The organism is Streptomyces sp. AC550_RSS872 (assembly GCF_019049285.1).
Lineage (GTDB): Bacteria > Actinomycetota > Actinomycetes > Streptomycetales > Streptomycetaceae > Streptomyces.
Map to the genome: position 1 here is coordinate 1 of NZ_JAGMUL010000045.1, position 56,600 is coordinate 56,600.

General features: G+C 69.4%; 51 protein-coding genes and 6 pseudogenes (1 of these 57 running past the window's edge). 27 read left to right on the forward strand and 30 right to left on the reverse strand.

Annotation, left to right across the window (positions count from 1 at the left end; genetic code table 11):
* Nucleotides 1-94 precede the first annotated feature (94 nt).
* Nucleotides 95-1,264: a thiolase family protein gene (locus KUM44_RS20150; RefSeq protein ID WP_217209567.1), complete on the reverse strand. Its 1,170-nt coding sequence runs from the start codon at nt 1,262-1,264 to the stop codon at nt 95-97.
* Between the two features lie 116 nt (nt 1,265-1,380).
* On the opposite strand from KUM44_RS20150, the gene KUM44_RS20155 reads away from it, so the two are divergent.
* The gene (locus KUM44_RS20155) at nt 1,381-1,851 is read left to right on the forward strand and encodes a helix-turn-helix domain-containing protein (protein ID WP_217209568.1); all 471 of its coding nucleotides are present in this window, start codon (nt 1,381-1,383) and stop codon (nt 1,849-1,851) included.
* Between the two features lie 28 nt (nt 1,852-1,879).
* Here the strand turns inward: KUM44_RS20155 and KUM44_RS20160 are convergent, their stop codons facing one another.
* Both KUM44_RS20160 and KUM44_RS20165 read right to left on the reverse strand, forming a co-directional pair.
* A complete protein-coding gene (locus KUM44_RS20160) occupies nt 1,880-2,809 on the reverse strand; it encodes a PmoA family protein (protein WP_217209569.1) in 930 nt (309 codons plus the stop codon).
* A complete protein-coding gene (locus KUM44_RS20165) occupies nt 2,806-3,996 on the reverse strand; it encodes a Gfo/Idh/MocA family protein (protein WP_217209570.1) in 1,191 nt (396 codons plus the stop codon). The genes KUM44_RS20160 and KUM44_RS20165 overlap by 4 nt, the downstream gene beginning before the upstream one ends.
* 273 nt (nt 3,997-4,269) lie before the next feature.
* On the opposite strand from KUM44_RS20165, the gene KUM44_RS20170 reads away from it, so the two are divergent.
* Nucleotides 4,270-5,145, forward strand: coding sequence for an undecaprenyl-diphosphate phosphatase (locus KUM44_RS20170; RefSeq protein WP_217209571.1), 876 nt, complete (start codon nt 4,270-4,272; stop codon nt 5,143-5,145).
* Nucleotides 5,146-5,567: 422 nt separating this feature from the next.
* Here the strand turns inward: KUM44_RS20170 and KUM44_RS20175 are convergent, their stop codons facing one another.
* Both KUM44_RS20175 and KUM44_RS20180 read right to left on the reverse strand, forming a co-directional pair.
* A complete protein-coding gene (locus tag KUM44_RS20175; protein WP_374202058.1) occupies nt 5,568-6,332 on the reverse strand; it encodes an acetate uptake transporter family protein in 765 nt (254 codons plus the stop codon).
* 409 nt (nt 6,333-6,741) lie between these two features.
* Nucleotides 6,742-7,317: a Dps family protein gene (locus KUM44_RS20180; protein ID WP_217209573.1), complete on the reverse strand. Its 576-nt coding sequence runs from the start codon at nt 7,315-7,317 to the stop codon at nt 6,742-6,744.
* Between the two features lie 237 nt (nt 7,318-7,554).
* On the opposite strand from KUM44_RS20180, the gene KUM44_RS20185 reads away from it, so the two are divergent.
* A complete protein-coding gene (locus KUM44_RS20185; protein WP_217209575.1) occupies nt 7,555-8,151 on the forward strand; it encodes an FAD-dependent oxidoreductase in 597 nt (198 codons plus the stop codon).
* A 43-nt stretch (nt 8,152-8,194) separates the two neighbouring features.
* Nucleotides 8,195-8,977: a low temperature requirement protein A gene (locus KUM44_RS20190; RefSeq protein WP_254389808.1), complete on the forward strand. Its 783-nt coding sequence runs from the start codon at nt 8,195-8,197 to the stop codon at nt 8,975-8,977.
* A gap of 63 nt (nt 8,978-9,040) precedes the next feature.
* Here the strand turns inward: KUM44_RS20190 and KUM44_RS20195 are convergent, their stop codons facing one another.
* Both KUM44_RS20195 and KUM44_RS20200 read right to left on the reverse strand, forming a co-directional pair.
* Nucleotides 9,041-9,757 (reverse strand): alpha/beta fold hydrolase, encoded by a 717-nt coding sequence (locus tag KUM44_RS20195; protein WP_217209577.1) that lies wholly within the window; start codon nt 9,755-9,757, stop codon nt 9,041-9,043.
* Between the two features lie 20 nt (nt 9,758-9,777).
* A pseudogene (locus tag KUM44_RS20200) lies at nt 9,778-10,747 on the reverse strand (alpha/beta hydrolase).
* A gap of 452 nt (nt 10,748-11,199) precedes the next feature.
* Between KUM44_RS20200 and KUM44_RS20205 the strand changes: the two are divergent.
* The 7 genes from KUM44_RS20205 to KUM44_RS20235 all read left to right on the forward strand — a co-directional run bounded on the left by KUM44_RS20205 (nt 11,200) and on the right by KUM44_RS20235 (nt 18,330).
* Entirely contained in the window at nt 11,200-13,092 is a 1,893-nt protein-coding gene (locus KUM44_RS20205) for an amidohydrolase (RefSeq protein ID WP_217209579.1), read from the forward strand.
* A 127-nt stretch (nt 13,093-13,219) separates the two neighbouring features.
* A complete protein-coding gene (locus tag KUM44_RS20210) occupies nt 13,220-13,882 on the forward strand; it encodes a hydrolase (RefSeq protein ID WP_217209581.1) in 663 nt (220 codons plus the stop codon).
* 43 nt (nt 13,883-13,925) lie between these two features.
* Complete coding sequence (locus tag KUM44_RS20215; RefSeq protein ID WP_217209686.1) at nt 13,926-14,450, forward strand: DoxX family protein; 525 nt, start codon at nt 13,926-13,928, stop codon at nt 14,448-14,450.
* On the forward strand, nt 14,431-15,168 hold the full coding sequence (locus KUM44_RS20220) for a YoaK family protein (RefSeq protein ID WP_217209583.1): 738 nt from the start codon (nt 14,431-14,433) through the stop codon (nt 15,166-15,168). Before KUM44_RS20215 ends, KUM44_RS20220 begins: the two co-directional genes overlap by 20 nt.
* A 167-nt stretch (nt 15,169-15,335) precedes the next feature.
* Nucleotides 15,336-16,982 (forward strand): MFS transporter, encoded by a 1,647-nt coding sequence (locus KUM44_RS20225; protein WP_217209585.1) that lies wholly within the window; start codon nt 15,336-15,338, stop codon nt 16,980-16,982.
* A complete protein-coding gene (locus tag KUM44_RS20230) occupies nt 16,979-17,995 on the forward strand; it encodes a pirin family protein (protein ID WP_374202055.1) in 1,017 nt (338 codons plus the stop codon). The genes KUM44_RS20225 and KUM44_RS20230 overlap by 4 nt, the downstream gene beginning before the upstream one ends.
* Complete coding sequence (locus KUM44_RS20235; protein ID WP_217209587.1) at nt 17,992-18,330, forward strand: GNAT family N-acetyltransferase; 339 nt, start codon at nt 17,992-17,994, stop codon at nt 18,328-18,330. Before KUM44_RS20230 ends, KUM44_RS20235 begins: the two co-directional genes overlap by 4 nt.
* Nucleotides 18,331-18,389: 59 nt before the next feature.
* Here KUM44_RS20235 and KUM44_RS20240 read toward each other — a convergent pair whose 3' ends face one another.
* The 7 genes from KUM44_RS20240 to KUM44_RS20270 all read right to left on the reverse strand — a co-directional run bounded on the left by KUM44_RS20240 (nt 18,390) and on the right by KUM44_RS20270 (nt 27,202).
* Nucleotides 18,390-19,205 carry a carbohydrate ABC transporter permease gene (locus KUM44_RS20240; RefSeq protein WP_308402669.1) on the reverse strand — a complete coding sequence of 272 codons (816 nt, stop codon included), beginning with the start codon at nt 19,203-19,205 and terminating at the stop codon, nt 18,390-18,392.
* Nucleotides 19,206-19,216: 11 nt separating this feature from the next.
* On the reverse strand, nt 19,217-20,110 hold the full coding sequence (locus KUM44_RS20245; protein ID WP_308402670.1) for a sugar ABC transporter permease: 894 nt from the start codon (nt 20,108-20,110) through the stop codon (nt 19,217-19,219).
* 31 nt (nt 20,111-20,141) lie between these two features.
* Complete coding sequence (locus tag KUM44_RS20250) at nt 20,142-21,392, reverse strand: sugar ABC transporter substrate-binding protein (RefSeq protein WP_217209589.1); 1,251 nt, start codon at nt 21,390-21,392, stop codon at nt 20,142-20,144.
* A 305-nt stretch (nt 21,393-21,697) separates the two neighbouring features.
* Entirely contained in the window at nt 21,698-22,426 is a 729-nt protein-coding gene (locus tag KUM44_RS20255; RefSeq protein ID WP_308402671.1) for an alpha/beta hydrolase, read from the reverse strand.
* A gap of 122 nt (nt 22,427-22,548) precedes the next feature.
* A complete protein-coding gene (locus tag KUM44_RS20260; RefSeq protein ID WP_217209590.1) occupies nt 22,549-25,293 on the reverse strand; it encodes a helix-turn-helix transcriptional regulator in 2,745 nt (914 codons plus the stop codon).
* A gap of 347 nt (nt 25,294-25,640) precedes the next feature.
* On the reverse strand, nt 25,641-26,660 hold the full coding sequence (locus KUM44_RS20265) for a helix-turn-helix domain-containing protein (RefSeq protein WP_217209591.1): 1,020 nt from the start codon (nt 26,658-26,660) through the stop codon (nt 25,641-25,643).
* A gap of 113 nt (nt 26,661-26,773) precedes the next feature.
* Complete coding sequence (locus tag KUM44_RS20270) at nt 26,774-27,202, reverse strand: hypothetical protein (protein ID WP_217209592.1); 429 nt, start codon at nt 27,200-27,202, stop codon at nt 26,774-26,776.
* A gap of 399 nt (nt 27,203-27,601) precedes the next feature.
* On the opposite strand from KUM44_RS20270, the gene KUM44_RS20275 reads away from it, so the two are divergent.
* Nucleotides 27,602-27,970, forward strand: a complete 369-nt coding sequence (locus KUM44_RS20275) for a hypothetical protein (protein WP_217209593.1) — start codon at nt 27,602-27,604, stop codon at nt 27,968-27,970.
* Nucleotides 27,971-28,076: 106 nt separating this feature from the next.
* Here the strand turns inward: KUM44_RS20275 and KUM44_RS20280 are convergent, their stop codons facing one another.
* The 3 genes from KUM44_RS20280 to KUM44_RS20290 form a co-directional block, all read right to left on the reverse strand.
* Nucleotides 28,077-28,613, reverse strand: coding sequence for a hypothetical protein (locus KUM44_RS20280; RefSeq protein WP_217209595.1), 537 nt, complete (start codon nt 28,611-28,613; stop codon nt 28,077-28,079).
* Between the two features lie 302 nt (nt 28,614-28,915).
* Nucleotides 28,916-29,359 carry an SsgA family sporulation/cell division regulator gene (locus KUM44_RS20285; RefSeq protein ID WP_217209597.1) on the reverse strand — a complete coding sequence of 148 codons (444 nt, stop codon included), beginning with the start codon at nt 29,357-29,359 and terminating at the stop codon, nt 28,916-28,918.
* 155 nt (nt 29,360-29,514) lie between these two features.
* A complete protein-coding gene (locus tag KUM44_RS20290; RefSeq protein ID WP_308402672.1) occupies nt 29,515-30,507 on the reverse strand; it encodes a helix-turn-helix domain-containing protein in 993 nt (330 codons plus the stop codon).
* Between the two features lie 207 nt (nt 30,508-30,714).
* Here KUM44_RS20290 and KUM44_RS20295 point away from each other — a divergent pair, with 207 nt between their 5' ends.
* The gene (locus KUM44_RS20295) at nt 30,715-33,468 is read left to right on the forward strand and encodes a LuxR family transcriptional regulator (RefSeq protein ID WP_217209599.1); all 2,754 of its coding nucleotides are present in this window, start codon (nt 30,715-30,717) and stop codon (nt 33,466-33,468) included.
* A gap of 265 nt (nt 33,469-33,733) precedes the next feature.
* Here the strand turns inward: KUM44_RS20295 and KUM44_RS20300 are convergent, their stop codons facing one another.
* The 3 genes from KUM44_RS20300 to KUM44_RS20310 all read right to left on the reverse strand — a co-directional run bounded on the left by KUM44_RS20300 (nt 33,734) and on the right by KUM44_RS20310 (nt 36,448).
* On the reverse strand, nt 33,734-34,528 hold the full coding sequence (locus KUM44_RS20300) for an MFS transporter (protein WP_254389800.1): 795 nt from the start codon (nt 34,526-34,528) through the stop codon (nt 33,734-33,736).
* A 223-nt stretch (nt 34,529-34,751) separates the two neighbouring features.
* The gene (locus tag KUM44_RS20305; RefSeq protein WP_217209601.1) at nt 34,752-35,366 is read right to left on the reverse strand and encodes an FMN reductase; all 615 of its coding nucleotides are present in this window, start codon (nt 35,364-35,366) and stop codon (nt 34,752-34,754) included.
* Entirely contained in the window at nt 35,363-36,448 is a 1,086-nt protein-coding gene (locus KUM44_RS20310) for an LLM class flavin-dependent oxidoreductase (RefSeq protein ID WP_217209604.1), read from the reverse strand. Before KUM44_RS20310 ends, KUM44_RS20305 begins: the two co-directional genes overlap by 4 nt.
* A 293-nt stretch (nt 36,449-36,741) precedes the next feature.
* On the opposite strand from KUM44_RS20310, the pseudogene KUM44_RS47215 reads away from it, so the two are divergent.
* Together KUM44_RS47215 and KUM44_RS47220 are read left to right on the forward strand one after the other, a co-directional pair.
* A pseudogene (locus KUM44_RS47215) lies at nt 36,742-36,792 on the forward strand (hypothetical protein); the annotation flags it as partial.
* A 127-nt stretch (nt 36,793-36,919) separates the two neighbouring features.
* Nucleotides 36,920-37,045 carry a hypothetical protein gene (locus tag KUM44_RS47220; RefSeq protein WP_308402678.1) on the forward strand — a complete coding sequence of 42 codons (126 nt, stop codon included), beginning with the start codon at nt 36,920-36,922 and terminating at the stop codon, nt 37,043-37,045.
* A gap of 113 nt (nt 37,046-37,158) precedes the next feature.
* Here KUM44_RS47220 and KUM44_RS20320 read toward each other — a convergent pair whose 3' ends face one another.
* Complete coding sequence (locus KUM44_RS20320; protein WP_217209605.1) at nt 37,159-37,995, reverse strand: alpha/beta fold hydrolase; 837 nt, start codon at nt 37,993-37,995, stop codon at nt 37,159-37,161.
* Nucleotides 37,996-38,289: 294 nt separating this feature from the next.
* On the opposite strand from KUM44_RS20320, the gene KUM44_RS20325 reads away from it, so the two are divergent.
* From KUM44_RS20325 to KUM44_RS20350, 6 genes and pseudogenes are all read left to right on the forward strand, one after another.
* Nucleotides 38,290-39,015, forward strand: a complete 726-nt coding sequence (locus KUM44_RS20325) for an alpha/beta fold hydrolase (protein WP_217209606.1) — start codon at nt 38,290-38,292, stop codon at nt 39,013-39,015.
* A gap of 139 nt (nt 39,016-39,154) precedes the next feature.
* Nucleotides 39,155-39,855: pseudogene (locus KUM44_RS20330) on the forward strand (alpha/beta fold hydrolase).
* Nucleotides 39,856-40,154: 299 nt separating this feature from the next.
* A complete protein-coding gene (gene wrbA / locus KUM44_RS20335) occupies nt 40,155-40,772 on the forward strand; it encodes an NAD(P)H:quinone oxidoreductase (RefSeq protein ID WP_217209607.1) in 618 nt (205 codons plus the stop codon).
* 145 nt (nt 40,773-40,917) lie between these two features.
* Nucleotides 40,918-43,014, forward strand: a complete 2,097-nt coding sequence (tkt, locus tag KUM44_RS20340; RefSeq protein WP_217209608.1) for a transketolase — start codon at nt 40,918-40,920, stop codon at nt 43,012-43,014.
* Nucleotides 43,015-43,054: 40 nt separating this feature from the next.
* Complete coding sequence (gene tal, locus KUM44_RS20345) at nt 43,055-44,233, forward strand: transaldolase (RefSeq protein ID WP_217209609.1); 1,179 nt, start codon at nt 43,055-43,057, stop codon at nt 44,231-44,233.
* 4 nt (nt 44,234-44,237) lie between these two features.
* Nucleotides 44,238-44,524, forward strand: a pseudogene (locus KUM44_RS20350) (glucose-6-phosphate dehydrogenase); the annotation flags it as partial.
* A 216-nt stretch (nt 44,525-44,740) separates the two neighbouring features.
* Here KUM44_RS20350 and KUM44_RS20355 read toward each other — a convergent pair.
* Nucleotides 44,741-44,926 (reverse strand): annotated as a pseudogene (locus tag KUM44_RS20355) (transposase); the annotation flags it as partial.
* Between the two features lie 131 nt (nt 44,927-45,057).
* Between KUM44_RS20355 and KUM44_RS20360 the strand changes: the two are divergent.
* Both KUM44_RS20360 and KUM44_RS20365 read left to right on the forward strand, forming a co-directional pair.
* Entirely contained in the window at nt 45,058-45,237 is a 180-nt protein-coding gene (locus KUM44_RS20360; protein WP_078504336.1) for a hypothetical protein, read from the forward strand.
* A 36-nt stretch (nt 45,238-45,273) separates the two neighbouring features.
* Complete coding sequence (locus tag KUM44_RS20365) at nt 45,274-45,897, forward strand: chloramphenicol phosphotransferase CPT family protein (RefSeq protein ID WP_217209610.1); 624 nt, start codon at nt 45,274-45,276, stop codon at nt 45,895-45,897.
* A 28-nt stretch (nt 45,898-45,925) separates the two neighbouring features.
* Here KUM44_RS20365 and KUM44_RS20370 read toward each other — a convergent pair whose 3' ends face one another.
* Complete coding sequence (locus KUM44_RS20370) at nt 45,926-47,059, reverse strand: hypothetical protein (RefSeq protein WP_217209611.1); 1,134 nt, start codon at nt 47,057-47,059, stop codon at nt 45,926-45,928.
* A gap of 95 nt (nt 47,060-47,154) precedes the next feature.
* On the opposite strand from KUM44_RS20370, the gene KUM44_RS20375 reads away from it, so the two are divergent.
* Nucleotides 47,155-47,652, forward strand: a complete 498-nt coding sequence (locus tag KUM44_RS20375; protein WP_217209613.1) for a nuclear transport factor 2 family protein — start codon at nt 47,155-47,157, stop codon at nt 47,650-47,652.
* A gap of 87 nt (nt 47,653-47,739) precedes the next feature.
* Nucleotides 47,740-49,326, forward strand: a complete 1,587-nt coding sequence (gene lnt / locus KUM44_RS20380) for an apolipoprotein N-acyltransferase (RefSeq protein WP_217209615.1) — start codon at nt 47,740-47,742, stop codon at nt 49,324-49,326.
* Nucleotides 49,327-49,347: 21 nt separating this feature from the next.
* Here lnt and KUM44_RS20385 read toward each other — a convergent pair whose 3' ends face one another.
* Nucleotides 49,348-50,253 (reverse strand): Gfo/Idh/MocA family protein, encoded by a 906-nt coding sequence (locus KUM44_RS20385; RefSeq protein ID WP_217209695.1) that lies wholly within the window; start codon nt 50,251-50,253, stop codon nt 49,348-49,350.
* A 246-nt stretch (nt 50,254-50,499) separates the two neighbouring features.
* Nucleotides 50,500-50,835, reverse strand: a pseudogene (locus KUM44_RS47225) (hypothetical protein); the annotation flags it as partial.
* Here KUM44_RS47225 and KUM44_RS20395 point away from each other — a divergent pair.
* Together KUM44_RS20395 and KUM44_RS20400 are read left to right on the forward strand one after the other, a co-directional pair.
* Nucleotides 50,834-51,346, forward strand: a complete 513-nt coding sequence (locus KUM44_RS20395) for a DinB family protein (protein WP_217209616.1) — start codon at nt 50,834-50,836, stop codon at nt 51,344-51,346. The pseudogene KUM44_RS47225 and the gene KUM44_RS20395 sit on opposite strands and share 2 nt — an antisense overlap.
* Nucleotides 51,347-51,602: 256 nt before the next feature.
* A complete protein-coding gene (locus KUM44_RS20400; protein ID WP_308402673.1) occupies nt 51,603-51,950 on the forward strand; it encodes a hypothetical protein in 348 nt (115 codons plus the stop codon).
* A 138-nt stretch (nt 51,951-52,088) separates the two neighbouring features.
* Here the strand turns inward: KUM44_RS20400 and KUM44_RS20405 are convergent, their stop codons facing one another.
* The 5 genes from KUM44_RS20405 to fabG all read right to left on the reverse strand — a co-directional run.
* On the reverse strand, nt 52,089-52,544 hold the full coding sequence (locus KUM44_RS20405) for a hypothetical protein (protein WP_217209618.1): 456 nt from the start codon (nt 52,542-52,544) through the stop codon (nt 52,089-52,091).
* Between the two features lie 136 nt (nt 52,545-52,680).
* Complete coding sequence (gene ung / locus KUM44_RS20410) at nt 52,681-53,364, reverse strand: uracil-DNA glycosylase (protein ID WP_217209619.1); 684 nt, start codon at nt 53,362-53,364, stop codon at nt 52,681-52,683.
* 118 nt (nt 53,365-53,482) lie between these two features.
* The gene (locus tag KUM44_RS20415; RefSeq protein ID WP_217209620.1) at nt 53,483-55,063 is read right to left on the reverse strand and encodes an ABC transporter substrate-binding protein; all 1,581 of its coding nucleotides are present in this window, start codon (nt 55,061-55,063) and stop codon (nt 53,483-53,485) included.
* 191 nt (nt 55,064-55,254) lie between these two features.
* Nucleotides 55,255-56,016: an SDR family oxidoreductase gene (locus KUM44_RS20420; RefSeq protein WP_217209621.1), complete on the reverse strand. Its 762-nt coding sequence runs from the start codon at nt 56,014-56,016 to the stop codon at nt 55,255-55,257.
* 20 nt (nt 56,017-56,036) lie between these two features.
* Nucleotides 56,037-56,600, reverse strand: partial view of a 3-oxoacyl-ACP reductase FabG gene (fabG, locus tag KUM44_RS20425; RefSeq protein ID WP_217209622.1) — the 3' portion only. 198 nt of this gene lie beyond the right edge of the window; 564 of the gene's 762 nt are visible here — the last part of the coding sequence; the start codon falls outside the window, past its right edge; it ends in the stop codon at nt 56,037-56,039.

Here is a 56,600-nt window from a genome sequence, read left to right on the forward strand (position 1 = left end):
ACTGGCTGGACTGGTACAACTACCACCGACCCCACACCGGCATCAGCGGCCAAACCCCAGCCAGCCGCGTCACTAACCTCTCCGGACAGCACACCTAGACCGTCTCCAGGATCATCGCGTTGGCGAGGCCGCCCGCCTCGCACATCGTCTGTAGCCCGTAGCGGGCGCCGCGCTCGCGCATCGCGTGCACCAGGGTCGTCGTCAGACGGGTGCCGCTGGCGCCGAGCGGGTGACCGATCGCTATCGCGCCGCCGTGCACATTGACCTTGGCGAGGTCGGCGCCGGTCTCCTGCTGCCAGGCCAGGACCACGCTGGAGAAGGCCTCGTTGACCTCGAAGAGGTCGATGTCGCCGAGGGACAGGCCCGCTCGGCGCAGCACCTTCTCCGTCGCCGGGATCACACCCGTGAGCATGAGGATCGGGTCGGAGCCGGTGACGGCGAAGCTGTGCAGGCGGGCGAGGGGGCGCAGGCCGAGGCGGGCGGCGGTCTCACTGGACGTGACGAGGACGGCGGAGGCGCCGTCGTTGACGGGGCTGGCGTTGCCCGCGGTGACGTTCCACTCGATCTGCGGGAAGCGTTCGGCGAAGGCCGGGTCGTGGTAGGCGGGCTTGAGGCCGGCGAGGATCTCCGGGGTGCTGCCCGGCCGTACGCACTCGTCGCGGGAGACGCCCTCCAGCGGCGCGACCTCGGCGCCGAACAGGCCCTTCTCCCAGGCCGCGGCCGCCTTCCGGTGCGAGGAGACGGCGAACGCGTCCATCTGCTCCCGCGTGATCGACCACTTGGCGGCGATGAGCTCGGCGCTGATGCCCTGCGGGACGAGCCCCTCCGGGTAGCGCTCGGCGACGCCGGGGCCGAAGGGGTCCTTGCCGGGCGGCACGTTCGACCACATCGGCACCCGGCTCATCGACTCGACCCCACAGGCGACGACCAGGTCGTACGCGCCCGAGATCACGCCCTGGGCGGCGAAGTGCACGGCCTGCTGGGAGGAACCGCACTGGCGGTCCACCGTGGTCGCCGGGACCGTCTCCGGGAAGCCCGCGGACAGGGCGGCGTAGCGGGTGGTGTTCATGGCCTGCTCGCCGACCTGGTCGACGGTGCCGCCGATGACGTCGTCGATCAGGGCCGGGTCGACGCCGGAGCGTTCGACGAGGGTGCGCAGGGTGTGCGCGAGGAGCTCGACGGGGTGCACGTGCGCCAGAGAGCCGTTCGGCTTGCCCTTTCCCATGGGCGTGCGTACGGCTTCGACGATGACTGCGTCACGCATGATGCGGGCCTCCCGATTACCGGTGAGTAGGAAATCCGAACTCACCATAACCCTGAGGGTTGGAAAATCAAACCCATCAGGTTGGAAAGTCGAACCCGCCGCTTAGACTGAGCGGCATGGCCGCCACCAAAGACCCGCGTCCCTGTTCCATCGCCGACGCCCTGGCGCTCGTCGGCGAGAAGTACTCCCTGCTCGTCCTGCGCGAGGTGTGCCTGGGCAACGGCCGCTTCGACCAGCTCGTGCGCAACATCGGCGCCCCGCGCGACATCCTGGCCACCCGGCTGCGCCGCCTGGTCGACGCCGGCATCCTCACCAAGCGCGCCTACTGCGAGCGCCCGCAGCGGTTCGAGTACCGGCCGACGCAGGCGGGGCTGGAGCTGGAGCCGGTCCTGATGACCCTCATGGAGTGGGGCGACCGTCATCTCCGCAAGGACGACGACCGCCCCATGGTGATCGAGCACATCTGCGGCAACGAACTCGTCCCGGTCGTCACCTGCCGGGCATGCGGCGACCCGGTGCGCCACGAGGACCTGTCGGCCCACCCGCAGGCGCCCGGATGGACGGTGGCCGGGCCGTCGGCCGCGTGAAATCCGCAGTCCGGCCGTACGGCCGCGATCAGCGCCAGGGATGCGAGTCCAGGTACTTGACGATCTCTTCCCTCTCCCACGCCCCGTCGGCCACGACGACCCGGTAGCTGCGGGTGAGGGTGTCGCCGGGCGCCAGTTCCAGCTCGTCGTGGAAGGCCCAGGACGGAGCGACACCCGCGAAGGGCTCGTTGCGTACGAACCAGTGGGCGGGGTGGGTACCCCGGTCACCGGCGTGGTCGTTCTCGGGGGCATGCGCGAAGACGAGGGTCGCGTGGCCGTCGGTGCCGTCGTGCTCCCCGCAGTAGGCCAGCCAGGGCGCCTGTCCGCCCATCAGGCCGGGGCCCTCGGCGTCCGGCGCGATGATCCGGCCGCCCTGGAAGGCACGCGGGCCGCGCCAGAACAGGCCCGTGTAACCGGCCATGCCGCGCCCGGCGGTGGTGGGGCTGCCGAACCGCAGGGGCACCGCGCGCCGGTTCGTCACGGCGCTCGTCCAGGTCAGCGCCCATGAGCCGGACTCCGGCTCGACGTCGTGCACCTCCACCCGGCGCCGCTCGTCGGCCCACAGCTCACCGTCGTGGGGATGCCAGGTCAGCCGCTCGGCGATGACGACACGGTCACCGTCCGAGCCGACCTCGTCGAACGCGACGTGCCGCATCGACCCGACGCGCTCGGGGAGCTCCAGATACCCCTGCCCGTGGACGTAGCTGTTGCCGCCCCACAGGTTGGCCCCGGACAGGTGCGAGGCCGTGAGCGACAGGCCCTTGTGCCACCGATGGTCGTGGGGCCGGTAGTCGGTGACGACGTCACCGCCGAGGGTCCGCAGCGGGTGGACATACGGCTTCGGGGCCTCCCAGGCGGCCTCCGGCCGGTAGACGTAGGCCAGCAGTTCGACGCCGGTGGCCGAGTCGGTCACCGTGACGCGGTCGCCGTACGCGTGGACGATGCGCAGCCCGGTCATACGACGGCTTCCTCGCCCGGCACCGCCCGCTCGGCCATGACGGGCGCCCAGCCGGGCACGCCCCCGTGCATCGCCAAGTAGAAGGGATCGCCGGGGCCGATACCCCCCGCGCGAACCGTCGTGTCCGTGAACGCCGACTTGTACAGCGCGGCGATCAGCTCCAGGCTCGTGCGCCCGTCCGCGCCGCTGCTGCGCGGCCGCTCCCCCGCGCGCATGCTCGCGACCAGCTCCCGCAGCTGCTCCAGATGCGAACTGGGCAGGTCAGCGCCGAAGTCCTGCCAGGCCGCGGCCTCGGCGTCCGGCACGTCCCGGGCGGGCGTGACACGCCAGTCGTCGTTGCGGTGGCCGTACAGATGGGTCAGTTCCACGGTCGCGCGCTCACAGTCGATACGGATGCGGCTGACCTCGTCGGGGCTCAGCACGCTGTTCACGACGGTCGCCATCGCACCGTTCGCAAAGCGGACGAGGGCCGTCGACACGTCCTCCGTCTCGACGTCGTGCACCAGCCGGCCGGCCATGGCGCGCACCTCGCTCCAGGGTCCGAGCAGGTCGAGCAGCAGATCCATCTGGTGGATGCCGTGCCCCATCGCGGGGCCGCCGCCCTCGGTACCCCAGCGGCCGCGCCAGGGCACGGCGTAGTAGGCGGTGTCCCGGTACCAGGTGGTCTGGCAGTGCGCGACGAGCGGACGGCCCATGGCCCGCTCGGCGAGCAGGCGCCGTACGTGTCGGGTGCCCGAGCCGAAGCGGTGCTGGAAGACGATCGAGGCGTACGGACCGCCGTCCTTGCCCTCCTCCGCCTCCACGGCGTCGAAGTCCGCGAGGCTCGGCACCGGCGGCTTCTCGCACCACACCCAGGCGCCGGCCCGCAGCGCGGCGACGGTCTGGTCGCGGTGCAGCGTCGGCGGCGTGCAGATGACGACCAGGTCGGGCCGCTCCTCCTGGAGCATCCGGTCCGGATCGGTGTAGGGGCGGGGTGCCCCAGCTCCGGCCGCGGCCGGGCCCGCCTCCGCGCAGAAGGACCCGGCCGACGCCGCGTCGATGTCGACGGCGGCGACGAGTTCGGTCTCGCCCTCCGCGGCGAGCCTGGCGAGCGCGGGCAGGTGGGAGTCGCGTGCGATGGCGCCGGTACCGATCACGGCGACCCTGATGCGGCGGCCCGTGAGCGGGGCGGTCTCGGATGCAGCCATGGACGTGAGACTCCTCCGGAGCGCCAACGACGAGTTACTGAGGGACGCGATAGCAAGCGCTTTCGACCTGGAGCAACGTAAGCGGCGGCCCCACCGCAGGTCAACACCGGTTCGGCCGGGGCCGGCGATCGACTGCCGAGCCCCCTGTGCCGGAGCCGTCATCGGAGGGCGCTACGCTGCCCCTCGACACTCGCGATCACTGCGCCGCCGACGCGGTGTCCTCCGCCATCCCTTGTCCCCTTGTCACCATCAGCACTTGGACTCCGTAACTTCATGTCTTGGTTTGAATCCCTCATCCTCGGACTCGTCCAGGGGCTGACCGAGTTCCTCCCCGTGTCCTCCAGCGCGCATCTGCGGCTGACCGCGGCGTTCTCGGGCTGGGAGGACCCGGGCGCGGCCTTCACGGCGATCACCCAGATCGGCACGGAGGCCGCGGTACTGATCTACTTCCGCAAGGACATCGGGCGCATCATCGTGGCGTGGCTGAAGTCGCTGACGGACAAGGAGATGCGGCGCGACCACGACGCCCAGATGGGCTGGCTGGTGATCGTCGGCTCGATCCCGATCGGTGTGCTCGGCCTGACGCTCAAGGACCAGATCGAGGGCCCGTTCCGCGATCTGCGCATCACGGCGACCATGCTGATCGTCGTCGGCATCATCATCGGCGTCGCCGACCGGCTGGCCGCACGCGACGAGTCGGGCGGCCGGCACCGCGCCGCCAAGCAGCGCAAGGGGCTCGAGTCCCTGAACGTGAAGGACGGCCTGATCTTCGGCCTGTGCCAGTCCGCGGCGCTCATCCCCGGAGTCTCCCGCTCCGGCGCCACCATCAGCGGCGGCCTCTTCATGGGCTACACACGCGAGTCCGCGGCCCGCTACTCCTTCCTCCTCGCGATCCCGGCCGTCCTCGCCTCCGGCCTCTTCGAACTCAAGGACGCGATGGAGAACGACCACGTCTCCTGGGGCCCGACGATCTTCGCGACGGTGATCGCCTTCGCGACCGGTTACGCGGTCATCGCATGGTTCATGAAGTTCATCTCGACCAAGAGCTTCATGCCGTTCGTCTGGTACCGCATCGCGCTCGGCATCGTCATCATCGCGCTGGTGGCAACAGGTGTCCTGAGCCCGCACGCGGCGGAGTCCGCGGGCTGACCCCAGGCCACACACGTAGCACCATCTAGCATTTCCTAGCGCCTGATTGCAGCACCAAGCCATGATCATCTCCCACTTGTCTCCCACCGGGGAGGCGGGATACGTCCCACTAGGACGTGTGCGTCCGCAAAGCAAGGGATGGCACGGAAGGGCCGGCACGGCTTGCTGTGCGGGCCCTTCCGCACAAAGCGTAGAGCGGGTCAGCTGAGGTTCATGTCCGGCCCAGGCCACGACCCTGCGCCTGCCGAAAACTCATCCGTCCTGGTGGAAGCTGGTGTACGGGTGGTGTCGAGCGCGGGCGCTTGGGCGGGTGCTCTGGGCGCCCGGTGAGTGCCCCGGCAGGATGATCTGTCGTGCTGCTGCGACTGACCTATCTCGCTGTGACCGCCCTCCCCGCCCGCCCGCTCGATCCACTCAACGGCTCACAGTGTCCGTCGTACGCCCGCCTGCCGTTCGAGGTTGCGCAGCTGCACCGCCAGATCCCCTTCCACGGCGTCGTGCGCCGGGCCCCGACGTCCTACGGGCAGAACCTCCTCGCCCCTCATGTCCTCCAGCATGAGCGCGAACGCGGCATACATGGCCACGCCCGCTAGGAGCAGTCCGAAGGCCCCGGACACGTAGCCGAGCCAGGCGGCACCTGTGAAGTTGAAGAGGGAGGCCACCGCGAAGCGTGGCACGGCCACACACAGCACGAACCACATCACACGCTTGCGGCTCGCGACGGTCGCCATCATCAGGGCGAAGACGGCGAACACAAGATTGAGCACGCCAAGCGCCTCGGCGCCCGCCGGCGGATCGAGGGCCAGCACCAGGGAACTCGCCAGCCAGGTTCCGGAGAAGCACGCCATGAGCGTCGCCGCGAGCACATCCCTCGCCCCGAACGCCAGGATGCTGACGATCAGTTGCAGGATGAAAGCCGGAAGGATCGTCAGGGCGACCGCCTGATGCGCATCGTCGCCCAGGAAGCCCAGTTGCAGGCTTCCGACGATGACGGAGGCGATCGCCACCGCGAAGAAACCGACCGGCATCGGGGAGGCGATGGGGCGGAGGTTGATGCGGGTCATCGGCCGTAGGTCCGGTTCGAAATGCCTACCTGTCGGCTCGGTCCGCTCCCCGGGTGATTCGGGACTACTCCTCATGGTGAACTCTCCTGTAAGTCGTGTTTGCAAGGGAGCGGGGCTGATCATCGCGACAGTCGGCATGCGACGCTCGGGGCATCGCCAGTGTCTGCCCCACCGAGGGCACGCCGTTCCAGCACGTGGTCGAGCTCGCTCCGTATGACGTCGAAATTGCTGATCGTCAGTGCACGCCACCTGCACTACACGCCCGCCTCGTGAGACGTGCTTCGCTCTGCGCCACCGCAACCCGCTGCGTGGCGCGGTCGAAGAGCGGCCTGCGCCTGGTTCCGCTCAAGAGCCCGCAGCATGCCGGCACAACGGAGTGACGCGTGCGGCCGTTGGGGCGTCGGTGTGAAGCCGAGGGGCTCTGTCACCGGGACGACGGGCTCCATCAACCGCGGATCCACGCCGTGCAACGGCACGACCCGGTGTTGCTCCCGCCGAGCCGCAGCCGCCTGCATCGGCGGTTCATGGCCGATCAGGCGCGGACCAGAGGGGTGTCCACCAGGTGCTCGGCCAGGAACCACGCCTGGAGTTCGCCGGTCCGGATCACCTGTGAGACCAGCAGGTCGTTGGTGCCGTCGTCGCCCAACTCCCCGATGCGGGCTGCCGCGTCGTGGGCCTCGATCAGGATGGTCTCGTGTGCCTCCAACAACCGAGACAGCATGGCCGGCACCTCTTCCACACCGTCCGGAGGACGCGGGATCGAGGTGATCTCGGCGACGTGCCGGGGGTCCCCCACCGCGACACCGCCCAGGGTCTGGACCCGTTCGGCGAGGGTGTCGACGAGTGCGAGTTGTTCCCCCGCGTGCTTGTCCAGCACCAGGTGCAGCTGGTAGAAGGTCGCCCCGCGCATCAGCCAGTGGTGCTTCTTGTAGAGGCCGTAGAGGATCTGCGTGTCGGCCAGGACTTTGTTGAGCCGCTGACAGGAGTACATACGGGCTTCGTAGGACAGGCCGAGCGGGAACTGCTTGACGGTCCCGAACTCCTGGATGATCTCGCCCTTCTGATGCAGCCGCGGCTGGCTGCTCAAGTGCTGGGAAGTGATGGTCATGATCCGCCTCCTGCGGTCTGGGCTCTGTTTGCACGAGTGACGCTAAGTACCCGCACGGCGGACTCGTTGCCCAGGAGCGCACACGGTGGTGCTCGCCAGCGCACTCGGCGAGGGGCCCGTGCCTGGTGTTCGCTCTCGGGCAAGTCACCGAGCGCTGGCGGGCACGGCCCGGTGCCTCGCCCCCTCTAGCCTCGGGCGCACGGCGCGAGCCGACGACCAGCAAAGAGAGGCATGAGGGTGAGCGAGCAGGCAGATGTGGTCGTCCTGGGGCTGGGGCCCGGGGGCGAGTACGTCGCGGGCACGCTGGCAGAGGCCGGACTGGATGTGGTGGGGATCGAGGCGGAGCTCGTCGGGGGCGAGTGCCCGTACTGGGGATGCGTGCCCAGCAAGTTGATGATCCGGGCCGGAATCCTGCTCGCCGAGGCAGGCGGCGTACCCTTCCTCGCTGGTCATGTGGAGGTGCCTCCCGACGGGAGCCGGGTTGCCGGAAGAATCCGCGGCGAGGCCACCGACGAGTGGAACGACCAGGTGGCGGCCGACCGCCTCGCGGCGAAGGGCGGCCGGCTCGTACGCGGAACGGGACGGCTCACCGGGCCGCGGCAGGTAACGGTCGGCGGGCGCACGTTCCAAGCCCGGCAGGGTGTGGTCCTGGCGAGTGGCACCCAGCCCCGGATTCCCCCGGCCCCGGGCCTGGCCTCGACGCCGCCGTACTGGACCAACCGGGACGCCATGGCGGCCAGGGAGCTGCCGGCCTCGATGATCGTGCTCGGCGGGGGCGCCATCGGCGTGGAACTCGCCCAGGTCTTCGCCCAAACGGGGGTTCGAGGAAGGTGATCTGCGCGTCATCACGCTGGGTTACGCCGTACTGCGTACGGCCCTGGCCGTCCTGTGGTTGCGTGCCGCGCGATCGGACGCCGGTCGGCGGCGGACGGCGCTCCGCTCCGCCGCCGGAGTGACGGGCTGCCAGACCGGCTGGGGCGCAATGCTCTTCCTCCCGGCCCCGGCACAACTGCCGGCCATCATCGGATTGATCGTTGCCGAGCTTTCCGTCCCGGTGTGGGCGCAGTCAGCCGGGATGACCCCGTGGCATCCGCACCACATCGCGGAACGCTACGAACTGTTCACCCTCATCGTGCTCGGTGAGTCCGTCGCAGCCGCCGCGGCGGTCCGCAGCGCCTTCGACCGGCACCACAACGCCGGTGCGCTGTACCTGCTGGCAACGGGTGGCCTGCTCATGGTCTTCGCCATGTGGTGGCTGTACTTCGCCAGACCGGCGCACACGGTGCTCGCCACGACACACCAGGCCCATCGCAAGAGATTCACCTGGGCGTACGGCCACTACCTGATCTTCGCTTCGGCAGCCGCCGAGGGGGCGGGCCTGGCGGCGTACGCCAAGCTGATCACGCGGCGCACCGATGTCCTGTCGCCGGCAGCAGGTGTCGTGATCACCATGCCGGTGGCGATCTTCCTGATCACCGTGTGGGCCATACACGTCCGGCCGCACCAGCGGAGCGGGGTCGAACAGCTTGCGTTTCCCGCTGTCGCGGTCGCTGTGCTGGTGGCCGGTCACTCCCTGGCGCCGGCCGTAGTCGCCGGTCTGCTGGTGGCGGCCCTGCTCGTCGTGGTCACGGTGACCGACCGGACCGAGCGAGTGCGGTAGTGAGGCGGAAACACGGCTGCGCGGACGAAACGAGTTCGTCCGCGCAGCTGGTGTGCCCCCTGGTCAGCTCGTCGCCCGTACCGCGTCGCGGATCACGTCGGCGACCTCCGTCGGCTGGGAGACGGCGATCGCGTGCGACGCCCCCTTGATCTCGACGACGGTTGCACCGGCGCGCCTGGCACCGTACCGCTGGACCTCGGGGTTGATCGCTTCGTCCGCTCCGGCCACCAGGAGCCCAGGACGGCTTGGTCTTCCACGCGGCCGCGGCGGCCGTCTCCTCGAAGGCCGCGGCGGCCAGCGGCCGTTGGGCCACGCCAGGACCTTGGTGAGGTCGGCGGGCACGTCGGCGGCGAAGACCGACGGGAAGGCGTCGGCGTCGATGGTGACCTCGACAGCGGGGGCGCCGCCTTCGACGGGGTACGTCCACTGCTTCAGGCTGCTCACCAGCGGGGCGGTGGGGAAGCGGCCCTGCAACTCGCCGAGGCTCTCGCCCTCCTCGAGAACGGCCGCCACGTAGACCAGCCCGACGACGTTCTCGGTGGTGCCGGCCACGGTGATCAGCGCCCCGCCGTAGGAATGTCCGACCAGGATGACGGGGCCGTCGATCTGAGACGCCACGGACGCGATGTACGTCGCGTCGGCGGCCAGTCCGCGCAGCGGGTTGGGCGGCGCGATCACCGGGATGCCGTGACTGTGCAGTTCCGCGATGACCCCGATCCAGCCGGCCGAGTCGGCAAACGCGCCGTGGACGAGGACGACCGTGGGGGTGGAGGTGGTCATGGCGGTGTCTCCTCTCGCTGTCAGGCGGTGTGCAGGGCGGTACGCAGGGTGCCGGCTGCGAGCGTGATGGCGGCCTCGGCGGCGTGGGTCTCGCGCAGGACGTTGAGCATCACGAAGTCGTGGATGATGCCCTGGAAGCGCACCGCGGTGACCGGGACACCGGCCGCGCGCAGCTTGTTGGCGTACGCCTCGCCCTCGTCGCGCAGCACGTCGGCCTCGCCGGTGATGACCAGGGCCGGCGGCAACCAGGCGAGTTGCCCGGTCGTGGCCCGCGGCGGGGAGGCGGTGATCTGGGCGCGTTCGGCCTCGTCGGTCGTGTACTGATCCCAGAACCACTGCATGCCGTCGCAGCGCAGGAAGTAACCGGTGGCGAACTGGTGATACGAGCCGGTGTCGAAGCTCGCGTCGGTGACCGGGTAGAACAGCACCTGCTGGACCAGGGGGACATCGCCGCGCTGCTTGGCCGTCAGTGTCAGCGCGGCGCTCATGTTGCCGCCGACCGAGTCCCCGGCCACGGCCAGCCGGGAGCCGTCCAGGTCCTTGGTCGCGCCCTGCTCGACGATCCACTTGGCGACCGCGTAGTTCTGCTCGATGGCGACCGGGTAGCGGGCCTCGGGCGACAGGTCGTACTCGGGGAAGACCACGGCGACACCCGCGCCGACGGCGGGTTCACGCACCAGACGGTCGTGGGTGTGGGCGTTGCCGAACACCCAGCCCGCCGTGGATGTAGAGGATCACCGGGAGGTGCCCTCGGCGCCGGCGGGCTTGACGATCCGCGCACGGACGCTGCCCGTCGGCCCGCCCGAGACGGTGATCCACTCCTCGTCGATCGCGGGCTTGGCGATCTCGCCGGACTGCGCCTCGTCGACGGCCTTGCGCCCTTTTGCCGGGGACAGGTCGAACAGGTACGGCGGATCGGCGGTCGCCGCGGCGAAAAGCGGCTGCCGCGGGTTCCAGTACCGGCTGAAGCCGCTCGACGGCATCGGGCATGTGAATCTCCTGAAATGTTCGTGAGGACGCCTGCCCTTCCGGCAATAAGGTTCGGATCCCGCGAAGGGCGTCCCGGAGCCGCTGTTCGCCGCGCTAAACCGCCGGGCGCGCGGTAATTGCCCACGGGCGCACTGCTCCTGTTCTCACAACGCACGGGCGCCTTCGGGCTTCTCCCATCGCATTCAGAGCATGGACGGGCAGTGCACCGTGAGGCAAAGTCCTGTGCACTGGCGGGACATGGGGGCGGGTCTGAGGTGCCTATCGTGATGTCGAAGCAACCGCGGCCCCCCATACACAGGGCCTGCCCTCGTTATCAGGGCACGACGAGTGTCGGTGGAATTCACCCGGTTCAATTCGAGCAAACAGGCATTCGAGCGTGTATGAATCGCCAAATCCGCCTGTAGCGGCCATGACTTGGATCGAAGCCGTTCTCCCAGAGGGGGTTTCCAGAGATGTCAACAATGCCCGTCGGCGGGCTGGTTCCGCATGCCATCGACGATGCCGCGGACCTCGTCGTCCGCAACGCGAAGATCCACACCGGCGACCCGGCCCGTCCCCATGCGGAGGCGCTCGCCGTCCGCGACGGCGTCATCACGGTCGTCGGTGACGACAAGGACGTGGCTCCCCACATCGGCGCGGGCACGAAGGTGGTCGACGCGCTCGGGCGACGGATGATCCCCGGCCTCAACGACGCCCACCTGCACGTGATCCGCGGGGGCCTCAACTACGTACTGGAACTGCGCTGGGACGGCGTGCGCAGCCTGCGCCAGGGCCTGGCGATGCTGCGTGAGCAGGCCGCTCGAACCCCGAAGGGCCAGTGGGTGCGGGTGGTCGGGGGCTGGTCGGCCGAGCAGTTCACCGAAGGCCGGCTGCCGACCGTCGCCGAACTGAACGCCGCCGCCCCTGACACCCCGGTGTTCGTCCTGCACCTGTACCAGTCGGCCGTGCTGAACCGGGCGGCACTCAAGGCCGCCGGCTTCACCAAGGACACACCCGACCCCAAGGGCGGCCAGATCGTGCGGGGCCGGGACGGGGAACCGACCGGCATGCTGCTGGCCGCTCCCAGCGCCCTCATCCTCTACTCGACCCTGGCCAAGGCGCCGACCCTGGAGAGCGACGAGGACAGGAAGACCTCCACGCGTCATTTCCTGCGCGAGTTGAACCGGTTCGGACTGACCTCGGCGATCGATGCCGCAGGCGGTTTCCAGAACTTCCCCGACAACTACGCCACCGTCGTCGAACTGGCCAAGGCCGGACAGTTGTCGTTGCGCATCGCCTACCATCTCTTTCCACAGACTCCCGGCCAGGAGATCGACGATCTCGCCCGCTGGATCGAAATGGCCCGCCCCGAGGACGGGGACGAATGGCTGCGACTGAACGGCGCGGGTGAGAATCTCACCTGGGCGGCCGCCGACTTCGAGAACTTCACCCAGCCGCGTCCGGAACTCGCCCCAGAATATGAGGCGGAGTTCGAGAAGGCGGTGCGCCTGCTCATGGAGAACGGGTGGGGATTCCGGCTGCACGCCACATACGACGAGACCATCCGCCGTGACCTCGCGGTGTTCGAGAAGCTCGCCGCGGACGGGCTCTTCCCGGCCGGGAACCGGTGGCTGTTCGACCACGCGGAGACCGTCTCGGCGGACAGCCTCGATCGTATCGCCGCGCTCGGCGGCGCGATGTCCGTGCAGAACCGCCTGTCCTTCCAGGGCGAGGCGTTTCTGCGGCGCTACGGCCCCGGCGCCGCGGCGGACGCCCCGCCGATCCGGGCCATGCTGGACCGCGGCCTGACCGTGGGCGCCGGCACCGACGCCACCCGGGTCTCCACCTACAACCCGTGGGTCGCCCTGCACTGGCTCGTCAGCGGCCGCACGGTCGGCGATCTGGCGCTGCGCCCGCCGTCGAACCGCGTCGACCGGCAGACGGCGCTGGCGATGTTCACCCGCGCCGGCGCCGCGCTGACCGGCGAGGACGAGGTCAAGGGCGTACTGCGGCCGGGATGTTACGCGGACCTGGCGGTCCTGTCCGAGGACTACTTCGCTGTGCCCGAGCCGGACATCGCACACATCGAGTCGCTGCTGACGGTGACCGGCGGCCGTATCGTCTACGCCGCCGCCGAATACGAGGGCCTCGACGAGGAGCTTCCCCCCGTCAGCCCGGGCTGGAGCCCGGTGGCGCACTTCGGCGGCTACCAGGCATCCCGGCGGGCGGCCCTTCCAGGCGCCCGCCAGGCGGAGTTGCTCGGCCAGGCCATCGCCGAGTCGGAGCAGCACCGCCAGTGGCGCATCGCGCGCGGTCTCACCCCCGAGGCCACGAGCACGCCCTTCGATCCCTGCTTCGACCTCTGAACTCCCGGAAGGGGCCTGGCCCTTGAGCCGCCCCTTCCGGGACACCCACCAGCTCCGTCCAACCGGACGGTTTTTCCCACGGCGCGGACAGCTGTCCGCGCCACCAGTTACCGAGAAAGGCACACTCATGGTCAACATCTCCGAGGTCACCGCCGCCCCCAGCCCCGACCTGCTCACTCCGGACAACTGCGCGGTGCTGTTCATCGACCACCAGCCGCAGATGTTCTTCGGCACCGGCAGCGGTGACCGCACCGCCATCATCAACTCCACCGTGGGCCTGGCGAAGTCCGCCAAGGCGTTCGACGTCCCGGTCGTCCTGAGCACCGTGGCCGCCGAATCGTTCTCCGGCCCGATCATGCCGCAGCTGGCGGACGTCTTCCCCGACCAGAAGATCATCGACCGCACCACGATGAACGCCTGGGAGGACGTGAACTTCGTCGAGGCCGTCAAGGCCACCGGCCGCAAGAAGCTCGTCATCGCCGGTCTGTGGACCGAGGTCTGTGTCGTCCTGCCCGTGCTCTCGGCCATCGCCCAGGGCTACGAGGTCTACGTGGTCACCGACGCGTCCGGCGGTGTCAGCCCGCAGGCCCACGAGCACGCGATCCAGCGCATGGTCCAGGCCGGGGCGGTCCCGGTGACCTGGGTGCAGGTGCTCCTGGAGCTCCAGCGCGACTGGGCCCGCACCGAGACGTACGCCGCCGTGGGCGACGTGGTCAAGGAGCACGGTGGTACCTACGGCCTCGGGATGGTCTACGCGCAGGCCATCATCGGCGCGCACGCCGCCGGCTGATCCCCGCGCCGGAACAAGAACGCCAGGAACAGGCAGGAACATGATGGACGCTGGACTGTTGGTCCTCCGGCTGGTGGTGGGGTTGCTCATCGCGGGGCACGGGGTGCAGAAGGTGAGCTTCCGGCTCGGAGGCAACGGATTGGCGGGCGGTACCGAGGAGTTCCGCCGTGACGGCTTCCGCGGCGGTCGGCTGACCGCCCTCGCCGCGGGAGCCAGTCAGATCGGTTCCGGCCTGTTCCTGGTGCTCGGCCTGCTCACGCCCCTGGCGGCGATGGCCGCCATGGGCGTGATGACGGTCGCGGGCACCGTGAAACGGCCCCAAGGGCTGTGGGTCCAGAACGACGGCTACGAATACCCCCTCGTCCTCGTCGTCGTCTCCGCCGCACTGGCCCTCACCGGGGCCGGGCGGTGGTCCGTGGACCACGCGCTGGGGGTCACCCCCTGGCCGGTGTGGGTCGCCCTCAGCGCGATTGTGATCGGGCCGGCCAGCGCACTGCTCACCCGCATGGTGCTGCACCGGCCGCCCGCCGCAACGGAAGGGACGCGGTATGCGCAGGCTGCTGAGTGACGCGTTCCGCACCCTGGTACCGCGCGGAGAGGAACGTCATGGTCCGCTGCCTCCCCTGATGTTGATCCTGACGGTGGCCACCGGTCTGGTCGACGCCGTGAGCTATCTGGCGCTCGGGCACGTCTTCGTCGCCAACATGACAGGCAACGTGGTCTTCCTCGGGTTCGCCCTGGCGGGCGACGAGAGTCTGTCCGCGCTCGCGTCCGTCGTCGCGATGGGCTCGTTCCTCCTCGGTGCGCTCGTAGGGGGCAGGCTCGGCACGCGGTTCGCCCTGCACCACGGGCACCTGCTGCGCACGTCGACGGCCGTGCAGACGATCCTGGTCGCGGTCACCGTGGTGGTCGCCGCCGTATCGGACGGCCGGGTCACCCCCGGCGTCCAGTACACCCTGATCGTTTTCCTGGGACTCGCCATGGGCCTACAGAACGCGGTCGCCCGACGCCTGGGCGTTCCGGACCTCACCACGACGGTCCTGACCCTGACCCTGACGGGCCTGGCAGCGGACTCCACCCCGGCCGGCGGCGAGGCGCCACGCCCCGGCCGCCGGATCCTCTCCGTGCTCGCCATGTTCCTCGGCGCCCTCGTCGGAGCGCAGCTCGTCCTGCATGGCCATCTCGCCCTCACCCTGGGCCTGACGCTGGGGCTGCTCGCGGTCACCGCCGTGATCACCCATCGTCTCTCGACCGCTGATGCCGCCTGGATCCGGCCGCGGCTCTGAACAACACACCGGCCCACCGGTCGCACTGCGCCGAGGGAACACACCCTGTGCGCTGACGATCAACAACGACCGGTGGGCCGGTCCTAGTCTTCACACGGCAACAGCCACCTGGCATACGCGACATCTGCCGGAGTCAACGCGTCCGCACCCACCCCGCATGGACCATCATGAGCCCCACACCCCCCTCCACACCGACACAGTCCCTCAAGCCGGATTCGGCATGGGCGCCGCTCGCGGCGCGCATCTTCCGGGCTCTGTGGATCGCCCAGTTGGTCTCCAACATCGGCAGCTGGATGCAGATGGTGGGCGCCCAATGGCTGCTGATCGGGCACGACGCGGCAATGGTGACGCTCGTCCAGACGGCCTCCAGCCTGCCCGTCGTGCTCCTGGCCCTGCCCTCGGGAGTGGTCGCAGACCGCTACGACCGTCGCAGGGTGCTCCTGGCCGCGCAGTTGGCCATGCTCGCGGTCTCCGGCGCGCTCACCGCGCTGGCCTTCGCGGATGCGCTCACCCCGGTGCTGCTGCTGGTGCTCACGTTCCTGCTGGGATGCGGCACCGCGTTGATGGGCCCTGCCTGGCAGGCGATCCAGCCGGAGCTGGTGGAACGCCGCCAGCTCGGACAGGCCGCGGCGCTCGGCGGCGTGAACATGAATCTGGCCCGCGCCGTCGGACCGGCCGTGGGCGGAGTGGTCGTGGCAGCGGCGGGCGCGGGGTGGGTGTTCGCCTTCAACGCCGCCTCCTATCTCGGCATCGCCGCCGTACTGCTGCTCTGGCGGCCTGCCCGGACGGTCGTCCCCGCCCCCAGCGGTGAGACGCTGCTGACCGCCCTCGACGCGGGCCGTCGCTACGTGTGGTACGCACCGGGCATCCGCCGGGTCCTCCTGCGCATGATCCTGTTCATCCCCGGTGGGGCCGCCCTGTGGGCGCTGCTGCCGCTGGTCGCGAGCCGCTCCCTGCACCTGGGCTCGGGCGGCTACGGGCTCCTCCTGGGCGCGGTCGGCGTCGGAGCGGTCGCGGGCGCCTTCGTACTGCCCCGCAGCAACCGGGTGCTCGGCGCCAACGGCACTCTGGGCAGCGGTGCCGTGGTCTTCGCGGGTGTCCTGGTCGTTATGGCCACCGTACGCGTCACGTGGCTGGTGGCGGTGGCGCTGCTGTTCGCCGGTCTGGCGTGGATCGGGGTCCTGTCCACCCTCAACGCGGCCATGCAGACGCGACTCCCGGGCTGGGTCAGGGCCCGTGGCCTCGCGGTCTATCTCCTTGTCTTCCAAGGCGGCCAGGCGCTGGTGGCGCCGCTGTGGGGAGCCCTCGCCGACCGGCTGGGGCTCGCCGTGCCCCTCCTGGCCGGCGGCGCGTTGCTGCTGGTCAGTGCCATCAGTCTGCGTCGCTGGCCACTGCACGGGGCGGAGGGCATCGATCCCTCCCCGTCCGAGCACTGGCCGGTCCCGCCCCTGGTGTTCGAGCCCGGGCCGGCCGCCGGCCCGGTGCTGGTCTCCGTCTCCTACCGTGTCGCCCCGGGGAACGGCTCCGCCTTCAGTGACTGCATGGATCACGTCGCCCGTTCGCGGCGGCGCACCGGAGCCCTCACCTGGGGTCTGTACCAGGACGGCCAGGCTCCCGGGCACTTCATCGAGAACTACCTCGTAGCCTCCTGGTCCGAGCATCTCGCCCAGCACAGCGACAGGCTCACCCGCACCGACCGCCGCTACGAGGAGCGGGCACGCCGTCTCCTCGTCCCGGGCACCCGGCCAGAGGTCACCCACGCGTTCGACACGTCATCGGGACCCGTCGTCCCGGAAGGAGGCGGTGCTCGGTGAGCAACGTCGAAATAGAGCCGACCGAGTCGTACCGCGGAACACCGGCCGACAGCGAACGGAGTGCGAGCGTCCCGCACATCGACGTACTCGCCCCACGGGACGTCCCCCTCGGCGGCCCACGGGCGATGAAGGTGCGGCGCACACTGCCGCAACGCGCCCGTACCCTGATCGGAGCCTGGTGCTTCGCCGATCACTACGGCCCCGACGACGTCGCTGTCACGGGTGGCATGGACGTCGCCCCGCATCCGCACACCGGGCTACAGACGGTGAGCTGGCTGTTCAGCGGGGAGATCGAGCACCGGGACAGTCTCGGCAGCCACGCGCTGGTACGACCGGGCGAGCTGAACCTCATGACGGGCGGGTACGGCATCAGTCACTCGGAGGTCTCGACCGCTCGGACGACGATCCTGCACGGCGTCCAGCTGTGGGTGGCGCTGCCCGAACAGCACAGGAACGCGGAAGGCGACTTCCAGCACCACGTACCCGCGCCCGTACGGATCGCCGGGGCCGAAATCAGGGTCTTCCTGGGCTCCTTCGCCGGGGACGACTCCCCCGTACCGACCTTTACGCCCCTGCTCGGTGCCGAGATCGTCCTGGAGCCCCGCGCGGCCGTCACGTTCGCCGTCGACCCCGGTTTCGAGCACGGACTTCTCGTCGACCACGGGCACGTCCGCATGGCCGACACGCTCCTGCGTCCTGCGGAGTTGGGATATGCCGGCACCGGAAACGACACGTTGACGTTGACGAACGAGTCGGACGACACAGCCCGGACGGTCCTGCTCGGTGGAACGCCGTTCGACGAACAGATCGTCATGTGGTGGAACTTCATCGGCCGTAGCCATGAGGAGATCGTCCGGGCCAGGGAGGATTGGCAGAACGCCTCCGACCGGTTCGGGGCGGTCGAGGGATACGACGGAGACCGTCTCCCCGCGCCGGCCCTGCCGAACGCCTTGATCGCGCCGCGCGGAAACCCCCGCGCCGCTGACCCGCACCGACCGAGAGGATCCCGATGACCCAGCCTTCCGCCACCCCGACCGTCGAGCGGGTGGACAACCGACACCGATACGAAATCCGCGTCGACGGAAAGCGCGTCGGCCTGACCGCGTACCGCGACCGTGGTGAGCAGCGGGTCTTCTTCCACACGGAAGTCGACGACGCCTTCGCCGGCCAGGGACTGGCCGCGCAGCTCGTCCATGAGGCACTCACCGACGTGCGCGGGTCGGGCAAGCGCATCGTTCCCGTCTGCCCCTATGTGGCCAAGTACCTGACCAGGCATGAGGAGTTCAACGACATCACCGACCCGGTGACCCCGGAGGTCATGCAGTGGCTGGACACCGAGTTGGGCTGACGGCCGAGTCGATCGGGAGGGGCCGCGCGGCGGCGTCCTCCCGCCTCGTCGCACCGTTGTCACTTGATGGCCCCGCTGGTGACGCCGGCGGAGACATAGCGCTGAGCGACGACGAGCAGCACGGCCGCCGGGACGGAAGCCAGAACGGCGGTGGCCATGATGGCGTTCCATTCGTTCGTGTGAGCGCCGATGTACTGGTAGATGCCCAGGGTGATCGGCCGTACGGTCTCCGTGGTGGTCAGTGTGAGGGCGAAGAGGAAGTCGCTCCATGTGAAGAGGAAGGTGAAAAGGGCGGTGGTGATCAACGAGTTGGCGCTCAACGGAAGCACCACGGAGCGGAAGGCGCGCAGCCTCCCCGCGCCGTCCACTCGCGCGGCGTCGATGATGTCCCTGGGAATGCCCTGCATGAACGACCGCAGAATGATGATCGCGAAGGGGACCCCGGCGGTCGAGTCGGCGAGGATCAGTCCGAGGTAGGAGTTCAGCAGGCCCAGGTCGTTGTAGGCGCCGTAGAGCGCGTTGGCCACGACGATGCTCGGCACCATCTGTGTGATCAAAACGCCGAAGAGCACGAGGTTGGTTCCTCGGGGGCGGAACTGGGCCAGCGCGTAGGCCGCCGGGGCGGCGAGCGCCAGGCTGAGCGCAACACTGCCGCAGGCCACGACGAGGCTGGTGACGAGGCTGCGTCCCTGATCGCGCAGTGCCGTGGCGTAACCGCTGAAGTCCGGGTGGAAGGGGAACCAGTCTCCGTGCAGTGCGTTGCCCGCCGGTTGCAGCGAGGCATTCACCATCCAGTAGACGGGAAACAGCATCAGCGCGAGCAGGACGATCCCGACGATCGTGGACGGCAGGCCACGCTTCGGCGCGCGCTTCACGGGATCTCCTCTCAGGCGTTCTGGGCGCGCCGGTTGGCGCGCAGGTAGACGAAGGCGAAGAGGAGCGAGATGACGACGAGCAGGTTGCTCATCGCGGCGCCGCCTCCGAACTCGAACTGCTGAAAGGACAGTTCGTACGACTGGGTGGCGAGGGTCTCCGTGGCGTTGGCCGGTCCTCCGCCCGTCATGACGAGGATGACGTCCAGCACCTTGACCGTGTAGACCACGCCCAGCACCAGTACGACGCTGACCACAGGCCGCAGCAGTGGCCAGGTGACATGACGGAACGACTTCACCGGGCCGGCCCCGTCCAGCTTCGCCGCCTCGTACAGATGTGTGGGGATGTCCTGTAGACCGCCGTAGAGGATCGCGGTGTTGAAGGGGATTCCGACCCATATGTTGACCAGGATCACCGACACGAGCGCCTGTGAAGTGCCGGTGAGCCAGGGGATGCCGGACGACAGCAGGTGGAGATGGCGGAGTGCGCCGTTGACGACTCCGGAGTCGGTGTCGAGCATCCACCTCCACGTCGTTCCGGAGACGACCAGTGGCAGCAGCCACGGCAGCAACAGAAGGGACCGCAGAACACCGCCGAGTGGGAAGCGCCGCTGGAAGAACAGGGCGAACGCCAGGCCGAGCACGAACTGCCCGAGCAGGGACCCGGCGGTGAACAGGACGGTGGTCAGCAAGACCTTGGGGAACAGGTCCAACGACAGGATCCTCGCGTAGTTCTCCAGCCCCACGAACGGCGCGGCACCGGTGTAGAACGTCGCGGTCGTGTACTGCTGGAAGCTCATCGCGATGTTCTTGACGACCGGGTAGCCGAAGAACATCAGCAGGTACGCCGCGGCGGGCACGATGAACATCCACTGGGCGAGGGACTCCCACATACGTGCCCGGGCCACGGCCCGCTCCCTGCCGCGCGCGTCCAACAGATCAGGAAGTCGTCGCGATTCGTTGCGCATCCTTGAGCGCTTCCTCCGGGGTCTGCTCGCCCGTGAGCGCGGACTGGATCGCGGTGTACATACCGGTCGCCGCCTTCGGCCATCTGACACCGAGCTCGCTGGTACGGGCCCGGGCCCCTTCGACGCTCTTGACGAAGGCGGCCATCGACGGGACCTGTTCGGCGTACTGGGCGGCCACCGTGGTGCGGGAGGGCACGGTCAAGTACTGCTCGGCCAGGGCGAGCTGGTTCGTGGAGTCGTTCAGGCAGGCGAGTACCTGCGCGGCCTTCTCCTGCCGTTCCTTGGAATCGCTCTGCGGGACCGTCCACACCTCACCGCCGAGCGGTGTGACAGGGGTTTGCCCCGCCCGGGGGACGGGGATGGGGGCCACACCCCAGTGCAGGTTCTTGTCCTTGTTCAGGGCGTGGATCCGCCAGGGGCCGTTGACCATCATGGCTGTCTTGCCGGCGAGGAACTGGTCGTGGAGGTCGGCCTGTGTCCAGTTCAGCACCGACTTCGACATGGAGCCGCTCTTCACCAGGTCGACCCACAGTTGGAGTGCCTGCGCGGCCTGCGGGGTGTCCAACTGCTTCTCGGTCCCGCCGTTGGACCACAGGAAGGGCAGGTACTGCCAGGTGCTCTCCGGAGTTGCGGGCGCGGAGACCGCGACGCCGTAACGCCCCGGGCGGGTCAGCTTGGCCGCCGCCGCCTTCAGCTCGTCCCAGGTCCTCGGCACGGCGACGCCGGCCTCGGCGAGCATGTCCTTGTTGTAGAAGAGGGCAATCGTGCTGACGGTGGGTGCCAGTCCGTAGACTTTTCCCTTGTAGGTGCCAGCCGACAGGATGCCCTCGGCGAACCCGCTGGAGTCGATGCCGTACTGGTCCAGCGGGGTCAGCGCGCCGGTCTGGGCGATCTGCTGCAGGTCGGGGTTGTCCACCATCAGCAGGTCGGGAAGGGTCCGTGACGACGCCTGTTGCAGGACCTTCGGGACGAGCGACGCGCCTGGAACGCTGGTGTGCTCGACCTTGACGCCTGCGCTCTTGCCACAGGTGGTGAGCCGTTCGCCCCACTGCCGGTGTTCGGACGCGTCGGTGTAGTAGTCGAGCGCGGTGATGGAGGTGACCTTGCCCGTGGCGGATCCGTCGCCGGTTCCGCCACCGCAGCCGGTGGCAGCCAGCACCAGGGCGACGGCTCCGAAGAGGGCGGCGATCCGCCGCGCCGGCGGTCTGACCGGTGAAATCATGGTGGTGCCTGTTCCCGAGTGACATCTGCTGCCGAAATGTCGGTCTCGGGAGGTGAAACGGAATCCGAGGTTCCCGCGACGACTCGGTCAGCGTAAGCGCACGAGACATGACCAAGACGTTCCGGCCGATAACAAAACGGTCTATAGAGCGTCCTCCCGGTGAACATCAACTCAGCGTTCGCCCAGGTCAGGTGTGAGGACGGAGTTGCGGCCATTGAGCTGCTCGACGGTGGCCGTCCCCACACACAGCGGCTCGGGCAGGACGCGAGACCCGGCGAGACCCTGCCGTTACCTCCATCGCCCGCTCACAAAGTTGGTCGCAGCCCGTCGCCGTCACCGTGACCAGTGCCCTGTTCGACGGCTTCCCGAATCATCGCCGCCACGGCGCCGGGCTGCGACAGCACGACGGCGTGCGAACCGTCCAGCAGGTATGCGGTGGCTGCCATGCGTTGTGCCATGAAGCACTGAGCGGCGGGGTTGAGCATCCGGTCGGCGGTCGCGATGGCGTACCAGGACGGCTTGGAGGCCCACGCCGGCGGGCCCGATCTTCCGGTCAGCGCGCTCCAGGCGATCGGGCGTTGCGCCACGGACAGGACGTCCGCGACGCGGGGCAGCAGGTCGGCGGCATACACCTGCGGGAACCGTTCCTTACGGATGTACAGCTCGCTGTCCGGATCCGCGGGAAACCGGCGGGGGATGGCGACGGTGACGGTCGCGTCGGTCACCGGCATCGGGGCAAACCGGTTCGTGATGTCTACAGCGCACTCTCCGGCGTCGAGGCCGAGCGCCGCGACATAGCACAGCGCCACGACGTTGTCGGCGTCGGTGGCGGCATGCGTGATGACCGCTCCGCCGTAGCCGTGGCCGACCAGCACGACCGGGATGTCGATCTGGCGCACCACGCTCCGGATGTAGGCGGCGTCCTGAGCCAGGCCGCGCAGCGGGTTCGCCGGGGCGCGCACAGTCAGTCCGGCGGTGTGGAGGAGTCGGATGACCCCCGCCCAGGACGACGCGTCGGTAAACGCCCCATGCACAAGCACGATGGTCGGCGGTACGGGGGTGGGTCTGTGCACGTCAGTCGCCTCCGAATGAGTTTGGTCCCAGCCAAACGCACTCACGCGGGGCAGGCATCGCGTGAACGTACCAACATGTCCGCTCAGTCGTCGCGCAAGGACATGACCACGTTGGCAAGTTGGACCCGGGAGTTGACCGACAACTTACGGAAGGCGGAACTCAGGTGAGTGTTGACCGTGTGCGGGGAGACGATAAGCAGGTCGGCGGCCGACCGGTTGGTGTGACCCTCGGCAACAAGGCGGGCGATCCTCTTCTCCGATGCCGTGAGCGCCTCCCATCCCTGGACTGGTCGCTGCCTGGTCGCTGACCTGCGGCTGCCGGCCTCCCCACCACCCATGTCACGCTGCACGCGTGCCGCTGCCGCGTGGGCTCCTGACTCGGCGAACGTGGCATGGGCGTGCGCCAGGGGGGCCACTGCTTCGGCTTTCCGGCCCGCCGCCAGTAGTGCCTGTCCGAGATCTGCGGAGGCGGCCGCCCGGACCAGCGGGCGAGGGCTCGCCTTGAGCAGTGCTACGGAACGTTCCAGCATGGCGAGATCCTTGTTCACGAGCCCGAGAGCCTGCGCCGCGATGCCCGTGGCGGTGGGCACGGCGGGGTTGCGTTCGGCGTGGGCTTGGGCCTGTGCGGCCAGATCCTCGGCGAGCCCGTGGTCCGCGCCTCGCAGGGCCACGCGTATCGCGGAGTCGACCCAGTCACGCAACAGCCGCCAGCGCATGAAGGGACCCTTTTCCTGCACCTGCCGAATCTTGTCGATGGCAAGCCCGATGTCCCCGTCGTCCTCGGCGAGGACCGCTTCCAGGAAGCGCACCGCGGCTGTGTTGCCCGGGTTCGGTTTGATCGCCAGTCTTTCCTGCGCTGCGGCCAGGTGCTGCCGCGCCGCTTCCCGGTCGCCGCGGAGAAGGGCGATCCGGGAGCGGATCACGCGAGAGTTCAACTGCTGGACGGGTACCTGTACGTCGTCCTCCAGCCGCTCCATGGTGACGAAGTCGGCCTCGGCGTCGTCGAGCATGCCAAGCCCCAGATGCTGCTGGGCCTGTGCCCACAGCAGCATCGCCTGACGGGGCGACCCGGCATTGTCCGCTGCCTGCAACAGCCGTTCGCTGGACTCGAAGTCGTCCAAGTGCTGGTACGCGACGATCTCTTCGGGAAGGAAAGCGGAGTCGACGACGCTGAGCGCGGTAAAGCGCTCCAGTGCGATGGCGTTCTCTCCCGCGTTGAGCGCGATCTCGCCGAGCCCGAACAGAGCCAGGACGTGTGCCTCCCGGTCACCGGTCGCGATGGCGTCGCGCAGCGCGTTCTCGCCGGCCTCACACGCCCCGACCAGATCATGCCCTCGGGACAGGGCCAGCGCACGCAGCGCGGCCAGCCTCGCCCGGACTTCCGGGGCGGCGCCCCCGACTGCCAGGGTCGTTTCGGCCCGGCGTCGCAACTCGTCGGCGAGATCCATGTTCCACAACGTCCCGCCGAGGGCAGCCTGCAACCGACCCAACGCCTCCAGGGGCGGCCGGAGAGCCAGCAGCTGGTCGCCGGTCGACAGCGCCTCTCGGTTCCTGCCGGCCCGTGTCAGGCAGACGATCGCCTGCTCACCCACTACGAAGCTCAACGGCCTCGCGGACGGCACCAACTTCAGGGCGCTCGTCATCAGGTCGGCCGCGAGGCCCGGCGTGACGGGCAGTACGTCGTCAGCGGCTCGCCGCAGCAGCGTCACAGCTTCCTCGTCTCCGGGCAGGGCGCCCTTGAGGATGTGCGGCACCGTGTCGATCGGCTGGTGGCCCGCGGAGACGAGGTGGTTGGCGGCCTCCCGGTGCAGAGCCTTCCGGGCCGACGGTGGGATGTCGGCGTAGACCGCCTGGCGCAACAGATCATGCCGGAAAACCAGGTGATCGCCGTCGTCGTCCAGGAGTCCGGCGCGCACCGCCTCCTCGAGCGCCGCGATCAACGTGGTGGGCGGTTGGCCGCAGAGCGCGGCGGCCTCGGGAAAGCCGAACCTGCGTCCCAGCACCGCTCCCATCTGGAGGAAGCGCAGTGTGCTGGGTTCCAGGGACCTGAGCCTGGCGCGCACACCCACGACGAGCCCTGGGTGCACAGGATCCCCCGAGACACCGGCGGTCCGCAGTCCCACGAGCATCTCGACCGCCAGGAACGGGTTCCCGCCGGCTCCGTCGAGCAGGTCCCGTACCCGCTCGTCAACGGCTGCACCCAGTGTGTCGCCAGCCAGCTGGCCGATGGCCGCGCTGGACAGTGGCCGCAATGGCACAGTAACCGTGGGGAGCTCACCCGTCGCAGCTGCGACGACCTCCTCCGCCGGACCAGCCGGCTGCTGTCGCCCGGTCAGCATCCAGAGAACCGGCGAGGTCCGCAAGCGTGTCGGAAGCTGTTTCAGGGCGAACCGGCTCAGCGGGTCGGCCCACTGCACATCGTCCAGGGCGATCAGCACCGGCACAGTGCAGGCTCTGTCCTCGATCGCCTCCGCCAGGCGTTCCACCAGCCAGATCCGCTGATCGTGGTTGCGCGCGAGATCGGCGAAGGCATCGCCGGACAGCAGCGGCTGATCGCCGTGCAGGATGCAGGCTGCCAACGACGAGAGCGGCACGATGTGATGCAGCTCATCGGCCTTGCCGAGGCCGACAGAGAATCCCGCTGCCCCAGCCCTGGCGACGGCCTCGGCAAGCAGCGTGCTTTTGCCGATTCCAGGTTCCCCCCGGATCAGGGTGAGCGCGCCGCTTCCGCTGCGGGCCACCGAGGCGATCAGTGTGTGCAGCTCTTCGAGTTCTGCCTCCCTGCCGCGCAGACCGCTTCGGGACAGCGACGAGCCTGACCCCACCACGCACGTCCCTCCTGTCTGCACTCGCCGGGCGAAGCCGTGCTCAGCCCATGCCGACCGGCGACTCCGCTCTTCGGTGTCGGCTGCCGGCGCTCGAGGTTGGCAGGCCCGGGCGGCGCGCCGGGTTTCCACTATGGCAAGAGCGGCAGCTCAGTGCACAGCTCGGTACATAGGGTGAGACGGCTGGCGGGAGCCCTGGCATGGCTGGGCGGAATGACGTCACGGGCACGGTTACCGAAGCCGGACTGGACGTTTTGCAGGGATCGATGCGGAACTCGTCGGAGGGCGTGTGTCCGTGCCGGGGCGGTGTGTTCAGCAGGATGATGATCTGGGCTGGATACTTCCTCGCCTCAGGCCGCTGCGGCCTCCGACATCCTTGACACGCCACTCGGCAACGAAGGCATACGAGGCGCTCGCGCCGCAGAGGCCCGCCACTCGGCGGGGGACATCCCGTAAGCGTCCCGGAATACCCGGCTGAAGTGGGCAGCGCTTGTGAAACCCCACTGGCGAGCCACTGCGGCGATGGTCCGGCCTGCCGCCTCCCGACGGGCAAGCTCACGTCGACACTCCTGGAGCCGGCGGCGCTGGATCCACCGAGCGACCGTGACGTCCTCGGTCTGGAAGATCTTGTGCAGGTAGCGTACGGAGATCTGGTGGGCACGGGCTATGGCCTCCGGCGTCAGGTCCGGATCGGCAAGGTGCCGGTCGATGAATTCCTGGATCCGCGGCAACAGCACATGAGTGGCGCTCGGCGTATCACCTACCTCCTGGTGAAGTCGCTCTGCGACCAGGACGGTGAGGAGGTCGACGACGTGGCGGGCCACCACCTCACCGATAGCCAACGGGTACGTTGCCGCCGTGTCCACGAGCTGGGTCAGAAGGGGTGACAGTAGTGAGCCCAACGTGGTGTCGGGGCTGATGGGTGTCGCCGTGAGCCGTTGCAGGTCGGACTCTCCCAGGCCCAGGAGCCGCCGCGGCAGGACAAGGGATTTCGTCTGGAACGGATGGGGGAAATCCATCCGCATCGGGCGTGCCATGTCGCAGAAGACGATCTCCCCGGGATGCAGGTGGGCCTCGCGGGCGTCCTGCTCGACTTCGGCGACACCCCTGACCAATTGCATGACGACCAGGTACTCGTCTTTGCCCCGTGCGATCAGCTGCGGAGTCCGCCGCGCCCACAGGGGATCGCCATCCACCGTGGCGACCTGTAGATGGCCCAGCCGGGACGTCCGGATGGTGCCCGAGCAGACCTCGTCCAGGACGGCAATGTCAACCGCGGCGAACGTTTGGGACAGGGCTGCGCGCCAGTACGTCTGTCTTTGGTCGGTTGGCACCGAATCCGTGGTGTAGACGGTGCCCGAGAGCTGCATCCCGGGTTCCGGTATCGATGAATCCGGCGACATGGTCTCCGCCCCTCAGTCGGTGTGCTTTCTGGACACCGTGCCAACGGGCGTGCGTCGGCACATCGCGTGAATCCGCTAGATCAGGGATGCAGAACCGGCATGCCGCAGATGCGTGTGCTCACGGTGCGCGGTCGGCAGGCCGTGCGGGCGAGTCGAGACTGATGGCGGCCGCCGTCGGCCACGCGCGGGACAACGGACCACTCGTGCTGGCGTCCCAGGGCAGCGAGGCGGAGTCGCGACAGTCCTTCGCGTCCCTGCACCAGCTGCTTCTCACCCTCCTCCCCGACCTCGGCACGTTGCCCGACCATCCGCGGAGGGCACTCGAGGCCGCGTTCGGCATCGCTCCCGCCGAGGGAACGCCCGACCCAATGCTGCTGCGTGTGGCAGTGCTGCCCCTGTTCGCCGAGGACTCCCGGCGGCAGCGCATCCTGCTGGTCGCCGACGACGTCCAGCACTTCAATCGCGACTCTCTCAACGGGCTGGGCTTCGTGATGCGTCGTATCACGCACGGCGGAAGCCGTGCCCGTGCTGCTGGCGGTCCGCGGGCAGACGCCCCCGGACGGTGTCGCGGGGGACCTGCGCACCCTGCTCGTGGGGTGACCAAACAGGCCGCGGCCGAACTCGCGGAAGCCCCGCCGCACGCCCGCCCGTCGGCCGGACTCGGAGCGACCTGCTGCGACAGGCCGCCGGAAATCCGCTGGCCATCATCGAACTGTGCCGCGCGGACACAACGGGCGGCGCGGGAGCACTGCCCGGCCGCGGGCTGCCGCAGACGGAGCGTATCCAGGAGTTGTACGCCGCCCGCCGGCGCGGCCTGCGCGGCCTGCGCGGCCTGCGCGGCCTGCCGGAGATGACAACAACTGATCCTGTACGCAACGGCGCCGGAGTACGAAGACCTGGCCACGATCATGGCTGCTGCCGACGCCGGGACGAATCTCAGGGCGTGGGGACCGGCCGAGGAGGCCGGTCTGATGACCGTCGTGGACGGGCGGGTGGTCTTCTGGCATCCGCTGGCACGGGCAGGCTCCTACCACGGAGCCCCCGCCCATCTCCGGCAGCAGGCCCACCGGGACCTGGCGGCTGCCCTCACGGCCGATCCTGCCCGCCGGGCCTGTCACCTCGCCGCCGGGTGCCTCGGCCAGGACGAGTCCGTGGCAGCGGCTCTTGAGGACACCGCCGAACTCGCCGAGCAGCGCGGCGGCATCTTCGCGGCGGCACAGGCGCTGGAACGGGTCGGTGGAGTGCAGCCCCGCCGGTGTACCCGTACGGGGCGGTGAAGGCGTCGGCGCGATGGTGTCGATCTTCCTGTACGCACTCGCCGCTGGGGCGGAGTTTCACACGTCGAAGATCGGCGACCGGCTCGCCCGCAGCGCTATGGACCCGTCACCGTACTCGCCATGAAACTCCTGGCAGACGAGAGCGGCCCGAGGCATCGGACGCGTCGAACGTCGGCAACGAGATGCTGACACCGATCAAGGAATTCATCGGCCCAGATCGATTGCGCTCGCGCACCATGTTTCCGTCCGTTACCTGCAACAAGCTCTTCCAGAGTGACGGCATATCGGCGGCCAGTGGGTGCGGCAGCGGCGTCAGCCGGCAAGAGCTGGGTCGGACGTCGAACCAGAGGTTGACGGTGCCGGCCGGAGAACTCCGACGGCGGCGCGTCGCGTGTTCCGCCGGGCCGACCGCCTCCAGCGCTGCACCACGCACGCCCGACGGCCCCGAACTGCGGAGCTGGGCGACCAGCGCCTGGGTACGCGCGAGCTGGTTCCGTGACGAGCTGTTCCTGAAACTGTTCAGCGCCGCCGCGCTCGGTTCCGATGCCCTGAGCGCCACAGCGGCATCCCCCGGGTGGTCCTCCTCATCGACGCAGCCCTCGGCCACACCAGACTCATCCAGAACAAGGGCGCTGAACGGCACACACGTCAGGTGCCCTGCTCGTGCGCCTGCTCACATCTTTGGTGCAGGTTTCCGCTCGCTCCCCCATGTAGGCACTCTGCTGAGCGTGCTGGGCGAGCTGCCGGAGATCCACTGCGCTGTGGGCGATCCGGCCACCGATCCTCGACCGCTTGAAGCACTTCGTCGACTGCCACGAATCGGCCGAACCTCCTCCGAGAGCTCGTCGACAAGTGTGAGCGCCTCACTGCCGGCGCGGCGCGCAGCGCGCCCGCTGGAGCCGAGTGTGCGAGAGCGAGGGGCGGCATGCTCACCGAGGCGATCCGTCACTCGCTTCCCGCCATGAGTTCGGCCACGACGCGGTCCAGGTCGATGTGAAGTCCCTCCGCGCCTGGTGGCACGACCATGTCGGTCTGCTCCAAAAACGCGGTGACCGCCGAAGCCGCGATGTCCAGCACGGCGGCCCCCGCAGCGGACCTGACGACTATGCGCACCGAGTGCCGATGGCAGCGGTGCGGGGGCGTCACCAGGACGTCTCCGACGCCCGCCGGTCGGCTCAGTCCCGCCGACAGGAGACTGCGAGCGAACACCCAGTCGACCGTCCCGGTCGACGTCCCCCCGAGGGAGAGGCACACGGCGTAGGGGTCGGCCCTGTCGTAGCGCAGCTCGGCGGGCAGCGAGGCCGACAGTTCGTCAGCGACGACGACATGCACCAGGACCTCGTGGATGACCGAGGTGCCATCGGCGGCACCGGGAAACGGCTGAGTCATTTCTTACCCCGATCAGGACTGTTCTTTGGGGGTGGCGTCTATGCAAATGACCCTAAAGTCGCCAATTGGAAGTAGCTTGCCGTAGAACGTACGACGTGTTGCCTGTTAGAGCCCCGATCCCGAACTTCCACGATCGATGATTCCCAGGGGCACGACTATGGTCTGTGGATGGCGCGATACTCGCTGGGGGACATCCCATAGGCGGCCCGGAACACCCGGCTGAAGTGGGCGGCACTGGTGAATCCCCACCGGTGTGCCACCGAGATGATGGTGCGACTCGCGGCCTCCCGATGAAGGAGATCCTGTCGGCACGCTTCCAGGCGGCGGCTCTGGATCCAGCGACTGACCGTGGTGTCCTCGCCCTCGAAGATCTTATGCAGGTAGCGCACGGAGATGTGATGGGCCCGGGCGATGACCTCAGGAGTCAGGTCGGGATCGGCCAGGTGTTGGCCGATGAACGTCCGAATCCGCAGCAGCATCACCGCATCCCCGCTTGGTGTCCCCCCGGAGACCCTGCCGAGTTGTTCATCGGCCAGGACGGTCAGCAGATCCACGACATTGCGGGCGAGCAATTCACCTGTGTGCGGTCGAAACGATCCCGCAGTGTCCACGAGCCGGGACAGATAGACGGACAGCAGTCCTCCGAGTGCCATGTCGGAGCGAAGGGGAGATGCTGTGATCTGCCGCAGGTCCGATTCGCGCAGCCCTAGAACCGGCCGCGGCAGAACAATGGATTTCGTCCGGAAGCACTCGGGAAGGAGCATCCGGACCGGCCGTGCCATGTCATAGATGAAGACTTCCCCGGGCTGCACGCCGACGTCGCGGGCATCCTGCTCAAGCCTGGCAACCCCTTTGCTCAGGAGCTTCACGACCACGTACTCGTCCTCGTCGCCCCGGGCGATGAGCCGCGGCGTGCGCCGGGCTTCGAGGGCATCGCCGTCCACCATGGTGACCTGGAGCCTGCCCAGCGGTGCCGTGCGGATCGTGCCGGAGTGCACCTCTTCGGGGACGGACATGTCCACCGCGCCGAAGGTCCGGGACAGGGCCTCACGCCAGTACTCCCGTCGCCGGTGGGTCGGCACCGTGTCCGTAGTGAGGAGGTTGCCAGCGAAGCTGTGTTCATCGAGCTGCGGTGCGCCGGTGGTCACGTTTCGTACCTTTCAAACAACGTCCATCTTCACCATCGAGCCTGGGGCGGGTCCGCGCCCGGGACATCGGCACGATGACTGCGAAGTGACTGTGGCGGGGGCTCTGCGTAGGCCGCGCTCTCGCGCACGTCCCCTGCTCCTCTGGCGCACATACAATGGTTTCACAGCGTTTTCGCTGATCAGCGCACTGCCTCTGGGGAGTATCGGGTGTCGGACGACGAGCTATTCGGCAGAGACGAGGAGTTCGCCGCTCTCGCCGCACTCATCGACGGCCTGCCCAAGGCCGGCGGGGCGCTCGTGGTCCGCGGTGCTCCTGGCATTGGCAAGTCCGCGCTCCTTGCAAGGGCCGCGCGCCAGGCGGAACTCTCGGGAGTCACCGTGCTCACCGCGTCCGGCGTGGAGGCCGAAAGCCAGCTGCCCTTCGTCGGACTGTACCAGCTGACGCGAACGATGCTGGACCAAGTTCCAGGTCTGCCGCCGGTTCAGGCGGAAGCGCTTCTGGGGGCTTTCGGATTGGCCGAGCCATCCCCCACGGGGCGCGCCCCGCAACTCTTCATGATCGCTCTGGCTACGCTCGACCTGCTCGGCGAAGCCGCCGGACAAGCGCCCGTGCTGCTGGTCGTCGATGACGCGCAATGGCTGGACGCGCCGACCGTGGGCGTTCTCGCGTTCATCGCCCGGCGGCTCGGGTCCGAACCCTTGGGAATGCTGTTCGGCATCCGCGACGGACACACCACGGGCCTGGATGCCCTCGCACTGCGCGAGCTCCGGCTCCGCCCCCTCACCAGGACCGAGGCCGGAGCCCTCCTGGATGCGGTGGAGCCGCAGCTGGAACCGCCGCTCCGGCACCGGGTGCTCGACGCGGCCGCGGGCAACCCCTTGGCCCTCATCGAACTGCCTGCCGCGCTGCGTGAGCGGGGAGCAACTGCCGAGGCCCTGACCTCCTCAGCCATTCCCCTCACCTCAAGACTTGAACAGGCATTCGCATCCCGGCTGCTCAACCTGCCGTCCGAAGCGTGCAGCGTGCTGCTCGTCGCGGCCTCCGACGACGAAGGGGAGCTGGGCGAGGTGCTCGCGGCCGCTTCGATACTGGCGGGCACCGACCTCTCGCCGGAATCCTTGTCTCCTGCGCTGGCGATCGGCCTGGTCACTGCGGACGAACACCGGATCCGGTTCTGCCACCCTCTCGTACGGTCGGCGGTCCTGCAGACCGCTTCGCTCGCCGAGCGCCTCGCCGCGCACCGCGCGCTGGCCACGGTCCTGGACGGTCAGCCCGATCGTCAGACCTGGCACAGGGCTGCGGCCAGTGACCGGCGCGACGAATCTGTCGCCATGCAACTGGACCTGACAGCCGCCAGAGCAGAGGCCCGAGGCGCGTCAGCCGTGGCCCTTGCAGCCCTGGAGCGGTCCATGGCGCTCGGCGAAAACCCTGCGCGCAAGGGAAAGCGCCTGCTCAAGGCAGCAGAACTGGCCCTCGAACTCGGCAGGACGGATCAAGCCGCGGCCCTGCTCCAGTTGTCGGAACCACTGGAGCGTGACGTGCTGGAGCGGGCCCGCGCGGTGCTGCTGAGCGAGGGGCTCGAACTCGATGTGTCGACCAGCATCCCGCGTCTGCATCTCCTCATCGCCACGGCGGAGGAGGCGGCGGCCGCCGGTGATCCCGAACTCGCACTGCGGCTTCTGCGAGCGGCCGCGCGACGATGCTGGTGGTCCGACCCGGGGCGTGCTCTGCGCGAGCGTGTGGTGGCCGCGGCCGAGCGGCTGCCCGTGCCAGAGCTGCACCCGGACCTGATATTCGTCCTGGTCGGCGCGACTCCGCTCGAGCGTGGCGCGACGGTGATCGAGCGGTTCGAGCGCCTGGAGAGGCAGGGCGGCTTCGACGCCTTGGCCGCCTCCACGCTCGGTACGGCGGCCACGATGATGGGTGGCTACGACCACGCGGCGGGCTTCCTCCGTCACGCGGCGGCCGGCCTGCGGGCCCAGGGACGCCTGGGGCTCCTCGCCCAGACCTTGGTATCGCTGTCGTTCACCTCGGCGCACATCGTGGACTGGGAATCAGGCCTGCCGAGCGTGGCCGAGGCCATCCGGCTCGCAGAGGAGAACGCCCAGCCTCGCTGGCTCACCGGTGCGCTCATCGCCAAGGCCCACTTCTCGGCGGTGCTCGGGGACGTGGAGACGGCGCAGACCGTCATCGAACAGGCCGAGCGCCAGGCACTGGCCGTGGCGAGCCCCTCCAACCTCGCCTTCATCCAGATCACGAGAGGTGTGATCGGACTCGCGGCCGGGCGTCACGCCGAGGCGTTCGCCTGCGTGTGGCGGGTCTTCGACCCTACGGACCCCGCGCATCATCCCTATCTCCAGACCATCGCGATCTCAACGCTCGCCGAGGCCGCCGTGAGTGACGAAGAACGGGCCCTGGCGCGCAAGGCCCTCAGTCGGCTCGACGAATCGGCCGCGACCACAACAGCCCGGCTGATCAGGGCGAACCTGGGGCTCGCGCACGCCCTGCTGGCAGACGACGAGGACGCCGAGGCGTCGTTCCGGTCGGCGCTTGCCCTGGACCTGTCCCGGGATCCCTTCACGCGGGCCCGCCTCCTGCTCGCGTACGGCATTTGGCTGCGCCGTCGGCGCCGGGTGATGGAGTCCCGCGCGCCACTGCGGATCGCCAAGGGCTCCTTCGCCTCGTTGGGGGCCCAACCGTGGCACGAGCGCGCCTGCCAAGAGCTCCGCTCCGCGGGTGAGGGTGGCGCGCAGAGCATGTCCTCAGACTGGGATGTGCTCACCCCGCAGGAACTACAGATCGCGCAGCTGGCCTCGACGGGGCTCTCCAACCGGGAGATAGCCCAGCAGCTCTATCTCTCCCACCGCACCATCGGAGCACACCTGTATCGGATCTATCCGAAGCTGGGGATCACATCCCGTGGCCAGCTGCGGGACAAGCTCCAGCTGGGCGGATGGTAACCGGATTCCGACGGCCGCGGTCTGCACCCCTGCTTTCACCCTCTTCCGCCTTCGGCTTCCTCCAGCCCGAGGGCGGCAGGCCCCAGCTGTTGAGGTGGGCATGCGCATCGGGGTCGAGCTGGTAGATGGTGTGCCGGCCGAGAATGAGGGTCGTCTGCACGGCCATCTCGATCAGGACTGCGGCCAGACCGATCAGGACGATGCTGCGCTGTCCGAAGCCGGCGAGTGTGAACGCCACGGCAACGACGGCGAGCGCAGCACCCGGTCATGGCCGCGTCAACTTGCGGTCGGCCCAGTGCCCGGCCAACGGAGCCACGGCCGCACCGGGCGCTCCGACGAGGGCGAAGATACCGACTCCCACCTCGGAGTAGTGGAACCGGGGCCCGGTGGGGACGTACGAGATGGTCGCGGTCATCCAGAAAGCGCTGAACGAACCGAGCATCGCCGCCTGGTACAGCCCACGCCGCAGCAACTCCGGTTGAGGACACACCAGTTGGACGGTGGGGCACAGCACCTGGGCATAGGGCATGGTCGTGGTGGGCGTGTGCTGCGGCAGCGCCGCACGCAGGGCTTTGGCGAGGAGAGCCATGAGGGCGGCGGAGCCGAGGTAGACGACGCGCCGGCCGGCGAGGTCGGAGACCAGGCTGCCAAGGGTCCGGGAGAGCAGGATGCCGGCGAGCAGGCCGCTCATCACCTGGCCGACGATGCGGCCGCGGGCGTGGTCGGGGGCCAGGCTCGCCGTGAAGGGCACGAGGATCTGCGCGACGACCGACGTTGCGCCGCTGAGCAAGGACGCCGTCAGCAGCACGGGGAAGTTCGTGGCGAGCCCGGCCGTGACGAGGGCGAGCGTGGTGACCGCCAGCAGCCCGGTGATCAGGCGGCGCTTCTCCAACCGGTCGCTGAGCGGGACCAGGAGAAGCATGCCGACCACGTAGCCGACCTGGGTGAGGGTGATCAGCCAACCTGCGCCCGCCGTGCTGACGTGTGAGGAGAGCAGCGGCTGGGCGTAGTACAGGTTGGCGACGGTCATGCCGGAGGCGACGGCCAGCAGCGCTATCAACAGCCCGGCACGCCGTGCGAGGTCTTTTTGTGGCGGGCAGGCGTGGGGCCTGGAGTTCAGATGAATCAGATATGAGTACCTTCTTGGGGCGAACCGAGCAGCCCGGCCCGAGAGGCCGGCCGGGCAGAACCTGCCGCGGCGCCCCCGGACCGGAACGCAACCGGATCACTGGACAGACACTGTGCGACGACGTGCTCACTTCGGGGCCCGCCTGGCGTCAGCCTCAGTCGAAACGCAGATCGGAGAGCTGCCGTTCGAGCGCGGCGGTGTCGTCCGTGGGCGTCTCCTCGGCCGGGCGGGCGGCCACCAGGGCGGCCAGCTCGCCGCCCGCCCGCCGTATGCGCGCGGGCAGGCCCTCGGTGTACTCGTCACCGCCGGATCCCCAGTCCTCGGACGCCGCGTACACCGCGGTGGGTACGACGGCGGCGCGCAGGTAGGCGAAGAGCGGGCGCAGGGCGTGCTCCAGGACCAGGGAGTGGCGGGCCGTGCCTCCCGTCGCCGCGACGAGGACCGGCTTTCCGGTGAGGGCGTCCGGGTCGATCAGATCGAAGAAGGACTTGAACAACCCGCTGTAGGAGGCGGTGAACACAGGGGTCACGGCGATCAGGCCATGGGCGCCCGACACCGTCTCGATCGCGGCGGCCAGCTGCGGTGACGGGAATCCGGTCACGAGGTTGTTGGCGACGGCGACGGCCAGTTCCCGCAGCTCGACGACGTCGGTCTCCACGTCGTAGCCCTGAGCGGCGAGTTCACTGCGGGCCGACTCGGCGAGATGGTCGGCGAGCAGGCGGGTGGAGGACGGGGTGCTCAGCCCTGCGGACACGGCGACGAGTTTCATGCGGCGGACACCTCCTGAACAGCCCGCAGCGACTCGTGGGTGGGAGCGTCGGGCACGTCGGCCGAGCGGCCGATCGCGAACTCCTTCCGCAGTACGGGCACCACCTCCTCGCCAAGGATGTCCAGCTGTTCCAGAACGGTCTTCAGGGGCAGGCCCGCGTGGTCCATCAGGAACAGCTGCCGCTGGTAGTCGCCGACGGTCGTACGGAAGGACAGCGTCCGCTCGATGACCTCCTGGGGAGAGCCCACCGTCAGCGGAGTCTGCTCGGTGAACTCCTCCAGCGAGGGCCCGTGCCCGTAGACGGGCGCGTTGTCGAAGTACGGGCGGAACTCCCGTACAGCGTCCTGGGAGTTCTTCCGCATGAACACCTGCCCGCCGAGGCCGACGATGGCCTCTTCGGGCCGGCCGTGACCGTGGAAGGCGTACCGCCGCCGGTACAGCTGGACCATCTGCCTCGTGTGCTCGGCGGGCCAGAAGATGTTGTTGTGGAAAAAGCCGTCGCCGTAGAAGGCCGCCTGCTCGGCGATCTCCGGCGAGCGGATCGAGCCGTGCCAGACGAACGGCGGTACGCCGTCCAGCGGCCGGGGCGTGGCCGTGAACCCTTGCAGGGGCGTACGGAACTTCCCCTCCCAGTTCACGACGTCCTCGCGCCACAGCCGACGCAGCAGCGCGTAGTTCTCCTTGGCGAGGTTGAGGCCCTGCCGGATGTCCTGGCCGAACCACGGATACACCGGGCCGGTGTTGCCGCGCCCCATCATCAGGTCGACCCGGCCGTCGGCCAGGTGCTGGAGCATCGCGTAGTCCTCGGCGATCTTCACCGGGTCGTTGGTGGTGATCAGCGTCGTGGCGGTGGAAAGGATCAACTTCTCGGTACGGGCGGCGATGTAGCCCAGCATCGTGGTCGGCGACGACGGCACGAACGGCGGGTTGTGGTGCTCACCGGTCGCGAAGACGTCCAGGCCGACCTCCTCCGCCTTCAGCGCGATGGCAACCATCGCCTTGATGCGTTCCTGCTCCGACGGGGTACGGCCGTTGGCCGGGTCGGGGGTCACGTCCCCCACCGAGAAAATTCCGAACTGCATGGGTGCCTCTTCGTTCCGGCGACTGTGTGTGCCGGAAATGTAGGCACCGGTCGGACGGTCGACATGCCTGTCCGCGCAGAGGAGCTTGCCCGTCAGCGCCCTCTCCCGGCCCGCATGGTGGGCCGCTGCCTCTCTGGCCGTAAGTGTGCACCGGTGGGCAAGTGCAGGGGCACTCGGAGGCAATCGTCGTACCCGGTCAGCTGTCTGGCGTGTCAGGGCCACAGGGCGGCGATCGCATCCCCTCCCCCTGGCCGGCTCGGCAGCGCTTGTCGGCCTTGCCACTCGACACACCGGTGGGGCCTGGCGGCCGACTGCTGTCCCAAGGGCGGCAAAGGCGCCTCGCCACGGCACGCGCCGTACTGAGGCGTCCGCCGATCCTGCTGCTCGACGAGCCGGTGGCCGGCCTGGACCGCCCCACCGCCGAGGCGCTCCTGGCCGCACTGCCCGAGGCCCTGCCCGAGGACCGCGTTGGTGATCGCCCTTCAGGAGCAGGACCCCGACCCGCTGGACGACACACCGACCACCGTCGTACGGCTCGGCCGGACCGCCGAACGGCAGCACGCCGGCAAGCTGACGACTGAGCACGTACGGAGGTAGACCACGGTCAGAGTCACAGCCCCGGCGATACGCGAACTGCCCGACCGGATTTCCGGTCGGGCAGTCGGCGTTGGTGGGCCCTGCGTGGTGCGGGACGGCGATCCTGCGGCGGGTCACTTCCTCAGGAAGGTGAGCAGCGCCGCGTTGACCTCCTCCGCATGGGTCCACAGCAGGCCGTGCGGGGCGCCTTCGATCTCCACGTAGTCGGCGGACGGGAGCGCCTTGTGAAACGGCCGCGCGGTTCCCTCGACGGGCAGGATGCGGTCGCCCGTGCCGTGCAGGATCAGGGCGGGGACGTCGATGGCCGGTATGTCGGCCCGGAAGTCGGTGTACCAGGTCGACGGCGCGGCGGCCGCGGCGAAGAAGCCGCCGCCCGCGGCGACGTTCCAGCTGTTGCGGACGGCCTCCTCGCTGATCCTGGTGCCGAGGTTCTCGTCGAGGTTGTAGAAGTCCTGGTAAAAGGCCGTGTAGTACGCGTAGCGGTCCGCCTTGACGGCCGCGACGACACCGTCGAAGAACTCCTTCGGGGCGACCCCGCCCGGGTTGTCGTCGCTCTTGAGCAGGCAGGGCTCCAGCGAGGCCAGGAAAGCGACCTTGGCGACCCGGGCGGAGCCGTAGGTGGACACGTACCGGGCGACCTCACCGGTGCCCATCGAGAACCCGACCAGGACGGCGTCCCGCAGGTCGAGGGTCTCCATCACCGTGTTCAAGTCGGCCGCGAAGGTGTCGTAGTCGTAGCCGGTCGTCGGCTGGCTCGACTGCCCGAAACCGCGGCGATCGTAGGTGATCACGCGGTAGCCGGCGTCGAGCAGGACGGCGCTCTGCCGCTCCCAGGAGTGGCCGTCGAGCGGGAAGCCGTGGATGAGGACGACCGGCTGCCCGGTTCCGTGGTCCTCGTAGTACAGGTCGATGGTGGTGGAGTTCTCCTGGCCCACTTTGATGTACGGCATGCGTTTGCTTCCTCGTTTCCGGATGGCTGATGCGTGGATGGGAACACGGTCACGTTAAGGCGGACGCCGCGCCGCCAGTTGTCGCACAGCGCACCACTCCTTGCCCACCGACGCAGAGGTCACGGGCACGGGCGCGGACAGGACGGGGGCCGGGCGCGGACAGGCAATGCGCCCTCTCCCTTCCTTCTTACTGTTCCGTTCGTGCCTGCGGCTCTTCGCTTGCCCGGAGACCGGTCCGCCGCGACCAGCCGGGACTTGCCTCAGCCGACCAACGCTCTCCACAAGGAGTCATGCATGTCCCGTTCCGGCAGCCCGACCGTCGTCCTGGTTCACGGTGCATTCGCTGACGCCTCCAGCTTCTCCCGTGTCATCCCCGAGCTGATCGCCCGCGGCCTGGACGTGGTGGCCCCGGCCGTGCCCAACCGCAGCCTGCTCGGTGACGCCGCCCACATCGCCTCGCTCGTCCGCCGGATTCCCGGCCCGGTAGTCCTGGTGGGCCACTCCTACGGCGGTGCCGTCATCACCGTCGCCGGCGCGGAGGACAACGTCACAGCGCTGGTCTACCTGGCCGGGTACGCCCTGGAGAAGGGCGAGAGCCTCGGTGAACTGCTGGGCCGCTTCCCGGATTCCGACCTCGCCGACGCGCTCGTTCACACCCCCTTCCCGATCGAGGGTTCGGCCACTCCCGGCACCGACGTGTCCGTCCGGATCGACAGGTTCCCCTCCGTGTTCGCCGCCGACATCGAGCCTCGCCTCGCCCACGTCCTCGCCGTCTCCCAACGCCCGCTGGCCGCACAGGCGTTCGCCGAGCAGGCCCCGGTCGCGGCCGGGAAGACCAAGCCCTCCTGGGGCCTGGTCGCCTCGGCCGACCGCACCCTCAACCCCGATGTGGAGCGCTACAGCTACCAGCGGGCCGGGATGACCACCGTCGAGGTCGACTCCTCGCACCTGGTGATGCTCGCCCACCCCAAGCGTGTCACCGACCTGATCCACGAGGCGGTCCGGGCCACCGCCCTGTGACCCGCCTCGGCTGCCGGGCGCCGCGCCGTCCGGGGCCGAACCGATGCCGGCTGCCACGGCCCCCGAACGACGCGCCGCTCACCTGCTGACTCGTCCCCACCGGGACGGCCCTGCTGGACACCATCGTAGGAAGCGAACGATGAATTCACCGATCTCACGCCGTACCGTCGCCGTTTCACTCCTGGCGGGCGCCGCCGCCCTCGGAAGCAACGGCGCTGCATTCGCTGCTCCGTCACCGGCAGTGGACAGCCGACGCACCGTCACCGGCATGCCCCCACCACCGTCCTGGTCCATGGCGCGTTCGCCGACGCCTCCAGCTGGAACGCCATCGTCGAACGGCTCCAGCGGCAGGGCCACCAAGTCCTGGCACCGGCCCTGCCACTGCGCGGGCTGGCCAGCGACGCCGCCCACATCCGCAGCTTCCTGGACAGCGTTCCGGGCCCGATCGTGCTAGTAGGCCACTCCTACGGCGGAGCGGTCATCAGCGTCGCCACGGCAGACACATCCCGGGTCAAGGCGGTCGTCTACATAGCCGCCTTCGTCCCGGCCATCGGCGAAAGCGCCCTGGAACTCACCGACACGTACCCGGGCAGCACCCTGGCGCAGGCAACGTGCACCCAGTACTACCCTCTCCCCGGAGGTGGCCAGGGTTGGAAGAAGCTCCCCAGTTGGTGCCTCGTTGCCACCGAGGACCGCAACATCCCTCCGGCTGCCTTGCAGTGGATGGCCGAACGTGCCCGCGCCCACACTGTCAGGGTCCGCGCACCCCATGCGGTCGCCGTGAGCGACCCGGGCCCCGTCACCGAACTGATACTGCGCGCCGCCCGTTCGACCCGCTGAGCGAGTTCCACCGTGCCCGGTGAGGAGCGCCTCCTGTGCACCGATGGGCAAAGCCTGGTGCGCCGAGAGTCAGAGCGTCCTCGAACCGGCAACCTATCGTCACTTTCCAGCAGGAACCACCCACCGCGGGCATCAATCCCATTCGAGGGCAACCCGAGCCGATTTGTGGTTCAACATTAAACAATATAGTTTACTGTTCAACTAGATGGGCGACGCGCGGTCGGCGGGGCGGATTCTCTCCGCCGAGCGGCACAGCACCTGAAAAGACATCGACAGCAAGGCATTTGGAGGCCCACATCATGACCAACCCCGTCAAGCTCGCCGTCATCTACTACTCCTCGACCGGCTTCAGCGCCGAGATCGCCAAGGAGATATCGGACGCCGCGGAGAAGGCCGGAGCCGAAGTGCGCCTGCTGAAGGCCGCGGAGCTCGCTCCGGAGGCGGCCATCGCGTCCAATGAGGCCTGGGCCGCGCATGCCGCAGCCAGCGCCGGCATTCCGGTCGCCACTCCGGCGGACGTCGAGTGGGCCGACGCCGTGATCTTCGGCACCCCGACCCGCTTCGGCAACATCTCCTCGCAGCTGAAGCAGTTCATCGACACCCTCGGCGGGCTGTGGGCCCAGGGCAAGCTGGCCAACAAGGTCTACAGCGGCTTCGTGACCACCGCCACGACGCACGGCGGCCAGGAGTCCACGCTGCTCGCCCTCTACAACTCGATCCACCACTTCGGTGGTCTCGTCGTCTCCCCCGGCTACACCGACCCGGTGAAGTTCATCGACGGCAACCCCTACGGCACCTCCCACGTCGACGCCCAGGGCAACAACCCGGTCGGCGACCAGACGCGCAACGCCGCCCGTCACCAGGCCGAGCGTGTCGTGCAGGTCGCCGGCGCCCTCAAGGTCGGCCTCGCCTCCTGACCCGACCCCTCGCCGGTGCGCCCGTGGCACCCCCGCTCGCGGGCGCACCGGCTCCGGCGGTGCCAGACGCATACGCATCACCAACGCCTCCCGGTCTCACCTCCACGTCTCCCAGCTCCGGCTCTTTCAGAAGGACCTGATCAGAATGAGCACCCAGCCGACTGTCACAGACCTCGAATGGACCGAGCTGGACCGGCGAGCCGTCGACACCGCCCGGGTGCTGGCCATCGACGCCGTACAGAAGATCGGCAACGGCCATCCGGGCACCGCCATGAGCCTGGCGCCCGCCGCGTACCTGCTGTTCCAGAAGCTGATGAGGCATGACCCAGCGGACCCGGACTGGGTCGCCCGAGACCGTTTCGTCCTCTCCCCCGGCCACACCTCACTGACCCTCTACACCCAGCTTTTCCTGTCGGGTTACGGGCTGGAGCTGGAGGACCTGAAGGCGTTCCGCACCGCGGGCTCCAAGACCCCGGGCCACCCTGAGTACGGCCACACGACCGGCGTCGAGACCACCACGGGACCGCTCGGCCAGGGCATCGCCAACGCGGTCGGCATGGCCATGGCCGCCCGCTACGAGCGCGGCCTGTTCGACCCGGACGCCGCCCCCGGTGAGTCAGTGTTCGACCACACCATCTGGGCCATCGTCTCCGACGGCGATCTGGAGGAGGGCGTCTCCGCCGAGGCATCCTCGCTCGCCGGCCACCAGAAGCTCGGCAACCTGATCGCCATGTACGACGACAACCACATCTCCATCGAGGGCGACACCGCCACCGCCTTCTCCGAGGACGTGCTGAAGCGCTACGAGGCATACGGCTGGCACGTCCAGCGCATCGAGCAGGCCGAGAACGGCGACTTCGACGTGCAGGCCCTGTACGCGGCCTTCCGCACCGCGCAGGCCGTCACCGACCGCCCGTCGCTCATCGCCGCCCGCACGGTCATCGCCTGGCCGGCCCCCAACGCCCAGAACACGGAAGCCGCCCACGGCTCGGCGCTTGGTGACACCGAGGTCGCCGCCACCAAGCAGGTGCTGGGCTTCGATCGCGACAAGACGTTCGATGTCGCCGACGAGGTGCTGGCGCACGCCCGCGAGGTGGTCGACCGGGGCCGCGAGGCGCACACCGAGTGGAGCAAGCGGTTCGAGGAGTGGCGCACCGCCAAACCGCAGCGTGCCGCCGAGTTCGACCGGATCGCCGCGGGCGAGCTGCCCGCTGGCTGGGAGGAGGCGCTGCCCGTCTTCGAGACCGGCAAGGGCGTGGCGACCCGCGCGGCCTCCGGCAAGGTACTGCATGCGCTCGGCGCGGTGATCCCCGAGCTGTGGGGCGGCTCGGCCGACCTGGCGGGCTCCAACAACACCACCATCGACGCGACTTCGTCCTTCCTCCCGGACGGCAATCCGCTGCCAGAGGCTGACCCGTACGGCCGTACGGTCCACTTCGGGATCCGCGAGCACGCGATGGGTTCGGCCATGAACGGCATCGCCCTGCATGGCAACACGCGTGTCTACGGCGGCACGTTCCTCGTCTTCTCGGACTACATGCGTCCCGCCGTGCGCCTGGCGGCGCTGATGAAGCTGCCCGTCACCTACGTCTGGACGCACGACTCCATCGGCCTGGGCGAGGACGGCCCCACCCACCAGCCCGTCGAGCACCTGGCCGGCCTGCGCGCCATCCCGGGTCTGAACGTCGTCCGCCCGGCCGACGCCAACGAGACCGCCATCGCGTGGCGCGAGATCATGCGCCGCCACAGTACCGAGCCCGCGCCGCACGCCCTGGCGCTCACGCGGCAGAACGTGCCCACCTACGAACCCGACGAGGATGCCGCCAAGGGCGGTTACGTCCTGGCCGAGGCCGCCGGCCGCTCCCCCCAGGTGATCCTGATCGCCACCGGCTCCGAGGTGCAGCTGGCCGTCGGAGCACGCGAGCTGCTACAGGCCGACGGGATCCCGACGCGCGTGGTGTCCATGCCCTCCGTGGAATGGTTCGAGCAGCAGGACCAGGCGTACCGGGACAGCGTGCTGCCCCCGGCGGTCATCACTCGCGTCGCCGTCGAAGCCGGTATCGGCCTCACCTGGCACCGCTACGTCGGCGACAGCGGCCGCATCGTCTCGCTCGAGCACTTCGGTGCGAGCGCCGACGCGAAGTTCCTCTTCCGCGAGTTCGGCTTCACCGCCGAGGCGGTCGCCGCGGCCGCGCGGGCCGCGCTCGACACACGTTTCGGCATGGACGCCGCCTCTCTCTGAGCGACGCCCCTTCTTCGCCCCTCCCAGGAGATGCAGTCCCATGTCGCATGCACTCAAGCGCCTCTCCGACGAAGGCGTCTCGATCTGGCTCGACGACCTGTCCCGCACACGTATCACCTCCGGCAACCTCGCCGAACTCATGGAAGAGCAGCACGTGGTGGGCGTCACCACCAATCCGTCGATCTTCCAGAAGGCGGTCAGCGGTGACTGGGCAGCCGCCCGCTCCCGCGAAGTGGGGAGCGGGGGCGACTATGAACAGCAGCTCACGAATCTGGCCACCCGTGGCGTCACCGTCGGAGAGGCGATCCGCATGATCACCACCGCCGACGTACGGGACGCAGCGGATGTCCTGCGCCCGGTGTACGAGTCGTCAGGGGGTCGGGACGGCCGGGTCTCCATCGAGGTCGACCCGGGTCTGGCGCACGAGACCGCAGCGACGATCGCCGAGGCGGAACTGCTTGCCTGGCTCGTCGACCGCGACAACGTGCTCATCAAGATCCCGGCCACCGAGGCCGGCCTCGGGGCCATCACCGAGGTGACGGCCAAGGGCATCAGCGTCAACGTCACGCTGATCTTCTCCCTCGCCCGCTACCGCGAGGGCATGGACGCCTACCTCTCCGGCCTCGAGAAGGCCCGGGCGGCAGGCCTGGACCTGTCGAGGATCCACTCGGTGGCCTCCTTCTTCGTCTCCCGCGTGGACACCGAGATCGATGAGCGTCTCGACAGGATCGGCGGTGACCGGGCCAAGTCCCTCAAGGGCAAGGCGGGCCTGGCCAACGCCCGCCTCGCCTATCAGGCGTACGAGGAGGTCTTCGGCTCTGCCGACACCGCGACACAGCCCTCGGACCGTTGGGTCGCCCTGGAAGAGGCCGGTGCCAACAAACAGCGGCCGCTGTGGGCCTCCACCGGTGTGAAGGACGCCGCCTATCCGGACACCCTCTACGTCACCGGACTGGTCGCCCCTGGCACCGTCAACACCATGCCGGAAGCCACCCTCCGGGCCACCGCCGACCACGGCGAGATCACCGGGAACACGATCGCCGGCACCTACGCCCAGGCTCGCGCCGACCTCGACGCCATATCCGACCTCGGCATCCCGTACGGCGACGTGGTCCAACTGCTGGAGGACGAGGGTGTGGAGAAGTTCGAGCAGGCGTGGCGCGACCTGCTCACCGCCACCGCCGCCGAGCTCAAGCGCCTCGCGCGCACGGAGGTCTGACGCCATGTCGGAGATCAACGGCTGGACCAATCCGCTGCGCGCCCCCAGGACCGCCGCCTCCCACGCATCGCGGGCCCGTCCGGGCTCGTCATCTTCGGCGTCACCGGCGATCTGTCCCGCAAGAAGCTGATGCCCGCCGTCTACGACCTCGCCAACGGCGGCCTGCTGCCTCCGGGGTTCTCTCTCATCGGCTTCGCGCGCCGCGACTGGGAGGACGAGGACTTCGCACAGATCGTCCACGACTCGGTCAAGGAGCACTCCCGTACGCCGTTCCAGCCGCAGTCCGGACAGGCCGGCGGCTGCCCACACGACGACGCCCCCAAAGCGACTCTCTCCTCTGTGGCGTGCACCGCCGTGACACGCACATCGATCCCGGGAAACAGCACATCCTCGACCGCGGCAGCCCCCACACCAGGGCTATCCCCACGAGAAAACGTTCCCGCAGTCGCACGCCGACCTGGCATTCACGGAATCGCGGCCTGAACCAATTACACGACGTTCCACACAGACCCGGAAGCGCCCGTAGACGGTCGACCAGGGCCCGAAATCGCCGGGCATCTCACGCCACTGCGCGCCTGTCTTGAACCGCCAGGTCACACCCTCAAACTGATCCCGCAGCCGCTCAGGGTGCGGGCCGTACTCGCCCATCGGCAGATGCGGCTCGATCCACTGCCGTTGCGCCCCCGGGCACATCGACCGAGCGGCCCGCCTCCTGACCGGCAGGTCAGTACGAGCGGGTCCACCCCAAGTCCGTGACCAATCACATACGTTGTGCGTAGCCGTCCGGTAGCGGACTGTCAGTCCTTGCCCCTAGGCTTGTCCGCATGTCCCCCCATTCCTTAGGCCCTGGTTCCGTGCGGTCTGCTGCCGAGGTGAACGAGGAGATTCGCGCCCTGTGGCTGCGCGCGGGCGGCTCGCTGTCCGCTCAGGAGCGCGCGGAGTACGAGCTGTTGGTGGTCGAGTGGGCGGCCGCCATCCGCGGTGAGGTCATCGAGGCGGCCTGAGACAGGCCCGCGGCCCCTGTGCCTAAGATCCACTCCATGGAGCATCTGGATCACGTACCCGCTCGCCGTGGCCTCGTCATCTTCCTGAACGGCACGTCCAGTTCGGGCAAGTCGAGCATCGCCGCCGAGCTGCTGCGGATCCTCGACGAGCCGTATTTCCATCTGCCCGTCGACGCCTTCCACGCGATGCGCTCCAGCACCGCGGTCCCGCCGGACCAGCTCGCGACCGTCCTCCACCGCACCTGGCAGGGCTTCCACCGTGCGGTCGCCGGCATGGCCGCGGCCGGCAACCACGTCGTCGTCGACCATGTGTTGAGCGCCGAGTGGCGCCTCAGGGACTGTCTGTCGCTCTTCGTTCCGCAGGACGTCGTTCTCGTCAAGGTGCACTGCGCCCCGGAGGAACTGGAGCGCCGGGAGCGCGAGCGGGGCGACCGGCCGGCCGGTCTCGCCGCCGCCCAGTCGGCGCAGGTGCACGCACACGGCGTCTACGACGTGGACTGCGACACCACCCACACCACCCCGCAGGAATGCGCCCGCCGCATCAAGGACTTCCTGGGCGACCGCCCCACACCCACCGCCTTTGAACGGCTGCGTGCCAGGGTCGACCGGCAGTCGCTCCAGTCCGGGCCTGATCAGAGCGACGCGGCGTTTCGGGCCTGATCAGAGCGACACGGTGTTCCGGGCCTGATCAGAGCGACGCGAGTGCCTTGTCCACGCGCCGCAACGCGCCCTGGTGCGTGCCCCATCGGCTCAGGGTCTCCAACTCCGCCCGTGCCGCCCGGTCCCCGATCCGGGCCAGCGCCGCGATGCCCGCCTCGGCCACATGGGGTGAGCGGGGAGAGTCTCCCGACCGGTGGTCCAGGGAGGTCTCGACGAGGCCGACGAGGGCTTCGGTGGTGTCCGGTCGAGGCGGCAGGAGCGACAGCATCCAGGCAAGTCCGCGCAGCACATGGGAGTTGAAGGGATCCAGACACGCGTTCACGTCGAAGTGGACGTGCGGATGACCGACCAGGGGGGAGGTCCGGTCCAGGGGGACCAGCTCCAACCACCTGAGCACCGCCCGTCGCGCTTCCTCGGGGCCCACGGCGTCCAGCAGCGCCGATCCGGTCCGTCTCCACTTGGCCGACGGTGCGTCGGCCGTCGCCGGTGCCGGATGCTCCAGCAGCCGCAGCCACGACTCTCCTCCCGCGGTGGCTTCCTTGAGAGCCGCGTCGGCCCAGGGCTCACCGGGATTGAGCACCGGGCCGGGGAGCCGCGCGAGCAGGTCCCGCATGCCGGGTTCGGCGGCGTTCGCAGCTGCCTGGGTGCGGCGGTGACCCGGCAGGTTCGCGGCCGCGCCGGTGCGCCGGAAGGCAGCCAGGACGGCCGGGTCGGGGGTGCGACCGGCGGCGAGTTCCGCGTCGGCCAGTTCCCAGATCCGGTGGGTCGACCAGACGAGGTACTGGTCGCGCAACCCGGAGAGCTGCTCCTGGCGTTCGGCGGCCAACAGGCCCCCGTCGAGTCCACGGGCGACTCCGGACGCCACCATGAGCAGTTCGGTGCGGAAGTACTCCAGGTCCCGTCTGAACTCCTCGGCCGACCAGACGCCTTCCACGCGGGCGTGCCACCGCGCCCATATCCCGGCGAGCTCCAGCCGGTCCTGGTCGGGCAGTGCCCGCAGCAGTTCCATGTTCTCGGAACCCACGCCCGTCATGGACCCGTTGTAACAGGCGGCCCGCATCACGGCGCGCGACAGCTCCGGCAGATCGCCGCGTTCGGCGAGGGTCCGGTACTCGGCGGCCTGTTCCGTCAGGAGCTGCGTGTTCCCCATCCATCTGGTCATGGTCGACAGCGTAGGAGGGGCCACTGACAACGAACGCGTCGAATATCGCTGCACGCCCTCTTGGCTCCGTGCACCACATGCCCAACACTGAGCCGATGACGCAGCGTGTGGAGCTCGCCACCCTGAGGGACCGCATGGCGGTCGACGGAATGATCACCGACTACGCGGTGGCCGTGGACGACGGCGACTGGGAGGCCTACCGAAGCCTGTTCGCCCCCGGCGGACGCGCGGACTACCGCTCGGCCGGCGGCATCGAGGGGGACGCGGGGAGCGTCGCCGACTGGCTGGCCGAGAGCATGCGGCTGTTCTCGATGCGGCAGCACCTCATCGTCAACCGGAGGGTGCGCTTCGGGATCCTGGAACAGGACACCGGCGACACGGCCCGGGTGCAGGCCGACTACATCAACCCGATGCGCTTCGCCGGGAACGGCGATGGCTCCGGCGCCCACTCCTCCGCCCCCGACTTCGTGTGCGGCGGCCGCTACGCCTTCGCGCTGCTGCGCACGGACGCCGGCTGGCTGCTGCGCGAGGTGGTCGTCCAGGAGAAATGGCGCCGGCTGCCCGATCGGATCACGCCCGCGATGATCGACTGAGGCACGCCGGTCCCGGGCCCACGGCCCACTGTCCCGTTGTCAGTGCCTGTGAGCACACTGGAAGCACCACGGGGTAGGAGGTGATGCATGAAGACGATCAGCCACTGGCTCGCCTCCCCGTGGCGCCGCTCGGTCGCCGCCGCCCTGGCCGGGGCGCTGCCCGTGCTCGCCTTCCCCGAGCCGTCGTGGTGGTGGTTCGCGTACGTCGCCCTGGTCCCCTGGACGGCGCTGCTCCGCTCCGCGCCGACCGGGAAGCGGGCGCTGTACGACGGCTGGTGGGGCGGGTTCGGGTTCATGCTGGCGATGCACCACTGGCTGCTGCCGAATCTCCATGTGTTCACGTTCGTCATCGCCGCCCTGCTCGGTGCGCTGTGGGCGCCCTGGGGCTGGCTGGTGCGCCGCTTGTTGCCCGCGCGGCCGTCCCCGGGGCGGGTCGCGGCGGCCCTCGTCGTCCTGCCGTCCGGTTGGCTGCTGATCGAGCTCGTCCGCTCCTGGCAGGGGCTGGGCGGACCATGGGGTGTGCTGGGCTCCAGTCAGTGGGAGGTGGAGCCCGCGCTGCGGCTCGCCTCGGTGGGCGGGGTGTGGCTGATCGGCTTCCTGGTGGTGGCCGTCAATGTCGCGGTCGCCGTGCTGGTGGCGGTGCGCCGATGCCGCGTCGCCGCGATGGCCGGCCTCGTCGCCACGGCCGTCGCCGCGTCGGCCGCCTGGGTGTGGTCCCCGCGGCCCGACGTCAAGGACCGGGTCCGGATCGCGGTCGTCCAGCCAGGTGTCATACAGGGTGGGACCAACGCCCCCGACCGACGGTTCGACCGGGAGGAGCAGCTCACCCGCGAGCTGGCCGGCCAGGGCGCCGACCTGATCGTCTGGGGTGAGAGCAGCGTCGGCTACGACCTCGACGACCGGCCCGACTTCGCGCGGCGCCTCGCGGCCCTGTCCCGGGAGACAGGGGCGAACATCCTGGTCAACGTGGACGCGCGGCGCTCCGACAGGCCCGGCATCTACAAGAGCTCGATCCTCGTCGGCCCGGACGGCCGGACCGGCGCCCGCTACGACAAGATGCGGCTGGTCCCCTTCGGGGAGTACATACCGGCCCGCTCGCTGCTGGGCTGGGCCACCTCCGTGGGCGAGGCCGCGGCCGAGGACCGCAGGCGCGGCACGGAACAGGTCGTGATGAACGCCGGGCACGGCCTGCGGATCGGCCCGATGGTCTGCTTCGAGTCCGCGTTCTCCGACATGAGCCGCAACCTCGTCGACGACGGCGCCCAGATCCTGGTCGCCCAGTCGGCGACGTCGACGTTCCAGCAGAGCTGGGCCCCTGAGCAGCACGCCTCGCTCGCCGCACTGCGCGCCGCCGAGACGGGCCGGCCGATGGTGCACGCGACCCTGACCGGCGTCTCCGCGGTGTACGGCCCGAGCGGGCAACGCATCGGTTCCTGGCTCGGCACGGACGCGAGCACGAGCGCGGTCTTCGAGGTGCCGTTGGCCGACGGCGTCACCCCGTACGTCCGCTTCGGCGAGTGGCCGGTGTACGCGGCACTGCTGATCATGGTCGCCTGGTGCGCGACCGAGGGCGTACGGGTACAGCGCCTACGGCTCAGGCGGCGGCCCGCTCCAGGACCGCGCGAACGACCCGCTCACCCCTCACACGGCTCGCCGGCCCGCCCCGGACACTGAACGCGGACCGGCGCCGGCGGCTCAGACAGCCTGGTCCTCGACCGCCCGCACGACCCGCTCGCACAACTCGTGCGTCGCCAGCGCGTCCCGGGCGCTGAGCACCTTGCCCGCGCGCACCGCGTCGAGAAAGGCCAGCACCGCCTGCTCGATGCCACGCTGCCGGGCCACCGGGACCCAGTCCCCACGCCGGCGTGCGGTCGGCTGACCCTTGTGGTCGATGATCTCGGCGAGGTTGAGGACCTGGCGCTTGGTGTCCTGTCCGGACACCTCGAGGATCTCCTCGGCCGAGCCGCTGAGCCGGTTCATCACACCGAGCGCGGTGAAGCCCTCGCCGGCGAGCTGGAGCACGACATGGTGCAGGAGCCCGCCCTCGACGCGGGCGCGCACGGTCACGTCGACGACCGGGCCGGGCACGAGGAAGCGCAGCGTGTCCACGACGTGGACGAAGTCGTCCAGGATCATCGAGCGCGGCTCTTCCGGCAGCCCGATCCGGTTCTTCTGCATGAGGATCAGCTCGCGCGGATGGTCGGCGCACTGTGCGTAACCGGGCGCGTAACGCCGGTTGAAGCCGACGGCGAGGCTCACGTTCCGCCGCTCGGCCAGTGCCACCAGCCGCTCGGACTCGGCGAGTTGGTACGCGAGCGGCTTGTCGACGTACGTCGGCACGCCCGCCTCCAGGAGCCGGGTCACGATCTCCGGGTGCGCGAAGGTGGGCGCGTGCACGAACGCGGCGTCGAGGCCCTGCGCGAGGAGCGAGTCGAGGTCGGAGTGCCGCTGCCCGGCCGGGAGGTGAAGGGTGTCGGCGACCCGGGTGAGCGTGGCGGGCGTACGGGTCTGCAGATGAAGTTCGACCCCGGGCTGGACGCCGAGCACCGGAAGGTAGGCCTTCTGCGCGATGTCACCGAGTCCGATGCAGCCGACCTTCACGGGGTGTTCTCCTCTGTGGGTTGCCTGCCGGGGTCTGCCTGGAAGCATACGGCCGCTGCGGGGGCCGCCAGTCGTGTTCCGTACGGCGATCCCGGCGCGGCTGGTCATCAGGTTGCGGCGGGCGACCTTGACGGCCTGACGGGCGACGGTGGTCGTACGCGGGAGGCGTGCTGCCGTGTAGGCGGCGAGGTCGCCGCAGTGGTGGGCGAGGACCACCGCGTCCTCGATGGCCTGGTTGCCGCCCTGGCCGAGCGTGGGCGGCATGGCGTGCGCGGCGTCTTCGACCAGGACGACCCGGCGGAGGTGGTGGCCGGGCAGCGGCTCGGCGATGTGGTGGACGTCGTGGCGCAGCACGTCCTCGGGGCGGGCGGCGGCGAGGATCGCGGGGATCGGGTCGTGCCAGTCGCCGTAGCGGTCCAGCAGCTCGGCCTTCTCGTCGTCGGGGGCGTGCTCCGCCGCGGAGTGATCGCCGCGGCGTAGGCGCGAACTGCTCGACGCAATGTTCGGCCAGGGCGTGCCCGCAACCGGCCGACCGTAAAACCCCTCGTCAACCGGCCCGAGCTGAGCGAGGATGCGACGCATGACGATCGAACGCCATGAGCCCTCCACCACCGCCGACGAGCGCACGATGCTGGAGGGCTGGCTGGACTACCACCGGCAGACCCTCGCCCAGAAGTGCGAAGGCCTGACGGACACCCAGCTCAGGACCGCCTCCGTGGAGCCGTCCGAGCTGACCCTGATGGGGCTGGTGCGGCACATGGCCGAGGTGGAGCGGGGCTGGTTCTGCCAGGTGCTCATGGACGATGACCCGGGGCCGATCTATTTCTCCGAGGAGGATCCGGACGGCGAGTTCCACCTCACCGAGACGGACACCTGGGAGGAGGCTTACGCCACCTGGCAGGCCGAGATCGACATCGCCCGGCGCAACGCGGCCGGCTTCGGTCTGGACGACCTCTCCAAGGGCAGGAGCAGGCGCAGCGGCGAGCAGTTCAACCTGCGCTGGATCCTCACCCACATGATCGAGGAGTACGCCCGCCACAACGGCCATGCCGACCTGGTCCGCGAGCGCATCGACGGCGCCACCGGCGACTGACGTCAGCGGCGGCGGGAGCACACCCTCCGAACGGGGTCAGAGATCACCCGTTCGGAGCAACGTCACCTTCTCCCCTGTCCCAACGGCCCCTGGAACCAGCAGAGTTGCGCGCGTGCATCGAACGACGACGACCGCAACGCTCCTGGTCACCGTGGCTGTCTCGGCCCTCGCGGGCTGTACGACGGTGCAGTACCGGCCGCCCTCCGGTGGGCCGGCGGTACCGTCCCAGCCTCCGGCGCCACGACCGATCGGGTCCATGGATCCCGAGGTCGTGCAGGCGCCTGCCCGCGAGGCCCTGACGCTCATCGAACCGTCCCGCCGCCCGGCCCCGACCACGCCCGCGTCCCCCACCGCACCGGAACGCACACCTCCTGGCCCGCGCTCGCACCCCCACCCTCGTCCCGAGCACCGGGAACCCCGCCACCAGGGTCTCGACCGCCCCGAACGGCCGCAGGTCGAGATCCCCGACGTGTCGGAGTCCGTCCGCAGGGAGGCCCCGGGAAACCCGGGGAAGGCGGACGTGTGCGCGCTGGGGAAGAAGTACGGCGGCTGGAGGCCGGACAGCCCGGAGTCGAAGATCTGCGAGCAGACGTACGGCCGTTGAGACACGAGCGGGCCGCACCCACAGCCCGCTCCCCCACCTTGCCCCGCCCGCCCTCCACGCCGAGCGGCACGCACCGGCAGCGACACCAGCCGCTGCCGCCGCGGGCGCGGGCACCGCACGGGACTTTCAAGACACCCCCTAGTGCCCCTCCCCCAACCGCATCTCCAGCCGCCGGATCTCCGCCCGCACCCCGTCCCCGTAGCTGTCGTCCCCCAACGCCCCCGCCGCGGCCCGCGCCCGGCGCAGATGAACGTGGGCCGCCTCGGCGCGGTCGAGCTTCACATAGTCGGCGGCCAGATTCAGATGCAGCGAGGGGTACAGCGCCCGTACGGCGAGCGCACCGCCCGCTCCCTCCGCCTCCGTCAACGCCCGTAGATCCCAGGCCAGTTCGTCCGTGGGGTCGTCCTGGGTGTCGGCCAGGTAGTGGGCCAGGGTGCAGCGGTGCACGGGGTCGCCGTCCTCGCCGAGCTCTGTCCACAGCTCCAGCAGCCGCCGCCGGGCCTCCTCGCGGTCCCCCGCGTGGTGCAGCATGACTACCTGCCCGATCCGCGTCGGCACGGCCTCCGGTGCCATCCGCTCCTGTCGCTCCGCCACCGCGTCCTCCGGGCCCTCGTCGGCTGGTCCCCCTCCCGACGCTAACCGCCGCCGCCGGCAATCCCGGTCAGGCGGCTCCGTACGGCACCGGCCCGGTCCGGCCGGAGGGCGGGCCAAGGACCCGCCGGGCGAGGTGTCATCCGAGGTCCGGGATGCGCCAGTCGATCGGCTCGTGGCCCTGTCCGGCCACCGCCTCGTTGATCTGCGTGAACGGACAGGACCCGAAGAACTTCTTCGCGGACAGCGGGGAGGGGTGCGCGCCCTTGACCACCACATGCCGGGTCTCGTCGATGAGCGGGAGCTTCTTCTGGGCGTAGTTGCCCCACAGCACGAACACCGCGGGGTCGGGCCGGTCGGCCACGGCCCGGATCACCGCGTCGGTGAACTTCTCCCAGCCCTTGCCCTTGTGCGAGTTGGCCTCGCCGGCGCGGACCGTCAGCACCGCGTTGAGCAGCAGGACGCCCTGCTGGGCCCAGGGCATCAGATAGCCGTTGTCGGGGACGGGGAGGCCGAGCTCCTCCTTCATCTCCTTGTAGATGTTGCGTAGCGAGGGCGGAGTCTTCACTCCGGGGCGGACCGAGAAGCACAGGCCGTGGCCCTGGCCCTCGCCGTGGTAGGGGTCCTGGCCGAGGATCAGGACCTTCACCTGCTCGTACGGCGTGGCGTCCAGGGCGGCGAAGACCTCCTCGCGCGGCGGATAGACGGGACCCTTCGCCCGCTCCTCCTCGACGAACTCCGTCAGCTCCTTGAAATAGGGCTGCTGAAGTTCGTCGGCCAGAACCCCGCGCCAGGACTCGGGCAGCATGGCGATGTCGGTCACGTCAACTTCCTTACGGTGTGCGGCGAACGGTGGGAGGTGACCGCGGGGCGGTCACCTCCAGGCTTCAGAACCTACAGGCGACCACTGACAACCGCCCCGCCCACCGCACATCCCCCCGCTACCAGCTGGTCTTGCGGTACAGCTCGCCCATCATCATGATCGTCGAGGGGTCCAGCGCCCGCTCCGCGCCCGAGACCTCCACGCTCGCGGCCACGTACTGCCGGCCCTGCCACAGCGGCAGCAGCCGCGCGTCGTCGACGAGGATGCGCTGGGCGTCCTCGAAGTCCTTGACGACGTTGGCCCGGTCGCTCTGGGCGCGGGAGCTGGGCAGCAGGCGGTCGGTGATCGTGGGCGTGACGTAGGGGGTGCCGAGTGCGTTCTGCTTGCCGACGAACGGCGCGATGAAGTTGTCGGCGTCCGGGAAGTCGGGGAACCAGCCGCGCCCGAACACCGGGTACTCGCCGTTCTGGTAGCCGGTGACGTACGACTTCCAGGGGCGGCTCTTGAGGGTGATCTCGAAGAGTCCGGAGTCCTCGAGCTGGCTCTTGAGCTCCTCGAACTCGGCCTTGGTGGCGGAGCCGTAGCGGTCGCTGGTGTACCAGAGGGTGAGCGGGACGGGGGTGGTGATGTTCGCGTCGGCGAGGATCGCGCGGGCCTTGTCGGCGCTGGGCTCGCCGAAGTCGTCGAAGAAGCCCGTGGTGTGTCCGGTCAGGCCCTTGGGGACCATGGAGTACAGCGGCTCGACGGTGTCCTTGTAGACCTTGTGGGCGATGGCCGGTCGGTCGATGACCTGGGCGATGGCCTTGCGGACGGCGGTCTTGCCGGCCATGGGGTCCTTGGGGTTGAAGACCAGGTAGTTGATCTCCGTGCCGGAGCCCTCGATCAGCTGGAGGTCGTCCTCGTCGTCGGCCTGGATCTCGACGATGTCGTCGGCGGCGAGGCCGCGGAAGGCGACGTCGAGCTCCTGGTCGCGCAGTGCGGCGACCATGGTGGGCGAGTCCTGGAAGTAACGGATGGTCACCGCGTCGTTCTTGCGCTCCGCATACCCGTCGTACTTGTCGTTCTTGACGAGCTCGGCCTGCTTGCCCTCGTCGTACGACTCCAGGGTGTACGGCCCGGACCCGACGACCGTGCCGTCCTCGCGGAGCTTGTCCGCCGGGTAGTCCCCGGGGTCGATGATCGACATCGCGGGGGTGGCGAGCACGAACGGGAAGGTGGCGTCGGCCTTGTTCAGGTGGAAGACGATCTCGCGGTCGTTCAGCACCTGGACGCGTTCGAGGCTGCCGAGCAGGCCGGCCGGGCCGCCGTTGACGTTGATCTTCCGGATCCGGTCGATCGAGTACTTGACCGCTTTCGCGTCGAGGGTGTGCCCGTCGGAGAACTGCAAGCCCTCGCGCAGTTCGCATTGGTACTTCATGTTCGTGTTGTCGGTGAACCGGCAGTTCTCCGCGGCGTCGGGCTCGGGGGCGGTCGAGCCGGACGGGTAGCTGAGCAGCGTCTGGTAAATGTTGCGGAACAGTTCCCAGGAGCTGTCCCAGGACGCGGCGGGATCAAGGGTGCTGGGGGCGGCCGTGGTCCCCACGACGATCGGCCCTTCCTCGTCCGAGGAATCGGACGAGAGGACACCGCACCCCGCCAACAGGGACGATATGGACGCGATGGCCGCCACCTGCCGCAGGCGTCGGATCCGGTTGAACACGCGCACGCTCCTCGATCTGCCATGCCAAGGGTCGGCAAAACATACCGCAGTGTTCCGGCCGGTGGACCTCCCGTCTCAGGAGCACTTGTTCACCTCTTCGGTGACTACGTTGTCAACGGCCGTTGATCTCCCGATACGCCGACAGGGGCGCCGCTGGTGTCCAGCTGCGCCCCTGTCGGAATTCCCGTGCCTCAGCCGACGCCGGCGTTGAGGAAGATGCCGCCGTCGACGACGAGCGTCTGACCGGTGACCCAGTCGGACTGGTCCGAGGTGAGGAACGCGGCGGCGCCGCCGATGTCGGAGGGCACGCCGAGCCGGGCCAGCGGGTAGGCCGCGGCGGCCTCCGCCTCCCGCCCCTCGTACAGGGCCTGGGCGAACTTGGTCTTGACCACGGCCGGGGCGATGGCGTTGACCCGCACCTTCGGCGCGAACTCGTGCGCCAGCTGCTGGGTCAGGTTGATCAGCGCGGCCTTGCTGACGCCGTAGGCGGCGATGAAGGGCGAGGGCGCGAGGCCCGCGACGGAGGCGATGTTGACGATCGCGCCGCCGTTGTCCCTCTGCCAGGCGTGCCAGGTCTTCTGGGCGAAGCCGAGCGCGGAGATCACGTTGGTCTCGAAGACCTTGCGCGCGACCCCCAGGTCGAGGTCGGCGATCGGCCCGAACACCGGGTTGGTACCGGCGTTGTTGACCAGGTAGTCGACCCGGCCGAAGGCCTCCATGGCGCGCTCGACGGCGAGGGCCTGGTGGGCCTCGTCGTGCGCCTTGCCGGCCACGTAGACGGCGCGCTCGGCGCCGAGCTGCTCGACGGCCTCCTTGAGGGCGTCCTCGCCCCGGCCGGTGATGACCACGCGGTCGCCGCGGGCGACGAGCGCCTCGGCGACGCCGTAGCCGATGCCGCGGCTGGCGCCCGTGACGAGGGCGACCTTGCCGGAGAGTGCAGGCAGTTCCGTCATGTCCGTGTCTCCCCTGAGCCCTAGTCGAGCGGTCCGCCGGCGACGTACAGCACCTGGCCGGAGACGAATCCGGCCGCCTCGCCGGTGAAGAAGGCGATGGCGTTGGCGATGTCGTCGGGCTCACCGACGCGGGCCACCGGGATCTGGGTGGCGGCGGCGGCCTTGAAGTCCTCGAAGCCCATGCCGACGCGGTCGGCGGTGGCCTTGGTCATCTCGGTGGCGATGAAGCCGGGGGCGACGGCGTTGGCCGTGACACCGAACTTGCCGAGCTCCTTGGCGAGGGTCTTGGTGAAGCCCTGGAGGCCGGCCTTGGCGGCGGAGTAGTTGACCTGGCCGCGGTTGCCGAGCGCGGAGGACGAGGAGAGGTTGACGATCCGGCCGAAGCCCGCGTCCACCATGTGCTTCTGACAGGCCTTGGACATCAGGAAGGCGCCGCGCAGATGGACGTTCATGACGGTGTCCCAGTCGGCGACGCTCATCTTGAACAGCAGGTTGTCCCGGAGCACACCCGCGTTGTTGACCAGGATCGTCGGGGCGCCGAGCTCCTCGGCGATGCGCGCGACGGCCGCCTCGACCTGCGCCTC

Coding starts and splice junctions, on each gene's coding strand:
- KUM44_RS20235 (WP_217209587.1), top strand. CDS start 17,992: ATGACCCAGCCTTCCGCCACCCCGACCGTCGAGCGGGTGGACAACCGA.
- KUM44_RS20210 (WP_217209581.1), top strand. CDS start 13,220: ATGGTCAACATCTCCGAGGTCACCGCCGCCCCCAGCCCCGACCTGCTC.
- tkt (WP_217209608.1), top strand. CDS start 40,918: ATGAGCACCCAGCCGACTGTCACAGACCTCGAATGGACCGAGCTGGAC.
- KUM44_RS20420 (WP_217209621.1), bottom strand. CDS start 56,016: ATGACGGAACTGCCTGCACTCTCCGGCAAGGTCGCCCTCGTCACGGGC.
- KUM44_RS20180 (WP_217209573.1), bottom strand. CDS start 7,317: ATGACCATCACTTCCCAGCACTTGAGCAGCCAGCCGCGGCTGCATCAG.
- KUM44_RS20365 (WP_217209610.1), top strand. CDS start 45,274: ATGGAGCATCTGGATCACGTACCCGCTCGCCGTGGCCTCGTCATCTTC.
- KUM44_RS20310 (WP_217209604.1), bottom strand. CDS start 36,448: ATGCAGTTCGGAATTTTCTCGGTGGGGGACGTGACCCCCGACCCGGCC.
- KUM44_RS20160 (WP_217209569.1), bottom strand. CDS start 2,809: ATGACCGGGCTGCGCATCGTCCACGCGTACGGCGACCGCGTCACGGTG.
- KUM44_RS20170 (WP_217209571.1), top strand. CDS start 4,270: ATGTCTTGGTTTGAATCCCTCATCCTCGGACTCGTCCAGGGGCTGACC.
- KUM44_RS20285 (WP_217209597.1), bottom strand. CDS start 29,359: ATGACTCAGCCGTTTCCCGGTGCCGCCGATGGCACCTCGGTCATCCAC.
- KUM44_RS20375 (WP_217209613.1), top strand. CDS start 47,155: ATGACGCAGCGTGTGGAGCTCGCCACCCTGAGGGACCGCATGGCGGTC.
- KUM44_RS20150 (WP_217209567.1), bottom strand. CDS start 1,264: ATGCGTGACGCAGTCATCGTCGAAGCCGTACGCACGCCCATGGGAAAG.
- KUM44_RS20155 (WP_217209568.1), top strand. CDS start 1,381: ATGGCCGCCACCAAAGACCCGCGTCCCTGTTCCATCGCCGACGCCCTG.
- KUM44_RS20370 (WP_217209611.1), bottom strand. CDS start 47,059: ATGACCAGATGGATGGGGAACACGCAGCTCCTGACGGAACAGGCCGCC.
- tal (WP_217209609.1), top strand. CDS start 43,055: ATGTCGCATGCACTCAAGCGCCTCTCCGACGAAGGCGTCTCGATCTGG.
- KUM44_RS20305 (WP_217209601.1), bottom strand. CDS start 35,366: ATGAAACTCGTCGCCGTGTCCGCAGGGCTGAGCACCCCGTCCTCCACC.
- KUM44_RS20175 (WP_374202058.1), bottom strand. CDS start 6,332: ATGATCAGCCCCGCTCCCTTGCAAACACGACTTACAGGAGAGTTCACC.
- KUM44_RS20250 (WP_217209589.1), bottom strand. CDS start 21,392: ATGATTTCACCGGTCAGACCGCCGGCGCGGCGGATCGCCGCCCTCTTC.
- KUM44_RS20220 (WP_217209583.1), top strand. CDS start 14,431: ATGCGCAGGCTGCTGAGTGACGCGTTCCGCACCCTGGTACCGCGCGGA.
- KUM44_RS20395 (WP_217209616.1), top strand. CDS start 50,834: ATGACGATCGAACGCCATGAGCCCTCCACCACCGCCGACGAGCGCACG.
- KUM44_RS20320 (WP_217209605.1), bottom strand. CDS start 37,995: ATGCCGTACATCAAAGTGGGCCAGGAGAACTCCACCACCATCGACCTG.
- KUM44_RS20360 (WP_078504336.1), top strand. CDS start 45,058: ATGTCCCCCCATTCCTTAGGCCCTGGTTCCGTGCGGTCTGCTGCCGAG.
- KUM44_RS20165 (WP_217209570.1), bottom strand. CDS start 3,996: ATGGCTGCATCCGAGACCGCCCCGCTCACGGGCCGCCGCATCAGGGTC.
- KUM44_RS20225 (WP_217209585.1), top strand. CDS start 15,336: ATGAGCCCCACACCCCCCTCCACACCGACACAGTCCCTCAAGCCGGAT.
- KUM44_RS20205 (WP_217209579.1), top strand. CDS start 11,200: ATGTCAACAATGCCCGTCGGCGGGCTGGTTCCGCATGCCATCGACGAT.
- KUM44_RS20400 (WP_308402673.1), top strand. CDS start 51,603: ATGGATCCCGAGGTCGTGCAGGCGCCTGCCCGCGAGGCCCTGACGCTC.
- KUM44_RS20195 (WP_217209577.1), bottom strand. CDS start 9,757: ATGACCACCTCCACCCCCACGGTCGTCCTCGTCCACGGCGCGTTTGCC.
- KUM44_RS20215 (WP_217209686.1), top strand. CDS start 13,926: ATGGACGCTGGACTGTTGGTCCTCCGGCTGGTGGTGGGGTTGCTCATC.
- lnt (WP_217209615.1), top strand. CDS start 47,740: ATGAAGACGATCAGCCACTGGCTCGCCTCCCCGTGGCGCCGCTCGGTC.
- KUM44_RS20265 (WP_217209591.1), bottom strand. CDS start 26,660: ATGCAGCTCTCGGGCACCGTCTACACCACGGATTCGGTGCCAACCGAC.
- KUM44_RS20275 (WP_217209593.1), top strand. CDS start 27,602: ATGGCTGCTGCCGACGCCGGGACGAATCTCAGGGCGTGGGGACCGGCC.
- KUM44_RS20325 (WP_217209606.1), top strand. CDS start 38,290: ATGTCCCGTTCCGGCAGCCCGACCGTCGTCCTGGTTCACGGTGCATTC.
- wrbA (WP_217209607.1), top strand. CDS start 40,155: ATGACCAACCCCGTCAAGCTCGCCGTCATCTACTACTCCTCGACCGGC.